The organism is Streptomyces sp. NPDC052107, from assembly GCF_040680215.1.
GTDB lineage: Bacteria > Actinomycetota > Actinomycetes > Streptomycetales > Streptomycetaceae > Streptomyces.
In genome coordinates, this window is sequence record NZ_JBFAWG010000007.1 from 1 (window position 1) to 56364 (window position 56364).

54 protein-coding genes and 3 pseudogenes (1 of these 57 only partly in view) are annotated in these 56364 nt (G+C 72.2%); 25 read left to right on the forward strand and 32 right to left on the reverse strand.

Features of this window, described 5'->3' with window-relative positions:
* Window positions 1-217: 217 nt before the first annotated feature.
* The 8 genes from AB0M27_RS09580 to AB0M27_RS09615 all read right to left on the reverse strand — a co-directional run bounded on the left by AB0M27_RS09580 (window position 218) and on the right by AB0M27_RS09615 (window position 11190).
* Window positions 218-2395, reverse strand: a complete 2178-nt coding sequence (locus AB0M27_RS09580) for an SWIM zinc finger family protein (RefSeq protein WP_365720151.1) — start codon at window positions 2393-2395, stop codon at window positions 218-220.
* Between the two features lie 245 nt (window positions 2396-2640).
* On the reverse strand, window positions 2641-5481 hold the full coding sequence (locus AB0M27_RS09585) for an SNF2-related protein (protein ID WP_365719700.1): 2841 nt from the start codon (window positions 5479-5481) through the stop codon (window positions 2641-2643).
* 96 nt (window positions 5482-5577) lie between these two features.
* Window positions 5578-6159, reverse strand: a complete 582-nt coding sequence (locus AB0M27_RS09590; protein WP_365719702.1) for a sugar kinase — start codon at window positions 6157-6159, stop codon at window positions 5578-5580.
* Entirely contained in the window at window positions 6156-7301 is a 1146-nt protein-coding gene (locus AB0M27_RS09595) for an ROK family glucokinase (protein WP_365719704.1), read from the reverse strand. Before AB0M27_RS09595 ends, AB0M27_RS09590 begins: the two co-directional genes overlap by 4 nt.
* Before the next feature lie 141 nt (window positions 7302-7442).
* The gene (locus AB0M27_RS09600) at window positions 7443-8213 is read right to left on the reverse strand and encodes an ATP-binding cassette domain-containing protein (protein WP_365719707.1); all 771 of its coding nucleotides are present in this window, start codon (window positions 8211-8213) and stop codon (window positions 7443-7445) included.
* Window positions 8210-9265, reverse strand: a complete 1056-nt coding sequence (locus tag AB0M27_RS09605) for an ABC transporter permease (protein ID WP_365719709.1) — start codon at window positions 9263-9265, stop codon at window positions 8210-8212. Before AB0M27_RS09605 ends, AB0M27_RS09600 begins: the two co-directional genes overlap by 4 nt.
* Complete coding sequence (locus tag AB0M27_RS09610; RefSeq protein WP_365719711.1) at window positions 9262-10266, reverse strand: sugar ABC transporter substrate-binding protein; 1005 nt, start codon at window positions 10264-10266, stop codon at window positions 9262-9264. Before AB0M27_RS09610 ends, AB0M27_RS09605 begins: the two co-directional genes overlap by 4 nt.
* Window positions 10267-10452: 186 nt before the next feature.
* Complete coding sequence (locus AB0M27_RS09615; RefSeq protein WP_365720153.1) at window positions 10453-11190, reverse strand: GntR family transcriptional regulator; 738 nt, start codon at window positions 11188-11190, stop codon at window positions 10453-10455.
* A gap of 129 nt (window positions 11191-11319) precedes the next feature.
* Here AB0M27_RS09615 and AB0M27_RS09620 point away from each other — a divergent pair, with 129 nt between their 5' ends.
* On the forward strand, window positions 11320-12336 hold the full coding sequence (locus AB0M27_RS09620; RefSeq protein ID WP_365719713.1) for a Gfo/Idh/MocA family oxidoreductase: 1017 nt from the start codon (window positions 11320-11322) through the stop codon (window positions 12334-12336).
* 74 nt (window positions 12337-12410) lie between these two features.
* Here the strand turns inward: AB0M27_RS09620 and AB0M27_RS09625 are convergent, their stop codons facing one another.
* From AB0M27_RS09625 to allB, 8 genes and pseudogenes are all read right to left on the reverse strand, one after another.
* On the reverse strand, window positions 12411-13592 hold the full coding sequence (locus tag AB0M27_RS09625) for a cytochrome P450 (protein ID WP_365719716.1): 1182 nt from the start codon (window positions 13590-13592) through the stop codon (window positions 12411-12413).
* Window positions 13593-13671: 79 nt separating this feature from the next.
* Window positions 13672-14217: pseudogene (locus AB0M27_RS09630) on the reverse strand (response regulator transcription factor); the annotation flags it as partial.
* Between the two features lie 144 nt (window positions 14218-14361).
* The gene (locus AB0M27_RS09635; protein ID WP_365719718.1) at window positions 14362-14757 is read right to left on the reverse strand and encodes a ribonuclease domain-containing protein; all 396 of its coding nucleotides are present in this window, start codon (window positions 14755-14757) and stop codon (window positions 14362-14364) included.
* A gap of 85 nt (window positions 14758-14842) precedes the next feature.
* Window positions 14843-15754, reverse strand: coding sequence for a DMT family transporter (locus AB0M27_RS09640; protein ID WP_365719720.1), 912 nt, complete (start codon window positions 15752-15754; stop codon window positions 14843-14845).
* 111 nt (window positions 15755-15865) lie between these two features.
* Window positions 15866-16492 carry a dihydrofolate reductase family protein gene (locus AB0M27_RS09645; protein ID WP_365719722.1) on the reverse strand — a complete coding sequence of 209 codons (627 nt, stop codon included), beginning with the start codon at window positions 16490-16492 and terminating at the stop codon, window positions 15866-15868.
* A 107-nt stretch (window positions 16493-16599) separates the two neighbouring features.
* Window positions 16600-17409 carry an AIM24 family protein gene (locus tag AB0M27_RS09650; RefSeq protein ID WP_365719724.1) on the reverse strand — a complete coding sequence of 270 codons (810 nt, stop codon included), beginning with the start codon at window positions 17407-17409 and terminating at the stop codon, window positions 16600-16602.
* A gap of 128 nt (window positions 17410-17537) precedes the next feature.
* The gene (alc, locus tag AB0M27_RS09655; RefSeq protein ID WP_365719726.1) at window positions 17538-18677 is read right to left on the reverse strand and encodes an allantoicase; all 1140 of its coding nucleotides are present in this window, start codon (window positions 18675-18677) and stop codon (window positions 17538-17540) included.
* A 52-nt stretch (window positions 18678-18729) separates the two neighbouring features.
* Complete coding sequence (gene allB, locus AB0M27_RS09660; RefSeq protein WP_365719728.1) at window positions 18730-20067, reverse strand: allantoinase AllB; 1338 nt, start codon at window positions 20065-20067, stop codon at window positions 18730-18732.
* 272 nt (window positions 20068-20339) lie between these two features.
* Here allB and AB0M27_RS09665 point away from each other — a divergent pair, with 272 nt between their 5' ends.
* Complete coding sequence (locus tag AB0M27_RS09665) at window positions 20340-21134, forward strand: IclR family transcriptional regulator (protein ID WP_365719730.1); 795 nt, start codon at window positions 20340-20342, stop codon at window positions 21132-21134.
* Window positions 21135-21226: 92 nt separating this feature from the next.
* On the opposite strand, the gene AB0M27_RS09670 is transcribed toward AB0M27_RS09665, so the two are convergent.
* Window positions 21227-21535 carry a DUF5955 family protein gene (locus tag AB0M27_RS09670; RefSeq protein ID WP_365719732.1) on the reverse strand — a complete coding sequence of 103 codons (309 nt, stop codon included), beginning with the start codon at window positions 21533-21535 and terminating at the stop codon, window positions 21227-21229.
* Window positions 21536-21664: 129 nt separating this feature from the next.
* Here AB0M27_RS09670 and AB0M27_RS09675 point away from each other — a divergent pair, with 129 nt between their 5' ends.
* On the forward strand, window positions 21665-22267 hold the full coding sequence (locus tag AB0M27_RS09675; RefSeq protein WP_365719734.1) for a nucleotidyltransferase family protein: 603 nt from the start codon (window positions 21665-21667) through the stop codon (window positions 22265-22267).
* A gap of 184 nt (window positions 22268-22451) precedes the next feature.
* Window positions 22452-24077: a malate synthase A gene (aceB, locus tag AB0M27_RS09680; RefSeq protein WP_365719736.1), complete on the forward strand. Its 1626-nt coding sequence runs from the start codon at window positions 22452-22454 to the stop codon at window positions 24075-24077.
* Between the two features lie 3 nt (window positions 24078-24080).
* Here aceB and AB0M27_RS09685 read toward each other — a convergent pair whose 3' ends face one another.
* Both AB0M27_RS09685 and AB0M27_RS09690 read right to left on the reverse strand, forming a co-directional pair.
* On the reverse strand, window positions 24081-24356 hold the full coding sequence (locus AB0M27_RS09685) for an Rdx family protein (protein ID WP_365719738.1): 276 nt from the start codon (window positions 24354-24356) through the stop codon (window positions 24081-24083).
* Window positions 24357-24366: 10 nt separating this feature from the next.
* Entirely contained in the window at window positions 24367-25281 is a 915-nt protein-coding gene (locus AB0M27_RS09690; protein WP_365719740.1) for a HipA family kinase, read from the reverse strand.
* A 252-nt stretch (window positions 25282-25533) separates the two neighbouring features.
* Between AB0M27_RS09690 and AB0M27_RS09695 the strand changes: the two are divergent.
* Both AB0M27_RS09695 and AB0M27_RS09700 read left to right on the forward strand, forming a co-directional pair.
* A pseudogene (locus AB0M27_RS09695) lies at window positions 25534-25671 on the forward strand (M23 family peptidase); the annotation flags it as partial.
* A gap of 383 nt (window positions 25672-26054) precedes the next feature.
* A complete protein-coding gene (locus AB0M27_RS09700; RefSeq protein WP_365719742.1) occupies window positions 26055-26801 on the forward strand; it encodes a CAP domain-containing protein in 747 nt (248 codons plus the stop codon).
* A gap of 7 nt (window positions 26802-26808) precedes the next feature.
* Here AB0M27_RS09700 and AB0M27_RS09705 read toward each other — a convergent pair whose 3' ends face one another.
* Window positions 26809-28323: an IucA/IucC family protein gene (locus AB0M27_RS09705; protein ID WP_365719744.1), complete on the reverse strand. Its 1515-nt coding sequence runs from the start codon at window positions 28321-28323 to the stop codon at window positions 26809-26811.
* A gap of 85 nt (window positions 28324-28408) precedes the next feature.
* On the opposite strand from AB0M27_RS09705, the gene AB0M27_RS09710 reads away from it, so the two are divergent.
* From AB0M27_RS09710 to AB0M27_RS09720, 3 genes are read left to right on the forward strand one after another with little or no spacing between them, the layout of a single operon-like run.
* Window positions 28409-29965, forward strand: coding sequence for an IucA/IucC family protein (locus tag AB0M27_RS09710; RefSeq protein WP_365719746.1), 1557 nt, complete (start codon window positions 28409-28411; stop codon window positions 29963-29965).
* A 9-nt stretch (window positions 29966-29974) separates the two neighbouring features.
* The gene (locus AB0M27_RS09715; RefSeq protein ID WP_365719748.1) at window positions 29975-31237 is read left to right on the forward strand and encodes a VWA domain-containing protein; all 1263 of its coding nucleotides are present in this window, start codon (window positions 29975-29977) and stop codon (window positions 31235-31237) included.
* Window positions 31237-32037: a hypothetical protein gene (locus AB0M27_RS09720; protein WP_365719750.1), complete on the forward strand. Its 801-nt coding sequence runs from the start codon at window positions 31237-31239 to the stop codon at window positions 32035-32037. The genes AB0M27_RS09715 and AB0M27_RS09720 overlap by 1 nt, the downstream gene beginning before the upstream one ends.
* A 51-nt stretch (window positions 32038-32088) precedes the next feature.
* Here the strand turns inward: AB0M27_RS09720 and AB0M27_RS09725 are convergent, their stop codons facing one another.
* Window positions 32089-32715: a winged helix-turn-helix transcriptional regulator gene (locus AB0M27_RS09725; protein ID WP_365719752.1), complete on the reverse strand. Its 627-nt coding sequence runs from the start codon at window positions 32713-32715 to the stop codon at window positions 32089-32091.
* A gap of 81 nt (window positions 32716-32796) precedes the next feature.
* Between AB0M27_RS09725 and AB0M27_RS09730 the strand changes: the two genes are divergently transcribed.
* From AB0M27_RS09730 to AB0M27_RS09760, 7 genes are all read left to right on the forward strand, one after another.
* The gene (locus tag AB0M27_RS09730; RefSeq protein ID WP_365719754.1) at window positions 32797-34005 is read left to right on the forward strand and encodes a pyridoxal phosphate-dependent aminotransferase; all 1209 of its coding nucleotides are present in this window, start codon (window positions 32797-32799) and stop codon (window positions 34003-34005) included.
* Window positions 34006-34282: 277 nt separating this feature from the next.
* Complete coding sequence (locus tag AB0M27_RS09735) at window positions 34283-36058, forward strand: trypsin-like serine protease (RefSeq protein ID WP_365719756.1); 1776 nt, start codon at window positions 34283-34285, stop codon at window positions 36056-36058.
* Window positions 36059-36086: 28 nt separating this feature from the next.
* Window positions 36087-36626, forward strand: coding sequence for a DUF4232 domain-containing protein (locus AB0M27_RS09740; protein ID WP_365719758.1), 540 nt, complete (start codon window positions 36087-36089; stop codon window positions 36624-36626).
* Window positions 36627-36711: 85 nt separating this feature from the next.
* Window positions 36712-37872 (forward strand): serine hydrolase domain-containing protein, encoded by a 1161-nt coding sequence (locus tag AB0M27_RS09745; protein ID WP_365719760.1) that lies wholly within the window; start codon window positions 36712-36714, stop codon window positions 37870-37872.
* A gap of 42 nt (window positions 37873-37914) precedes the next feature.
* The gene (locus AB0M27_RS09750) at window positions 37915-38514 is read left to right on the forward strand and encodes a histidine phosphatase family protein (RefSeq protein ID WP_365719762.1); all 600 of its coding nucleotides are present in this window, start codon (window positions 37915-37917) and stop codon (window positions 38512-38514) included.
* 120 nt (window positions 38515-38634) lie between these two features.
* On the forward strand, window positions 38635-39273 hold the full coding sequence (locus AB0M27_RS09755; protein ID WP_365719764.1) for a hypothetical protein: 639 nt from the start codon (window positions 38635-38637) through the stop codon (window positions 39271-39273).
* A gap of 52 nt (window positions 39274-39325) precedes the next feature.
* Window positions 39326-39748 carry an acyl-CoA thioesterase gene (locus AB0M27_RS09760; RefSeq protein ID WP_365719766.1) on the forward strand — a complete coding sequence of 141 codons (423 nt, stop codon included), beginning with the start codon at window positions 39326-39328 and terminating at the stop codon, window positions 39746-39748.
* A gap of 11 nt (window positions 39749-39759) precedes the next feature.
* Here AB0M27_RS09760 and AB0M27_RS09765 read toward each other — a convergent pair whose 3' ends face one another.
* Window positions 39760-40161, reverse strand: coding sequence for a helix-turn-helix domain-containing protein (locus AB0M27_RS09765; RefSeq protein ID WP_365719768.1), 402 nt, complete (start codon window positions 40159-40161; stop codon window positions 39760-39762).
* A gap of 92 nt (window positions 40162-40253) precedes the next feature.
* Between AB0M27_RS09765 and AB0M27_RS09770 the strand changes: the two genes are divergently transcribed.
* Entirely contained in the window at window positions 40254-41693 is a 1440-nt protein-coding gene (locus tag AB0M27_RS09770; RefSeq protein ID WP_365720155.1) for an MFS transporter, read from the forward strand.
* A 199-nt stretch (window positions 41694-41892) separates the two neighbouring features.
* The gene (locus AB0M27_RS09775; RefSeq protein WP_365719770.1) at window positions 41893-42513 is read left to right on the forward strand and encodes a 3'-5' exoribonuclease; all 621 of its coding nucleotides are present in this window, start codon (window positions 41893-41895) and stop codon (window positions 42511-42513) included.
* On the opposite strand, the gene AB0M27_RS09780 is transcribed toward AB0M27_RS09775, so the two are convergent.
* The 10 genes and pseudogenes from AB0M27_RS09780 to AB0M27_RS09825 form a co-directional block, all read right to left on the reverse strand.
* Complete coding sequence (locus tag AB0M27_RS09780; protein ID WP_365719772.1) at window positions 42461-43087, reverse strand: TMEM175 family protein; 627 nt, start codon at window positions 43085-43087, stop codon at window positions 42461-42463. The two genes, AB0M27_RS09775 and AB0M27_RS09780, sit on opposite strands and share 53 nt — an antisense overlap.
* A 62-nt stretch (window positions 43088-43149) precedes the next feature.
* Entirely contained in the window at window positions 43150-44517 is a 1368-nt protein-coding gene (locus AB0M27_RS09785; protein ID WP_365719774.1) for a nucleobase:cation symporter-2 family protein, read from the reverse strand.
* A gap of 758 nt (window positions 44518-45275) precedes the next feature.
* Window positions 45276-46661: an 8-oxoguanine deaminase gene (locus AB0M27_RS09790; protein ID WP_365719776.1), complete on the reverse strand. Its 1386-nt coding sequence runs from the start codon at window positions 46659-46661 to the stop codon at window positions 45276-45278.
* Between the two features lie 70 nt (window positions 46662-46731).
* A pseudogene (locus AB0M27_RS09795) lies at window positions 46732-47268 on the reverse strand (solute carrier family 23 protein); the annotation flags it as partial.
* 199 nt (window positions 47269-47467) lie between these two features.
* Window positions 47468-48391 carry a factor-independent urate hydroxylase gene (gene pucL / locus AB0M27_RS09800; protein WP_365719778.1) on the reverse strand — a complete coding sequence of 308 codons (924 nt, stop codon included), beginning with the start codon at window positions 48389-48391 and terminating at the stop codon, window positions 47468-47470.
* A 5-nt stretch (window positions 48392-48396) separates the two neighbouring features.
* Window positions 48397-48810 (reverse strand): hydroxyisourate hydrolase, encoded by a 414-nt coding sequence (uraH, locus tag AB0M27_RS09805; RefSeq protein WP_365719780.1) that lies wholly within the window; start codon window positions 48808-48810, stop codon window positions 48397-48399.
* 4 nt (window positions 48811-48814) lie between these two features.
* Entirely contained in the window at window positions 48815-49327 is a 513-nt protein-coding gene (gene uraD, locus AB0M27_RS09810) for a 2-oxo-4-hydroxy-4-carboxy-5-ureidoimidazoline decarboxylase (RefSeq protein ID WP_365719782.1), read from the reverse strand.
* Between the two features lie 127 nt (window positions 49328-49454).
* Window positions 49455-49823, reverse strand: coding sequence for a helix-turn-helix domain-containing protein (locus AB0M27_RS09815; RefSeq protein ID WP_365719784.1), 369 nt, complete (start codon window positions 49821-49823; stop codon window positions 49455-49457).
* Window positions 49820-50068: a hypothetical protein gene (locus tag AB0M27_RS09820; RefSeq protein WP_365719786.1), complete on the reverse strand. Its 249-nt coding sequence runs from the start codon at window positions 50066-50068 to the stop codon at window positions 49820-49822. The genes AB0M27_RS09815 and AB0M27_RS09820 overlap by 4 nt, the downstream gene beginning before the upstream one ends.
* 382 nt (window positions 50069-50450) lie before the next feature.
* Window positions 50451-50963 (reverse strand): hypothetical protein, encoded by a 513-nt coding sequence (locus tag AB0M27_RS09825; protein WP_365719788.1) that lies wholly within the window; start codon window positions 50961-50963, stop codon window positions 50451-50453.
* Window positions 50964-51090: 127 nt separating this feature from the next.
* Between AB0M27_RS09825 and AB0M27_RS09830 the strand changes: the two genes are divergently transcribed.
* From AB0M27_RS09830 to AB0M27_RS09860, 7 genes are all read left to right on the forward strand, one after another.
* Window positions 51091-51273, forward strand: a complete 183-nt coding sequence (locus AB0M27_RS09830; RefSeq protein WP_365719790.1) for a hypothetical protein — start codon at window positions 51091-51093, stop codon at window positions 51271-51273.
* Window positions 51274-51326: 53 nt separating this feature from the next.
* Complete coding sequence (locus AB0M27_RS09835) at window positions 51327-51503, forward strand: hypothetical protein (RefSeq protein ID WP_365719792.1); 177 nt, start codon at window positions 51327-51329, stop codon at window positions 51501-51503.
* Between the two features lie 824 nt (window positions 51504-52327).
* Window positions 52328-53386, forward strand: a complete 1059-nt coding sequence (locus AB0M27_RS09840) for a lytic murein transglycosylase (RefSeq protein WP_365719794.1) — start codon at window positions 52328-52330, stop codon at window positions 53384-53386.
* Window positions 53387-53439: 53 nt separating this feature from the next.
* Window positions 53440-54498, forward strand: a complete 1059-nt coding sequence (locus tag AB0M27_RS09845; protein ID WP_365719796.1) for a sigma-70 family RNA polymerase sigma factor — start codon at window positions 53440-53442, stop codon at window positions 54496-54498.
* Between the two features lie 108 nt (window positions 54499-54606).
* Window positions 54607-55536 (forward strand): ABC transporter ATP-binding protein, encoded by a 930-nt coding sequence (locus AB0M27_RS09850; RefSeq protein ID WP_365719798.1) that lies wholly within the window; start codon window positions 54607-54609, stop codon window positions 55534-55536.
* The gene (locus tag AB0M27_RS09855) at window positions 55533-56303 is read left to right on the forward strand and encodes an ABC transporter permease (RefSeq protein WP_365719800.1); all 771 of its coding nucleotides are present in this window, start codon (window positions 55533-55535) and stop codon (window positions 56301-56303) included. Before AB0M27_RS09850 ends, AB0M27_RS09855 begins: the two co-directional genes overlap by 4 nt.
* Window positions 56304-56306: 3 nt before the next feature.
* Window positions 56307-56364 carry the 5' portion of an ABC transporter permease gene (locus AB0M27_RS09860; RefSeq protein WP_351806391.1) on the forward strand. It continues 758 nt past the right edge of the window, so the window shows 58 of its 816 coding nt (coding positions 1-58); the start codon lies at window positions 56307-56309; the stop codon falls past the right edge of the window.

Genomic DNA, 56364 nt, shown 5'->3' on the forward strand with positions numbered 1-56364 from the left:
ATCGACCCCACCTTCAACGCCTACCACGTCTCGGGCACGGCCCAGAGCGTCACCGACCCGGTGGCCAACATCACCGCGGCCGCCAACTACGCCGCACACCGCTACGGCTCCATCGACAACGTCAACTCCGCGTACTGAGCCGACGCACCCCAGCACCTGAAGGCCGGTGCCGGCAGCGACAACCGCTGCCGGCACCGGCCTTCTCGTGTCACTGCGGTCAGACGTCGTCCGGTATACCGAGGCCGGTCAGGGCGCCCACCGGGTCCAGATCGGGAGTGCCGCGAGGCCACCAGTCGTCCCGGTCCGGTTCCGACTCGTACGCGTACCACAGGCCGTCGCGGCCCAGCCGGAGCTGGACGTGGCCGCGCGGATGGGTGAGGCGATTGCGCCAGGGGCGGAACGCCGGGAGGTCGGCGGCGAGCAGCAGCGGGCGTGCCCGGTCGAAGCGGCCGGCCGGCGGGTCCCACGGCTCCTCCAGGACGGCCAGCCCGGCGGCCCCGCCCTGGCGCCAGGCCGCGACGGCCCGCGCGAGCTCGGCCGGGGGGCGGCCGACGGCCGTGGCGAGCGTGGCGTAGAGGGTGCGGGTGGTGGCCGTGAGGCCGGAGCCGGGGCGGGCGGCGGCCAGGCGCACCGCGTCCTGCCACAGGGTCAGCTCCCCGACCGGGTCCCGTCCGGTGCCGAGCAGCGCGTGGGCACGGGCGGCGGCGTCGGTCGCGAGCTGGTCCAGCGCGAAGGGGTCCGGGCCGCCGGGCACCGCCGGATACACCGGGGGCTGCTCGGGGTGCGGGGGCCCCGGCAACGGCGGGGGCGGCGGCGGGAGTTCGCGCGGCCCGAGGGCGTCGGCCGCACGTACGCCCGGCAGGGACTGCGGCTGCCGTTCCTGGGCGGCGCGGGCCGCGCGGGCGGCACTGCGCCGGGACAGCGCGTCGAGCAGGCTCCGCTCGCCCCGGCCGCGCAGCAGGAGCAGCACGAACGGGTCGGCGTCGAGCAGCCGTGCCGTCTGGTAGCAGAGCGCTGCCGCGTGCTTGCAGGGATGCCCGGAGTCGGGGCAGCTGCAGCGCGGCACGAGGTCGCCGGGGCCGGGCAGCAGGGGCACCCCGCAGTCGGCGAGGGACTGGGGCAGTTCCTTGTCGAGCAGCGCGGCGATGTGCCCCGGCCGGTCGGCGGCCGCGTCCAGGAACCGTGCCCAGTCCGCGTCCTCCAGCGTGCGGACCCGCACCTGCGCCCGGTACGGCCGGGGCCGGCTCCCCCGGACGTACGCCAGCACCAGCCCTGGGGTCACGGTGATCGCGTCGACGTGCCCCTGGTCGGCGTAACCGCGGCCCCGCGCCAGCCTCTTGGGGTCCAGCGCGCCCTGCTCCAACGCGGCCACCCAGGCATTGCCCCACCAGGTGCCGGCGAACGGCGCGCCCTCGTCGGTGGCCTCGCGGGGCGCGAACTCCGGGAAGGTGCGGCGCAGTTCGGAGTCGCGGTGGGGGCTGGCCATGGTGGCGGGCACGTGGGGGGACACCGGCGCGGGGGGCGCGGGGTGCGGCTCGGCGGGAGTGGCGGGGTGGTCCGTGAAGGTGGTGGGGGTGGTGGGAACGGATGGGGCAGGGGGCGTGCGCGGGGACGCCGACTCGTCCCGCGTCGGCTCCGGCCCGGCGGGAGCGGGGTCCGGCTCGGCGGGAGGGGTGACAGGGCGCGGCTCGGTGGTGTCGGTGGCGTCGGTGCTGTCACCGCTGCCGCTGGTGTCCGTGCTCGGGGTCTCGTCCTCCGGGCTGTCGGACCACATCGGCATCCGGAAGGCGTTGGCCAGGTAGTGCCGCATCTCCTGCGCAGCCTTGATGCGGGCGCCCCCGGAGTCCGGTCCGGGGGCGGTCGCCGGGCGCGGCGCCGTCGCGGCGGAGCCACCGGTCGCGCGCGGCCCGCGTCGGGTACGGGGTTCCTGCGACCGCTTGCCGCGCGCAGTGGCCTCGTCCGCCTCGGCCTCGGCGCGCAGCGCCTCCCGGCGGGCGGACCGGAGCGCTTCCCTGGCCACGTCGGCGGGACGCATCACGGGCCGTTCCGCACGGGCGGACCCGGGCACGTCTCCCTCTCCCGCACGGGCGGTGCCGGGCACCCCTCGGTCAACCGCACGGGCGGCGCCGGGCACGTCTCCCTCTCCCGCACGGGCGGTGCCGGGCACCCCTCGGTCAACCGCACGGGCGGCGCCGGGCACGTGTCGCTCACCCGCGCTCGCGGGCCGCGCCGTGACACCGGGCCCGCCCTCGTCAACAGACCGCGCCTTGGCACCGAGCGCTCCTCCGTCGGCAGACTGCGCCCGAGCTCCTGTTGCCCTGCTGTCGGCGGATGCGGCGCAGTCGCCGGTCTCGTCCGGCGTGCCGGTGTCCGACCGGGCGGGCACGGGCGGCATGGCCGCCGCCCGGAGGGCGGCGCGCGCGACGTCCGCGGGCCTCGGTTCCACGGTGTCGCCCCTCTCGACCGCGCGCCCGGACGCCGCCTGCTCCTCCGCGGTCTCCTCCTGCCCTGCTTCCGCCCGCTCGGACCCGGCCGGCTGTGACCCGATCCGCTCGGCCCCGGCCCGCTCGGCCTCCGCCCGCTGCCGCGCCTCCCGCAGTGCCCGGCGGGCGGCGTCGCCGGGGCGCTGTTCGCCGTGCGTCACGACGGCCTCCGCAGCGAGACGAGGTCGGACAGCTCGCGGTCGGTCAGTTCGGTGAGGGCCGCCTCGCCGGAGCCCAGGATGGCGTCGGCGAGGGCGCGCTTGGCGGTGAGCATCTCGGCGATGCGGTCCTCGACCGTGCCCTCGGTGACCAGGCGGTGGACCTGGACCGGCTGGGTCTGGCCGATGCGGTACGCGCGGTCGGTGGCCTGTTCCTCGACCGCCGGGTTCCACCAGCGGTCGAAATGGATGACATGGCCCGCGCGGGTGAGGTTCAGGCCCGTGCCGGCTGCCTTCAGGGAGAGCACCAGGACCGGTGTCTCGCCGCTCTGGAAGCGGTCGACCATGCGCTCGCGCTCTGGGACCGGGGTACCGCCGTGCAGCAGGTCGACCGGGACCGCGCGGGCGGACAGGTGCGCGGTGATGAGGCGGGCCATGCCGACGTACTGGGTGAAGACGAGCGCCGAGCCGTCCTCGGCGAGGAGGGTGTCCAACAGCTCGTCCAGCAGGGCGAGTTTGCCGGAGCGGGCCAGGAGCCGGTCGGCGTGCGGGTCCTCCTTCAGGTACAGCGCCGGGTGGTCGCAGATCTGCTTCAGGGCGCCCAGCAGCTTCAGCACCAGACCCCGGCGGGCGATGCCCTCGGCGGTCTCGATGGCCAGCAGCGACTCGCGCACCACCGCCTCGTACAGCGCGGCCTGCTCGCGGGTGAGCGGCACCGGGTGGTCCGTCTCGGTCTTGGGGGGCAGCTCGGGGACGATGCCGGGGTCGGACTTCTTGCGGCGCAGCAGGAACGGCCGTACCAGGCGGGCCAGGCGCTCGACCGCCTCCTGGTCCTCGCCGTTCTCCACCGCCCGCGCGTGCCGGGCGCGGAACGACTTCAGGGGGCCGAGGAGTCCGGGGGTGGTCCAGTCGAGCAGGGCCCACAGTTCGGAGAGGTTGTTCTCCACCGGGGTGCCGGTCAGCGCCACGCGCGCGGGGGCCGGGATGGTGCGCAGTGCCTTGGCGGTGGCCGAGAAGGGGTTCTTCACGTGCTGGGCCTCGTCGGCGACGACCATGCCCCAGGGCTGCTCGGCCAGGCGGGCCGCGGTGGAGCGCATGGTGCCGTACGTGGTGAGGACGAACCCGCCGTCGAGGCCGTCCAGGGTGCGGTCCGGGCCATGGAAGCGGCGGACGGGGACGCCGGGCGCGAAACGGGTGATCTCCCGCTGCCAGTTGCCCAGGAGGGACGCGGGGCACACGACCAGGGTCGGCTCGGTGCGGGCGCGCTTCAGATGCAGGGCGATGAGGGTGACGGTCTTGCCGAGGCCCATGTCGTCGGCGAGGCAGCCGCCGAGGCCGAGGGAGGTCATCAGGTCCAGCCAGGCCAGACCGCGCAGCTGGTAGTCGCGGAGGGTGGCGGCCAGGCCGGCCGGCGGGTCCGCGGGGCGCAGGCCCGCGGTGAGCCGGTCACGGAGGGCGGCCAGCGCGCCGACCGGCACCGCCTCCACGGTCTCGCCGTCGAGCTCGGCGGTGCCGGTGAGCGCGACGGACAGCGCGTCGACCGGGTCGAGCAGGCCCAGTTCGCGCTTGCGGGCCTTGCGGACGAGGGCCGGGTCGACCAGCACCCAGCGGTCCCGCAGCCGTACGACCGGACGGTGGGCCTCGGCCAGGGCGTCCATCTCGGCCTCGCTGAGCGGGTCCCCGCCGAGGGCCAACTGCCAGCGGAACCGGAGCAGTTCCTCGCTCTCGAAGAAGCCGGTGCCGTCCGTCGCCGAGCCGGGCGCCGGGCGGACCACCGCGGCGGCCGTGAGGTCGCGGGCGAGGTCCCGGGGCCAGTGCACGGCGACCCCGGCGGCGGCCAGCCGAGTGGCACCGACGCCGAGCAGCTCGCCCAGCTCCTCCTCGGACAGCGCGAGCACATCGGGCACGTCCTGTCCGGCGAGCCGGTCCAGGGGCGGCCACACGCGGGCCGCGCGCCGCACGGCGAGGGCGGCGTCCACCCGCGAGCGGGGCCCGAACGCCGTGTCGGCCTCCCCCGCCCACAGGGCCGCCGCGTCGGCCACCAGGGTGGGGTCGGCGAGGCTGTGCACCTGCACGATCGCCGCTCCCGCAGCGCGCGCGCCGTCGTGCTCGCCGGCATCGAAGACGTCGTACGCGGACAGGTCCAGGCGCAGCGAGATCCGCACGCCCGCGTCCATGCCGGCGGCGACCTCGGCCGCCCATTCATGGGCCTGGGGCAGCGCCACGGGCTCCCGGGCTGCGAAGGGCCGGCCGGAGGTGTACGGGGCGGCCGGGGTGCGGGGCAGGGTGTCGGCGACCGCGTCCAGGAAGGAGCGGATCAGGGCCTCCGGCTCGGGCAGTTGGAGCGGGCCCGGGTCCGGGAGCGGCACGGCGTGGCCCTCCGGGGGCAGGGCCGCGGCGACCGCGCGCAGGTGGGCGATGTCGGCGGGCTCCAGCGGGCCGGCCCGCCAGGCGTCGTGCCCGGTCGGGGTCAGGCCCGGCAGCAGCCGGCCGCGGGCGACCAGCCGCAGCGCGTGCAACGCGGCGGCCCCCCAGCAGGCCGTGGCCGGATGGGCGGCCGGGTCGCGGCGGGCCCGGACCAGCACGGGCAGAGCCTCGGCGAGCGGCAGGGTGAGCGCGGGCACCTGCCGGCGGCGCACCCCCGCACCATGGCGTCGTACGACCGTGATCTCGGCGGTGTCGCCCTGGACGGCCCCTCCCTCGGGGTCCCAGAAGGCGATCCGGCCCTCGCGCGGGAGGGGCGCTGGCAGATAGACGGACGCGAGACGCACCGGGACCGGGTTCCCGGCCTGCCCGGAGTCGCCCGTGCGCTCGGCCACCGCCACCGTGCCGCCGCTCATACGTCCTGCCACCTCCCGCCCCTGTGCCGGATCAGACGTCTTCGACTCTACGGGCGGGGTCTGACAATCGGCCCCGGGACCGGCCCGGGCCCACGATTACGGGACCGTGCGGGAGACGACGTAGACCATCGGGTTCTTCGGGTCGGACATGTTCACGACCACGTCCTGGGTCGGCGCCGGGTTCTTCTGCTTGTGGGTGAGTCCCCACCAGGGGCCGGCGCCGGTGAAGTGCCAGCCGCTGACCCTCTGGTCGCGGGAGCCGATGGCGATGTCGCCCTTCTTCAGCTCGTCCCGGCGTGCGCCGATGGTCTGCAGGAAGCCGTCCAGACCGGCGGCGTTGGTGCGGAACTGCACGTAGAGGCGGCTGGTCTTCCAGTTGTTCGTCTCGTAGGAGGCGATGTAGTCGGCCGGGTGCGGGACCGTCACCTGGTAGAGGCGGCGCTGCACCTTCGACGGCCAGCCCGGGGTGAGGCCGGTCGCCGAGTACTTCGCCTCCTTGTCCTTGCCGCTGTTGCGGCTCTGGTTCGCGGAGATCACCAGGTAGCCGGCCGGTACGCCGATCAGCAGGCCGATGATCAGCAGGGTGAGCGCGCGGCGCCTGGCCTTGTGCCCGGGGCCCTCGGCAGCGCGGCGCGACCCGTCCGGCGGGGCGGCCTGGCGGGGCAGTGATGCGGTCATGCGGTGTCCCGGTCGTGTCGGGCCTGGGCGTACCGCTCGTAGCGCTCGTACCGCTCCACCCGGCGGCGCTTGGCCCGGCGGAACCGGCGGGCGACCAGCCGGGCCAGGTCGGCGGCACCCACCATGCCGGCCTCAGGACCGAGCTGGGCGCGGGTGATGCGGGCCTCGGGGCGGTAGCCGCGGCCGGTGAGGTGGCGCTTGAAGGCGTCCCGGGCGGGGCCGATGAGCAGGTCGTCGGCGGCCGAGACCCCGCCGCCGATGACGAAGCAGGAGGGGTCGAGGGCGGCGGCGAGGTTGGCGATGCCGACGCCGAGCCACTGGCCGATGTCCTGGAGCAGTTCCACGCACATCGCGTCGCCCTCGCGGGCCAGCTCGGTGATCATCGGGCCGGTGATCTCGTCGATGTTGCCCTTGACGTGCTCGATGATCCCGTAGGCCACCGGGGAGTCGGCGGCGGCCAGCTCCTTGGCCTCGCGGACCAGCGCGTTGCCGGAGCTGTACTGCTCCCAGCAGCCGCGGTTGCCGCACGGGCAGCGGTGGCCGCCGGGCACGACCTGCATGTGGCCGAACTCGCCGGCGACGCCGTACTTGCCGCGCTTGACCTGGCCGTCCTCCAGGATGGCGCCGCCGATGCCGGTGCCGAGGGTGATCATGACGAGGTGGTCCTCGCCACGCCCTGCGCCGAAGCGCCACTCCGCCCAGGCGGCGGTGTTGGCGTCGTTGTCGACGAGGACCGGCACGGAGAGACGGCCGCTCAGGCGGTCGCGCAGCGGTTCGTTGCGCCAGGACAGGTGCGGGGCGAAAAGGACGCGGTTGCGGTCGGCGTCGACCCAGCCGGCCGCGCCGATGCCGACCGCGTGCACGTCGTGCCGGTCGGACAGGTCCAGGACCAGTTCGACGATGGTGTCCTCGACGACCTTGGGGCTCTTGGACTTGTCCGGGGTCTCCGCGCGGAGCTTCTCCAGGATGTTGCCGTCCGCGTCCACCACGCCCGCCATGACCTTGGTGCCGCCGATGTCGATCCCGACCGTGGGCACGCGGGGCGCGGTCAGGTGTGACCGGCGCTCTCTCGTGCCGACGGTACGCAGGACCGGGGCTCGGCGGGAGCCGATGGGGGCGGTGAGGTCGCGGTAGGTGCTCATCGCGCTCGATTGTGCCTCACCGTGGGTAAGGGTGCGGTACGGGCAAGGGGGAAGAGGGGTGCGCGATCAGTGCCGGGTGCGACTGGTCCGTGGCCGGTCGCGCCCCGCGTCGGAGCCGCTCACCGATGCAGCTACGCACCTTTAATTCCGCTGCAGTTCGTGGCGCAGAGCGTCCAGGTCGGATCCTCCCGCCATCTGCTGGGTCAGCTCGTCCAGGGTGATCTCGTCCCGTGTGTAATTGCCCACCATTGTGCCGCGCCTCAACAGCACGAACCTGTCCCCCACCAGGTACGCGTGATGCGGGTTGTGGGTGATCAAGACAACGCCCAGGCCCTCGTCCCGTGCCGCGGCCACATATTTCAGGACCACACCGGACTGCTTCACACCCAGTGCCGCCGTCGGCTCGTCGAGGACCAGGACCTTCGCGCCGAAGTGGACCGCCCGGGCGATCGCCACGCACTGGCGTTCGCCGCCGGACAGGGTGCCGATGGGCTGGTCGACGTCACGGAGGTCGATGCCCATGCGGAGCAGCGCCTCGCGGGTCGTACGGCGCATGAGGTCGGTGTCCAGGCGCTTGAAGGGGCCCTTGCCCTTGCGGGGTTCGGAGCCGAGGAAGAAATTGCGCCAGACCGGCATGAGGGGGACCACCGCCAGGTCCTGGTAGACCGTGGCGATGCCGCGGTCCAGGGCCTCGCGCGGGGAGGAGAGGGTCGTCTCCTCGCCCTCGATGCTCAGGGTGCCGCCGTCGTGCCGGTGCAGACCCGCGATGATCTTGATCAGGGTGGACTTGCCGGCTCCGTTGTCGCCGAGGACGCAGGTGATCTCGCCGGGGTGGACCTCCAGCGAGACGCCTTCGAGGGCGCGGACGGTGCCGTAGTGCTTGCTGACGTCGGCCAGCTCGACCAGAGTCACTTGTTGACCTCCGCGCGCTTCTTGACCCAGGCGTTGAGCAGGGTCGCGAGGAGCAGCATCGCTCCGAGGAAGAACTTGAACCAGTCGGGGTTCCACTCGGCGAAGACGATGCCCTTGCTGGTCATGCCGAAGAGGAGGGCGCCCACGGCGGAGCCGATCGCGCTGCCGTAGCCGCCGGTGATCAGGCAGCCGCCGATCACGGCCGCGATGATGTAGATCAGCTCGTTGCCGACGCCCTCGCCGGACTGGACGGCGTCGAAGGAGAAGAGCAGGTGCTGGCCGGAGATCCAGGCGCCGAACGCCACGCCCATGTAGAGGCCGATCTTGGTCTTGGCGACCGGGACGCCGACCGCGCGGGCCGCGTCCTCGTTGCCGCCGACGGCGAAGATCCAGTTGCCGGTGCGGGTGCGCAGCAGGATCCAGGAGGCGAGGGCGACCAGGCCCAGCCACCACAGGATCGTGACCTTGAAGTCGACCCCGCGGATCGTGAGCGTCGAGGCGAAGACCGCGCGGGCGGAGGGGAAGCCCTCCATGTCCCCGATGGTCTTCGTCGACACCGTGCCGTCGATCAGCTTGGTGAAGCCGAGGTTCATGCCGGTCAGCATCAGGAAGGTGCCCAGCGTGATGATGAAGCTGGGCAGTTTGGTGCGGGTGAGCATGAAGCCGTTGAAGGCGCCGATGGCGAGGGTGACCAGCAGGGACACGCCGACGCCGACCCAGGTGTTCGCCGTCATCTGGTAGCTGGACATCGAGGAGATCAGCGCCGAGGACGTCACCAGGACACCGGCCGACAGGTCGAACTCCCCGCCGATCATCAGCAGCGCCACCGGTACGGCCATGATGCCGATGGTCGAGGAGGCGTACAGGATCGTGCTGAGGCTGGAGGCGCGCAGGAACCCGTCGGCGGCGCAGGCGAAGAAGACGAAGACGGCGAGCGCGCCGACGGTCGAGCCGAGCTCGGGGCGGGCGAGCGGTCTCCGCAGGGCCGAGGTCTGCAGAATCCTTTCGTCACCCGCTCGCTCGCCGGCCGTTTCTTTGGCCGTCGCGCTCATCGGGTGCCCCGCTCGGTGTACGCGGCCAGCGCGGCGGCCTGGTCCTTGGTGATGATCTGCGGGCCGGTCAGGACCGGCTTGCCGCCGCCGAGGACGTCGCCGTTGTACCTGTAGGCCCACAGCAGGTCGACCGCCTCGTAGCCCTGGAGATACGGCTGCTGGTCCACGGCGAAGCCGAGGGTGCCGTTCTTCAGCTCGGCGGCGACCTGGGCGTTGAGGTCGAAGGTGTCGATCTCGGCCTTGCTGCCCGCGTCCCCCTTCGCCTTCACCGCGGTGTCGGCGTACGGGGCGCCGAGGGTGACGACGGAGTCGATGGAGTCGTCGGCCTGGAGCTTGGCCTCGATGGCGGACTGCACGTCGGGCATGTTGGTGCCGTTGACGTACAGCTTCTGCAGGGTGCCGTGGAAGGTCTCGGCGACGCCGTCGCAGCGCTGCTCGTGGCCGACGTTGCCCTGCTCGTGCAGCACGCACAGGGCGTTCTTCTTCCCGCGTTCGTTCAGTTCGTCGCCCACGGCCTCGCCGGCGATGGTCTCGTCCTGGCCGATGTGGGTGAGGGCACCGAAGGCCTTGGACTCCTCGGAGCCGGAGTTCACCGTGATGACCGGGATGCCGGCCTTCTCGGCGCGGGCCACGGCGGCCTTCATGGCGTCGGGCTTGGCGAGGGTGACGATGATGCCGTCGACCTTCTTGTCGACCGCCGCGTCCACCAGCTGCGCCTGCTGCTGGGCCTCGGCGTCGTGCGAGTACAGGAAGTTGACGTTGTCCTTGGCGGCGGCCTGCTCGGCGCCGTTCTGCACGATGTCCCAGAAGGTGTCGCCGTCTCCGGAGTGGGTGATCATCGCGAAGGTCCAGCGCGGTGTGTTCACCGCCGCTCCCCCCTGGGCCGCGGCGGCCTTGCGGGCGTCCTCGGCCCGCTTGCCTCCGGTGCTGCTGCACGCCGCGAGGGACAGCGAAAGTGCCCCTGTCAGCGCGATGACCGCCCAGGTCCTGAACCGTGCCACGAGGCAGTGCCCCTTCTTGCTGTGTTCGTACGTACGGAAGGGGCCGGCGATCAGCTCAGCGGCCCCAAACGCTCCAGTATCGAACACAGGTGACACTCATGACACAGCCGGGGATCACCGACCGGTCCAAATGTCCAGACATTGCGACGAATTCAGGATCGAGGTCAGCTGTCAGCGGGTCGGAGGTCAGGGCCGGACGAGAAGCTGGAACTCGAAGGAGTAGCGCGTCGGACGATAGGTGTGGTCGCCGAACTCGACCGCGCGGCCCGTGTCGTCGAAAGTGGTGCGCTGCATGGTGAGCAGCGGGGCACCCTCGTCCTCGGCGAGCCGCTCGGCCTCGGCCGCCGTGGCACCGCGGGCACCGATGGACTGGCGGGCGCTGTGCAGGGTGATCCCGGCCGAGCGCATCAGCCGGTACAGGCCGGTGGCCTCCAGCTGGCCGGTGTCCAGGTCGAGCAGGCCGGGCGGGAGGTGGTTGATCAGGTACGCCATGGGCTCGCCGTGCGCGAGGCGCAGCCGCTCGATGCGGTGCACCTCGCTGCCCTCGGGGACGCCGAGCGCGGCGGCGACCTCGGCGGAGGCCGGCACGACGGTGTTGACCAGCACCTTGGTCGCGGGGCGCTGGCCGGCCGCCTCCAGGTCGTCGTACAGGCTGCTCAGCTCCAGCGGGCGCTTGACCTGGCTGTGCACCACCTGTGTGCCGACGCCGCGGCGGCGCACGAGGAGCCCCTTGTCGACGAGGGACTGGATGGCCTGGCGGACGGTCGGCCGGGACAGGCCGAGCCGCGCGGCCAGCTCGATCTCGTTGCCCAGCAGGCTGCCCGGGGTGAGGCTGCCGTGCTCGATGGCGGCTTCCAGCTGCTGGGAGAGCTGGAAGTACAACGGCACCGGGGAGCTACGGTCCACATGAAGGTCGAGCGACACGGTGGGGTCCACATCTGGTTTCGGCACGGCCCGAGCGTAGCCCCGTGGCCGGTTGACGGGAAGTCGTGTAGTCCGGTTGTCCGGACATACGCATTGACAGCGTACGGGCTCCGCCCTCACTTTGTTTCCATGCGCATCGGGGTCATCGGTACGGGCCGCATCGGCACCGTTCACGCGAGAACGCTCAGCCGCCACCGTGAGGTCGGATCGCTGATCCTGACGGACGCGGATCCGGCGCGGGCGCAGGGACTGGCACACCGGCTGGGTGAGACGGCGGCGCCTGGTGTGGACGAGATCTTCGAGTGGGGCGTGGACGCGGTGGTGATCACCACGGCGACGTCGGCCCACGCCGAACTGATCGGTCGGGCAGCCCGCTCGGGCCTGCCGGTCTTCTGCGAGAAGCCGATCGCGCTCGACCTGCCGGGCACACTGCAGGCGCTCGCCGAGGTGGAGACGGCGGGCACGATTCTGCAGATGGGCTTCCAGCGGCGCTTCGACGCGGGATACGCCGGCGCCCGCGAGGCCGTCCGCTCCGGACGCCTCGGCCGGCTGCACACCGTGCGCGCGATGACCTGCGACCAGTCCCCTCCGCCGCCCGACTGGCTGCCGCTGTCCGGCGGACTGTTCCGGGACACGCTGATCCATGACTTCGACGTGCTGCGGTGGGTGACGGGCCGTGAGGTGGCCGACGTCTACGCCACCGGGTCCGACGCCGGGCCCGCGATGTTCCGCGAGGCCGGCGACGTCGACACGGGCGCGGCGCTGCTCACGCTGGACGACGGCACGCTCGCCACGGCCACCGCGACCCGGCTGAACGGGGCCGGGTACGACGTGCGCATGGAGCTGGCCGGGGAGGCGGACACGGTCGTGGTCGGCCTGGACGACCGTACGCCGCTCGCCTCCACCGAGCCGACCGGGCCACCGCCCGCGGACAAGCCGTGGCCGGGCTTCCTGGAGCGGTTCGGCCCCGCGTACGAGGCCGAGCTCAACGCCTTCGTGCAAGTGGCGCTCGGCGAGCGCGCCAACCCGTGCGACGGCCAAGAGGCCTTGCAGGCCCTGCGGGTGGCCGAGGCCTGCGAGGTCTCCCGGCGGGAGCGGCGCCCGGTGGCCCTGGCGGAGATCCCGGACCGGGTGGGGGCGTCGTAGCCGGGGCCTGGCACGGGTGCCGTATGACCCCCGGCCGGTTGCCGAACGGCGGCCCTGAGCGGACGGCTGAAGCGCTACCAGCGCACCGGCAGGATGCGGACGCCTCTCATCAAAAGGCCCGGGAGCCATTCGCCGGGTGGGCCGTCGAGGGTGAGGGCGGGGGCGCGGCGCAGGAGGGTGCCGATGGCCGTACGGCCCTCCAGGCGGGCCAGGGGCGCGCCCAGGCAGTAGTGGATGCCGTGGCCGAAGGCGAGGTGGCCGCGGGGATCGCGGCGGATGTCGAAGCGGTCCGGTTCGGCGTAGCGGGCGCCGTCGCGCTGGGCCGCGGTGAGGCCGATCATCACATGCTCGCCCTGCCCGATCCGGGTGCCGGCGATCTCCAGGGGCTCGGTGGCGTACCGGAAGGTGGCGGTCTCCACCGGGCCCTCGTAGCGCAGCATCTCCTCGATCGCGCCGTCCAGCAGGCCCATGTCGGCGCGGAGGGCGGCGAGTTGGCCGGGGTGGGTGAGCAGCGCGAGAACGCCGTTGCCGATGAGGTTGACCGTGGTCTCGTGGCCGGCGATCAGCAGCAAGTAGGCCATGCCGCGCAGCTCTTGCGCCGAGAGCCGGTCGCCGTCCTCGGCGGTGGCCCGGATCAGGTCGCTGAGCAAGTCGTCGGCCGGGCCGGCGCACCGCTTGTCCTCGATCAGCTCCGTCAGATACCCGGCCAGGCGGACCACCGCGTCGTACTCGCTCTGCGAGCTCGTCGGGGCGACCACCTCCGTCGACAGCTTCCGGAACTCGTCGCGGTCCATCTCCGGGACGCCGAGCAGTTCGCAGATGACGGTGATGGGCAGCGGGTAGGCGAGCGAGCCGATGAGGTCGGCTCGGCCGGCCGGGAGCATCTCGTCCAGCAGGTCGTCGGTGATCTGCTGGACGCGTGGGCGCAGTCGCTCGACCCGGCGCATGGTGAAGGCCCGGGCGACGAGGCCGCGCAAACGGGTGTGGTGCGGCGGGTCGGTGGCCAGCAGGTGCCGGCCGATCAGGTCCTCGTCGAGGAAGGTCAAGCCGATCCTGCTGCCGTCCTTGGCCAGGCGCGGGTCGGCGAGCGCGGCGCGGGCCTCCTCGTACCCGACGACGAGCCAGCTCTCGTAGTCCTTGTCGGAGCCCGGCGGCCGGACGCGGTGGACCGGGCCGCGCTCGCGCAGGCGCGCGTACACCGCGTGCGGGTTCCGGCGCAGCTCGTCGCCGTACTCCCCCAGGTCGATCGGCTCCATGTCCTTCCCGTCCTCCCCTTGCGGCCCCCGAGGCCAGGACAGCAGCACCCCGTACCGCCTGAACGTCCAGGGCACCCCGTTAGTGCCCGTCGTCCTCGAGGAGTCCGGCGTCGTAGGCGAGAAGGGCGATCTGGACGCGGTTGTCGAGGCCGAGTTCGGCGAGGATGCGGGAGACGTGGGTCTTGACGGTGGCCACGCTCATGAACAGCTCGGTGGCGATCGCCGCGTTGGCGAGGCCGCGGCCGACGGCGACGGCGACCTCGCGTTCGCGGTCGTTGAGGACGGTGAGCCGTTCACGCGCGCGTGCCTGGCGCGCGTCGGCGGCACTGCCGGCCGCGTGCCGCATCAACTGCCGGGTGACGGCGGGCGACAGCACGGGGTCGCCGGCCGCGACCCGGCGCACGGCGTCGACGATCTCGGCCGGCGGGGTGTCCTTCAGCACGAATCCGGCGGCGCCCGCGCGCAGGGCGTGCAGCACCTGCTCGTCGGCGTGGAAGGCGGTGAGCACCACGACCTGTGGGGCGTCGGACCGCGCACGCAGCCCCTCGGTCGCGGTGAGCCCGTCCACCGACCGCATCCGGATGTCCATGAGGACGACGTCCGGCCGGGTCCGCGCGACGAGCGCCGGGGCGATCCCCGGCGGCCCGCTCGTGACGTCGCGACCACGCCCCGTCCCGCCCCGCGGCACATTGGGTGGGGGGTCGACCGCGGGGCGGGGCTGGTGCGTCGGATCCTTCGCGCTGTTCCCCGGGTTCTGTCGTCGTCCGGCTCAGCAGCCGAAGTCGATCAGGTCGAACGTGGCGTAGTGGTCGGAGGTGTAGTAGTCCTCCTGGTACGCCTCGCCGGTGACGATGCGCCGGGCGCCGCGCGTGGAGGAGCCGGGGGTGATCACCGTGTACTCGTGGTAGTAGCCGTAGGACTCGCCGGGCAGGACGCCCTCACGGTTGGAGAAGACGGTGCCGTCCTGCGAGTACGGGTACGGGCCGCCCTGGTCGATCAGGTCCAGGGTGTCGTAGGCCTGCGACGGCAGGTCGCTGTAGCAGATGCTGCCGACCGACGAGGCTGCGGCGTCCGCCGTGGTGGCGGAGACGGTGCCGCCCACGAGGAGGGCGGACAGGAGCGCGGCTGCGGCGCCGATGCGAGTGGCGCGTGGGGGGAATCTCATGCCCACATGATGACGCGCGTAGACGTTGGCATGTCAATGACAAGATTGAACAATTTCCCTTCAAGTCCCATGAGTTTTCGGGAAGTTAACCTGCCGCCCTGCGCCCCCACGCGGTGCCCGCCAGCACCAGCGCACCGCCCAAGAGAGCGAGCGCGCCGAGCCGTTCCCCGCCCAGGGCGATCCCCGCCGCGGCGGCCCACAGCGGCTCGGTGCCGAGCAGCAGACCGACCCGGGACGGGGAGGTACGGCGGACCGCCCACATCTGCACGAAGAAGGCGAACACCGTGCACAGCGCGGACAGGAACAGCAGCCCCGCCCAGTCCCGGGCGCCGAACCCGGCCGCGACCGCCCACGGCGCCGGACCGCCCGAGACGGCCGACAGCAGCGCGAAGACGGCGACGGACGCGCCGAGTTGGACCGTGGTCAGCGGCAGCGCCTCGGCGCCCTGTACGGCCCTGAGCCGGGACATGGCGAGGACGTGCAGCGTGCGGGCGAACGCGGCGAGCAGCATCAGCAGGTCGCCGGTGCTCGGCCGGGTGAAGCCACCGCCCTGGGTGAGCAGGACGACACCGAGCACCGACAGCAGCGCCGCGCCGAGGAAGGCCGGGGTGGGCCGGGTGCGGGTGACGGCGGCCTCGGCGAGCGGGGTGAAGACCATGGTGAGGCTGATGATCAGACCGGCGTTGGTCGCCGAGGTGTGGACCACGCCGTAGGTCTCCAGCAGGAAGATCCCGCTGAGGATCAGGCCGAGCAGGGCCGCGCCGCGCCACTGGGTGCCGCTGAGCGCCCGCAGGGCCCGGCGGCCGGCGACGGCCAGCACGGGGACGGCGAGTGCGAACCGCAGCACCAGCACGGCGAGGACCGTACCGGCGGTGGTGATGTCCTTGGCCGCGAGATAGCTGGCGCCCCAGCAGACGGCGACGAGCAGGACGGGCAGGTCGGTGTGCCAGGCACGGCGGGGCGCGACGGCTGCACCCGGCACGGCGATCGACGACATGGGGCGGCTCTCCCGGTCTCCGAAAAGGGGGTGCGGAGACGTCGGCGGCTCGCACAGGGCGCGATCACCGTACCGGCGAAGACGATCTTCGGCCAGGGCTGTGTACGGCCCTCAGGCACCTTCCGGGAGTTCGTACGACCCGTACTCGGGGCTCCCGGCCAGGTCGTACGACTGGATGGAGACGCCCTTGCCCGTGACGCGCCCTGCGGTGTGGCGGAAGCCGGTGGGGAGCGCGCCCTCGGTGAACAGGCGGCGGCCGGCGCCGAGGACGACGGGGAAGGTCAGCAGGTGGAGGGTGTCGAGGAGCCGGAGGTCGATCAGGGAGCGGAGCAGGGCGCCGCTGCCGTGGATCTGGAGTTCGCCGTCCGTGCGCTCCTTCAGAGCCTGCACCTCCTTGGCGAGGCCGCCGCCGATGACGGTGGTGCCGGACCACTCGGGAGCCTGGAGGGTGGAGGAGACGACGTACTTCGGGAGCGTGTTGAGGGGGGACGCCACCGGGTCGGTGGGGTCGGTCATCTTCGGCCAGTAGGAGGCGAAGATGTCGTACGTACGGCGGCCGAGCAGGAAGGCGCCGGCCCGGTCGAAGACCTCGGTGACGAACCGGCCGAAGTCGTCGTCGCCGTACGGAAAGCTCCAGCCGCCCTGGTCGAAGCCGCCGCTGGTGTCCTCCTGAGGGCCGCCGGGCGCCTGGTATACGCCGTCGAGGGTGACGAAGATCGTGGAGACGAGCTTGCCCATGGCGGGTGCCTTCTTTCCGGGTGCGGGGTCTTTTCGGTCATCAGCTCAGACCCCGCACGCACCCGCAACTCATCGGTTCGAGCCACGCGCACCCGAAGAAATCCGGCTCAGCCGGCGTGGGTGGAGAACAGTCCGCCGGTCGGGCCCTGCTTGTCGCCGCCCTGGGCCTTCTTCAGGGCATTGGCGAGGCTCTCGATGGTGAGGGACTGCAGGATCACCCGGCCGTTGCCCTCCAGGGTGGCCAGGGACAGGCCCTCGCCGCCGAACACGGCGTTCATGATCCCCTGGCGGTTGAGGCCGCCGACGCGCTGGACGCCGTACTGGATGCCCTCCTCGAAGGCGACCACACAGCCGGTGTCCACCTCTATGCGGCCGCCGAAGTCCGCCGGGTTGAGGTCGATGAAGTTGCCCGCGCCGGCGATGATCACCGTGCCGTACCCGGTGAACTTCTCCAGGATGAAGCCCTCGCCGCCGCTCATGCCGGTGCGGCCGCCGGCGAAGGCGATGCCGAAGTCGACGGTGGACTCGGCGGCCACGAAGGCGTCCTTCTCGGCGAACCACGCGCGTGTGCCGTCGAGTTCCAGGGCACGCATCTCGCCCGGGAGCACGCCGGCGAAGCCGACCGTGCCCTGGCCGCCCTGGGAGGTGAAGTACTGGAACGCCAGCGACTCGCCCGCGAGCATGCGCTGGCCCACCTGCATGGCGGTGCCCATGGCCTGGCGGAACAGGCCGCCCATGCCGCCGCCCTGTGCCTGCTGTCCGCCGTTCCCGGACGGGCCGGACAACCGCGTCTCCATGGTCACGTTCGTCGTCTTGAACAGGAACTTTCCGGCCTCGCAGTACACGGTCTGGCCGGGCTGAAGGTTGACGACCGCCATCTGCATGGCGTTGCCGACGATCTCTTGCTGAAGGGTCACGCGGGGAGAACGCGGGAGACGGACCCGTAAGTTCCAGCCATCCGGAAAACGGGCCCTTGTGAGTGACGCGCGGGACACCCCGGCGCTGTCCGGGCCGGGGCGCCCCACGCGAGTACGGGCCGGGTGGGTCAGCCGCCCAGTTCCTGGTGCCGGGCGGCGAGGCCGGCCGCGCCCTGCTCGGTCAGGGAGCCGAACAGGCGCAGGCGGGAGATGCCGCCGTCGGGGAAGATGTCGATCCGCGCGTGCGTGCCGACGGCCGGGGCCGGAAGCACGAACCGGTGATTGGTGTCGGGCTGCAGGCGGGTGCGCGGGAGGATCTCCGTCCACTCACCGGCCCCGTCTTCATCGACATCCTTCACCGACACCGACGCCCAGCCCGCGCTGTTGCCCTTCAGGTAGGCCGTGTCGATCTCGATGGCGCGGATCTGCGACTGGGCGGCCAGCCCGTAGCGGATCCAGTCGTTGCCCTGGTCGCGGCGGCGGCGGGTCTCCCAGCCGTCGTCCATCTTGCGGGAGCGGCCCGGCTGGATGGTGTTGGTGGCCGGGGAGTAGAAGAGGTTGGAGGCGTCCTCGACCCGGCCGCCGTTCTCCAGGGCGACCACGTCGAAGGTGCCGAGGACGGTCAGCCACTCGGGGTCCGGGACGACCTCGCCGTACACGCGCAGCCGCGCGATGCCGCCGTCGGGGTGCTGGTTGACCCGCAGGTGGGTGAAGCGCTGCTCGACGGTGACCTCGAAGCCGTTGGCCGCGTGGCCGCCGACGGCGGTGCGCGGGACGACCGTCGTCCACTTCACGTCCTCGCCCAGCAGCTCCTCCGGGGACGGCGAGCCGGGTACGGACGCGCCCTCGATCGAGACCGCCTGCGGGTAGTTGCCGCGGAAGTGGGCGGTGTCGACGACGATCCCGCGGATCACCCCGGGCGCGCCGAGGCGGACCAGCGCCCAGTCGTGGTCCTCGGCCGTCGGCCACGGGTGCTCGGCGGAGATACCGCGCCGGCGGCGGGTCTCCCAGCCGTCCATGATCTTGCCCTTGTGCCCGAAGTGCTCGGGGTCGAACTCGGCCGGCTCGGGCACCAGCAGGTTCTCCCGCTGGGCGAAGAACTCGTCGTTGGCGGCGATGACACCGGCGCCGAGCTGCCGGTCGGCGAGGTTGGCGTACTGGGTGAAGGGGAAGTCCGCGGTGCGGTAGTCCGCGTACGGGTCGCCGCCTCCGTAGGGATTCGCGTCGCCGGTGAAGCGAGCCGAAGAAGATTGATGCAGCGCCGTCACGGTGATCAGGGGTTCCTTTCGGGAATCGGCCGGTGCGGATGCGGAGGGTGGCTTACTGGGGGCGGGCGAGCAGCGTGCCCTTCGGGTCGGTGAACTCGCCGTCCGCGACGATGCGTTCGCCGCGCAGCCAGGTGGACTTCACGACGCCGCACAGGGTCTTGCCGGCGTACGCGGTGACCCGGTTGCGGTGCTGGAGACCGGCCGGGTCGACGGTGAAGGTCTCGTCGGGGGCGAGGACCGCGAAGTCGGCGTCGCGGCCGGCCTCGATGGCGCCCTTCTGCCCCAGGCCCACGAGGGACGCGGTCCGGGTGGACATCCAGCGCACGACGTCCTCCAGACCGTATCCACGCGCGCGTGCCTCGGTCCACACGGCGGACAGGCTGAGCTGGAGGCCGGAGATGCCGCCCCAGGCGGTGGCGAAGTCGTCGGTCTTCAGGTCGGCGGTGGAGGGCGAGTGGTCGGTGACCACACAGTCGATGGTGCCGTCGGCCAGCGCCTCCCACAGCAGGTCCTGGTTGGCGGCCTCGCGGATGGGCGGGCAGCACTTGAACTCGCTGGCGCCGTCCGGGACTTCCTCGGCCGTCAGGGTGAGGTAGTGCGGGCAGGTCTCCACGGTGATCCGGACGCCCTCGGCGCGGGCGGCGCGGATCAGCGGCAGCGCGTCACTGGAGGACAGGTGGAGGACGTGCACGCGCGCGTGGAGGCGGCGGGCCTGCGCGACGAGGTTCGCGATGGCCGTGTCCTCGGCGTCGCGCGGGCGGGAGGCGAGGAAGTCGGCGTACTTGGGGCCGCCGTGCTGCGGGGCGGCGGCGAGGTGGTGCGGGTCCTCGGCGTGCACGATCAGCAGGCCGTCGAAGCCGGCGATCTCCGCCAGGGACTGGGCCAGCTGGTCCTGGTCGAGATGCGGGAACTCGTCCACGCCGGACGGGGACAGGAACGCCTTGAAGCCGAAGACTCCGGCGTCGTGCAGCTGGCGCAGGTCCTTGACGTTGTCGGGCAGGGCGCCGCCCCAGAAGCCGACGTCGATGTGCGCCTTGTCGGCGGCCACCTCCCGCTTCACCCGCAGGTTGTCGGCGGTCGTGGTGGGCGGGAGGGAGTTGAGCGGCATGTCGACCAGCGTGGTGATGCCGCCGGCCGCCGCCGCGCGGGTGGCGGTCCAGAAGCCCTCCCACTCGGTACGGCCCGGGTCGTTGACGTGCACGTGGGTGTCGACCAGGCCGGGCAGCAGCACGTGGTCGCCGAGGTCCTCCAGCCGCGCGCCGGCCGGGACCTCCGCTTCGTACGGCAGGACGGCCGTGATCCTCCCGGCGGACACGGTGACCGTGGCGGCCCGCGTCCCTTCCGGAGTGATGACGCGCGTCGAGCGCAGGACCAGTTCAGCGTCGGACACCCGGACCCCTCTCTGTACCGCCGTTTTACGCCCCAGGAACGGGATGCACACCCACGTAACGGATTTCAACGTTCTGTTGAAGGAGTCTTCACTCCCGCTTCTCCGTCGTCAAGGGGCACACTTCTGGACAGCGGCCGACCCGCACCCCCTCTAGACGTTTCCACAAAGCGGAATTACAATTCCAGCAAGCAGAACGTAGTTACGCACAAGCAGGGAGTCAACCGGCTGCCGGGTAGGCTTCTCACCTCCTGCCATCCCGAAAGGAACGCGCCGTGCCGACGTCCAGCGCCAGCACCACCGACTCCGCCAAACCCCCCGCCGCGGGCGGGGTCCAGTCCCTGGAGCGCGCCTTCGACCTGCTCGAGCGGATGGCGGACGCGGGCGGCGAGGTCGGTCTGAGCGAGCTGTCCGCGACCAGCGGGCTGCCGCTGCCGACCATCCACCGGCTGATGCGCACGCTGGTCGCCTGCGGATACGTCCGCCAGCAGCCGAACCGGCGCTACGCCCTCGGCCCCCGGCTCATCCGGCTCGGCGAGTCGGCGTCCCGGCTGCTCGGCACGTGGGCGCGGCCGTATCTCGCGCGGCTGGTCGAGGAGACCGGCGAGACCGCGAACATGGCCCTGCTGGACGGTGACGAGATCGTGTACGTGGCTCAGGTGCCGTCGAAGCACTCGATGCGGATGTTCACCGAGGTGGGCCGACGGGTCCTTCCGCACTCGACCGGCGTGGGCAAGGCGCTGCTGGCCGGCGTCCCCGATGACGAGGTACGGGCACTGCTGGCGCGCACCGGGATGCCCGCGGCCACCGAGAAGACCATCACCACGCCCGAGGGGTTCCTGGCCGCGCTGGAGGACGTACGGCAGCTGGGGTACGCCGTGGACGACAACGAGCAGGAGATAGGGGTCCGGTGCCTGGCGGTGTCCGTGCCGGAGTCTCCGACGGCTGCGGCGATCTCCATCTCCGGGCCTGCCGGGCGGGTCACGGAAGAGGCGACCGAGAAGATCGTGCCGGTACTGCAGCAGATCGCCCTTGAGTTGTCTCGGGCTTTGGCGAGTTCGGGCGCCTGAGAGCTCGGGGGGCATTGATCGTCGGCGGGTGCGGGTGCTTCGTGGTTGTCCGCCCGGTTCCCCGCGCCCCTAGGGGGTTGCGGTCAGCCCCGCTACGTCGGCTCCCCGAACAGATCCACCGCCTGCCGTACCTCCCCCAGCCCCCTGGCCAAGGCGCTCACCGAGCCGATGGCACCGGCGATCAGTAACAGGGAGCTGCGCAGGCGCGGGATCTCCGGTGAACCGCCGGAGGCCATCGCCGCCAGCGTCGCCAGTTCGTCCTCGGCTATGGCGCGGTCGGGGAAGTCGGAGGGGTGCGCGGCGAGTTCGCGGCGCAGCCGGGACACCGCGATCCGCAGTTCCGCCACTCTCGAATCCTCGTCGCTGCCGGTCACTGGCCTCTGCCCCAAGCTCCGCAACACAGCCCTCCCCCTCACACGCCGTCGTGCGCGGGCCAGTAAACGCCACCGCGTCCGGGAGCGCCACCGCGCGGACCGAAATTAAGCCCAAGGAAACCGGCCGCCGCCTCCCCCGTCAGGTATGCAGGACGCATGACGGACAACCATCACGAGGACGTCGCCGGACTGCTGCTCGCCGCCGGCGGGGGCAGGCGGCTCGGCGGGCGGCCCAAGGCACTGCTGGAGCACCGGGGGCGCCTCCTGGTCGAGCACGCGGTCGGCGTGCTGCGCGCGGCCGGGTGCGGTCGGATCCACGTCGTGCTGGGAGCGCGGGCGGACGAGGTCCGCAAGCGGGCCGAGCTGAGCGGATGCGTGCTCGTGGACAACCCCGACTGGGCCGAGGGCATGGGCTCCTCGCTGCGGGCCGGACTGGCCTCGCTGACCGGTACGGGGGCGCGCGCCGCGCTGGTGAGCCTCGTCGACCAGCCGGGCATCGGGCCGGCGGCCGTGGCACGGGTGCTCGGCGCCTACGAGGACGAGAAATCGCTGGTCTCGGCCGCCTACGACGGCACGCGCGGGCACCCGGTGGTCTTCGGCGCGACCCACTGGCCGGGCATCGCGGCTGCCGCCACCGGGGATCGCGGGGCACGGGACTACCTGAAGGAGAACGCCGGGCGGATCCGGCTCGTGGAGTGCGCGGACGTGGCCGAGCCGTACGACATCGACACCGAGGCCGACCTGCGCCACCTTGAGTGAAAGGGGTGGCACTGGGCGCCACCTTGCCTCGACTCAGAGAATCTCGACATCAACAAACCATTGAAGTTCCACAATGAGGAAACTACTATCCACTGTTCAGAAGCGCCCGTCCGCACAGTCGGCGCTGATTGCCCCATTCGTGCCACTAGGCACCCGGTGCCACCGCTGAAGGAAGTGACAGCTCATGTCCGCACCAGCGCCGTCCCCGCTGGCCATCGTCGACGCCGAGCCTCTGCCCCGGCAGGAAGAGGTCCTCACGGACGCGGCGCTCGCCTTCGTGGCGGAGCTGCACCGGCGGTTCACCCCGCGCCGTGACGAACTCCTCGCCCGCCGGGCCGAGCGCCGCGCCGAGATCGCCCGCACCTCCACGCTCGACTTCCTGCCCGAGACGGCCGCGATCCGCGCGGACGACTCCTGGAGGGTCGCCCCGGCCCCGGCCGCGCTGAACGACCGGCGCGTCGAGATCACCGGCCCCACCGACCGCAAAATGACCATTAACGCGCTCAACTCGGGCGCGAAGATCTGGCTCGCCGACTTCGAGGACGCCTCCGCACCCACCTGGGAGAACGTCGTCCTCGGCCAGGTCAACCTGATCGACGCCTACACCCGCAGCATCGACTTCACCGACCCGAAGTCCGGCAAGTCCTACGCCCTGCGCCCGAACGATGAGCTGGCGACGGTCGTCATGCGCCCGCGCGGCTGGCACCTGAACGAGCGTCACCTGGTCGACGCCGACGGCACGCCGGTCCCGGGTGCCTTCGTCGACTTCGGCCTGTACTTCTTCCACAACGCCCAGCGGCTGCTGGACCTCGGAAAGGGCCCGTACTTCTACCTGCCGAAGACCGAGTCGCACCTCGAAGCCCGCCTGTGGAACGACGTGTTCGTCTTCGCGCAGGACTACGTCGGCGTCCCGCAGGGCACCGTCCGCGCCACCGTCCTGATCGAGACGATCACGGCCGCGTACGAGATGGAGGAGATTCTTTACGAACTCCGCTACCACGCCTCGGGGTTGAACGCCGGACGCTGGGACTACCTGTTCTCCATCGTGAAGAACTTCCGCGACGGCGGCGCCAGGTTCGTCCTGCCGGACCGCAACGCGGTCACGATGACCGCCCCGTTCATGCGGGCGTACACCGAACTCCTCGTCCGCACCTGCCACAAGCGCGGCGCACACGCGATCGGCGGCATGGCCGCGTTCATCCCGTCCCGTCGCGACGCCGAGGTCAACAAGGTGGCCTTCGAGAAGGTCCGCGCCGACAAGGACCGCGAGGCGAACGACGGTTTCGACGGCTCCTGGGTCGCCCACCCTGACCTGGTCCCGATCGCCATGGAGTCCTTCGACAGGGTCCTCGGCGACAAGCCGAACCAGAAGGACCGGCTGCGCGAGGACGTCCACGTCGAGGCCGCCGACCTGATCGCGATCGACTCGCTGGACGCGAAGCCGACGTACAACGGTCTCGTCAACGCCGTCCAGGTCGGCATCCGGTACATCGAGGCCTGGCTGCGCGGGCTCGGTGCGGTCGCCATCTTCAACCTGATGGAGGACGCGGCCACCGCCGAGATCTCCCGCTCCCAGATCTGGCAGTGGATCAACGCGGGCGTCGAGTTCGAGAACGGCGACAGGGCCACGCCCGAGCTGGCCCGCAAGGTCGCCGCCGAGGAACTGTCCGGCATCCGCCAGGAGATCGGCGAGCAGGCCTTCGCCGACGGCCACTGGCAGGAGGCCCACGACCTGCTGCTGAAGGTCTCCCTGGACGAGAACTACGCCGACTTCCTCACCCTGCCGGCGTACGAGCAGCTCAAGGGCTGACGCTCACGAGGATCCTTCCGAGTGGCCCAGGGATTTCCCCGGGGCCACTCGGTCGCGTACGAGCCGCTTGACCGCCGTGGGCTCCGGGAAGCCCTGCTCCTTGCGGTCCCACACCACCTCGCCGTCCACCCGGACCACGAAGACTCCCCCGGTGCCGGGCCTGAGCGCCAGCTCGGTCAGCTCCGCCTCGAAGGTGGTGAGCAGTTCCTGCGCCAGCCAGGCCGCGCGGGGCAGCCAGCGGCACTGTGTGCAGTACTCGATCTGTACGCGATGGCTCATCCGATGTGCCTCATCCCAGGTGCACCGACCAATCCTGTTCCGCCGCCGGCTTGCCGTGCAGGTCGGGGACGCGTTTGAGCCAGTCCGGGCGGCCCGCCCGGGTCTTCGCCGCGCGGGCGGCCTCCTCGGCCGCGAGCTGCTCGCGGCCCGGGAAGTCGGTGGGCAGCCACTCGCGCGACAGGCGCACGCGGGCCATGAGGTAGTCGACGTAGGCGGCGCGGACGTCGTCCGGGCTCGCGAAGCCGGCGTCCTCGGCGAGCCACGCGTCCGGCACCTCGGCGACGATCCCGCGCAGCAGGTCCGCGGTCACCTTCGGGGCGAGTTCGGCGTCGGCGGCGCGGACGTCGGGGCCGTAGTGGCCGAGGGCGTGATGGCGGAAGTCGTACTTCTTGCCCGGGGTCGTGGTGTCCCAGCGGTGGTGGAAGACCAGGGCGGCGCCGTGGTCGATGAGCCACAGGCGGGGCGGTACGGTGCCGAGCGTGGGCCACACCATCAGGTTGGAGCTGTGGACCGTACGGTCGACGTTGACGGTCAGCGCGTCCAGCCAGACGATCCGGCCCGCCTCCAGCGCGTCCACCGGGAAGACCTTCGCGATCTGCGGGGTGAAGTCACGGGCGCCCGGCAGATGGTCCATGCCGAGGTTCACGCCCGCGCTCGCGCCGTGCAGCTCGCGCACCTCCTGGTGCGGCTCGCCGGCGGCGATCGCGGGGTCGAAGTGGACGAGGACCAGCTCGGGGAAGCGCAGGCCGAGCGCACGGGCGAGCTCTCCGACGATCACCTCGGCGACCAGCGCCTTGTGTCCCTGCGCCGAACCGGTGAACTTCACGACGTAGGTGCCGAGGTCGTCGGCCTCCACGACCCCGGGGACGGAGCCGCCGGAGCGCAGGGGTGCGATGTAGCGGGTTGCGGTGACCTCTCTCAGCATTTTCCAAGGCCCCCACGGTTGTTCGTCTTATACTCCACGGCCAGCTCCGACGCGGGGCAGTCCAGGGAGGCCTCCCTGATCAGGTGCGCCGCCTTGCTTCCGGCCTCCGGCATGAAGTGAGCATAGTAACCAAGCGTGACAACCGGGGAGGAGTGTCCCTGCCTCAAGCATGGTCGAGGCGCGGGTTTGTCGCAGCACCTGGAAGCCGCCCTTCGGCGCCGCCCCGCCCTTGGCCGGCGAGACGGAGAAGAGACGACCTACAACCACTGGTGGCTGAAGACCGACCCCGACACCGGACCCGCGAGCCAGTACGTCTCCGCCTACTACCTCACCCGCTGGGGCAACGACGAGGCCAAGGACAACAACGGCACCGTCATCCCCGACTGCTGACCACCGTGCCTCCGGCGGGCCACCGCCCGCCGGAGGCACGGCAGCGTGACATCCATCACAGCGGACTCGGCAACTAGGCGTCCCGCATAGTAGGCGCGGCCCCGATGACAAATGGGATTTGTCCGGCTTGCCGCAGACCGGAACCGCCCATCGGGCCACGACACGGCGTCCGCTCAGCACGTGGCCGTATTCATCGCCATCGAACCTCTCCTGACAGGGCGCCAGGCACCTGCAAACATCGCGGAAGCGAACCCGGCATCTCTGTGGCCACCTGACAAGAGGCGTCAGCGCCTACGAGCCGTCTTAGTAGAAGCTCCCTTTGCGCTCCTTGTGAAGCCCTCATGAAAATGAGCGCCCGGCGATCACCAAGCGAGGTTGAGGGAATGGCCAAGCACCGCAAGACGCAGCACTACCGGCGAATAGTCGTCGCCGCCGTCGCCATGGGAGTGGTGGGCGTGCCGTCCGTCGCCCTGGCCTGTTCCGACTGGCCGTACGGCAACAAGGACCGGGCCGACGTCGCCGCGACGAGCACGCCCGGGCAGCCGGAACACCACGGTCACCGGCATCACCCCCATCACCACCGCAACGCCCACCACCACACCGGCACGCCGCGGGCCACCGCGTCGCCCACGCACCGCCCCACCGCTCACCCGAGCACCAGCACGAAGCCCACCACGGCCCCCAAGCCCCGGACGACGGCTGCCCCCAGCACCACCAAGCCCACGGCCACGCCCACGCCCACGGCCACCGCGTCCGGGGCCACCGCGCGCGTCGTGCAGCTCGTGAACGCCGAGCGCGCCAAGGTGGGGTGCCATCCCCTGACCGTGAACGCGAAGCTGACGAAGGCGGCGCAGGACCACAGCGCGGACATGGCGGCCCACCGGAACATGTCGCACACCGGATCCGACGGTTCGTCCCCGGGCGACCGCATCACGCGGGCAGGCTACAGCTGGAGCTCCTACGGCGAGAACGTCGCCTACGGGTACGCCACCCCGGAGCAGGTCATGGCGGGCTGGATGAACAGCCCCGGACACCGGGCCAACATCCTCAACTGCTCGTACAAGGAGATCGGCGTCGGTCTCGCCCAGCCGGGCAGCTACTGGACCCAGGACTTCGGCACCGCCCGATGAGCCCGGGTCAGCCGCCCGCCAGCGGGTTCGGCAGCGGCAGGTAGCGGGCGTCCGCGCCGTCCGCCCCGGTCCAGCGCAGCAGCAGGTTGGTCTTGCCGGGCAGCGTGGGCGAGGTGAGCAGGGCGGGGATCTCGGGCAGGTCGTGCCGGGCGAGTTCGCGGCGGGCGGCGGGCCAGGGGTCGAGTCCGGGACGGTGTTCGGCGAGGGCGGCGGCGATCTCGGTGAGGTGGTTGACGACCAGGCAGTACACCAGCCGCTGCCAGCCCGCCGCCCGGGGCACGTCCGGCAGCAGCTTGGCTCCCTCGGCGTCCCGGTAGAGCACCTGGACGGGCGTGCCGGCCGCGTCCACGGCGACGAGGGTGTTCTGCAGATGGGCCTCCAGGACGACCCCGTGGTCGTCGAAGGCCGTGAGGGCGGGCGGCACGACCTGGCGCAGATAGGCCTCCCACCAGGCCGCCGGGTCGGCCGCGGTGGCCAGCGGGCTGCCGTCGAAGCCCTCGGCGAGGCCGGCGGCGAGCAGCGGGGTGGCACCCGGCAGCAGATGGCCGCGCAGGCCGTCGCGGACCAGGACGGCGAGCTCCTCGAAGGCGAACGCGGCCGTGCGGTAGCCGCGGTCGCTCAGCCAGGCCGCGGGCCGACCCATCGCCGCGAAGGCGTGCCGGGCGGCCGTGTCGGTGCGGCGCAGTCGGCGCAGGTCGTGGCGCCACAGGCGGCGGATGTCGTTGGTGATGCGGACGTCCAGGCTGAACTTCAGGAACAGGTCGCGCCGGGGCTCGTACACCGTGCGGATCGCCGCCGTCGGCCAGGTGTCGAAGGCGGTCGTGCCGAGACGGAGCAGGCGCCCGTCGGCGAAGGCCTCCGCCAACTCGCGGCCCATCAGATCCAGCTGCCAGGGGTGGGCCGGCAGCAGCCGGTAGCCGGGCGGGACCGGGCCGAGCGAGTCCAGGGCGCTCGTGTCGCCCTCCTCGGCCACCTGGTCCTCGCGGACGCCGAGCAGCACCAGCGGGAAGCGGGCGTACGCCTCGGGGGCGTACGGCAGCCAGGAGGCGACCGGGCCGCCGCCGCGCGCCTTGGGTGCCGGGTGGTACGGGTGGCCGGTGATCAGGGACTGCTCGGAGCGCAGATACGGGTCCGCGGGCGCCGTGGTCCGGGCGCGGGCGGTGAGCAGGGCCGCGACCGCGTCCCTGCTGTCGATCATTTCGGCGGGCAGGTCGCCGCCCGGCAGCCCGGTGTGCCGGCGCAGCTCCTCGGCGACCAGTTTGACCAGCTCGGAGTGGCCGACGCGGTGCCAGGCCCCGGCTGCGCACACCTCGGGGTCGGCGGGGCGCCGGCCGGCCCGCACGCGCAGCAGCCGCCCGCTGGGCAGCCGGTGGACCCGCGGGTCACCGGGGTGGCCGAGCGGCTCGGCCACCTCGCGCAGCAGGCAGTTCAGCAGGGGCGCGGCCGCGTAGGCGTCGGCCAGGGGGCCGACGGATCCGGTGGGGGGTGCTCCGGAGGAGGGAGAGGAATCCACGCGATCCATTCGTTTCGTCCGGGGTGGTCGCGACCAGTATGTCTGTCGTCGCCGACAATCGTCCTCCGTGCCGTGTGTACCCGAGGAGCCGACCGTGCACCGTCCCCCCGCCGCCGAGGCCCAGGTCGCCGAGGCCCAGGTCGCCGAGGAGCTGGCCGGCGTCCGGCCCGGGCTGCTGCCCCGGTTCACGGCTGAGCTGCCGGGTGCCCGCGCCGCGGTGCTGACCCGGCTGTGGCGGGCGCTGGCCCATGAACCGCTGCCGTGGGTCACGGGCCGGGTGCACGGCGCGCACAGCCTGGCGCTGCGGCTCGCCGACGGCCGGACGCTGTACGGGCCGCACGCGGACCCGTACGCCACGAGCGCGTATGTCACCGGCGTCCGCCTGGACCGGGAGCGCCATGCGGATCCGGCCGGGCTGATGGCCGCCCTGGGGGTGCCGCACGGTGCCGCGTTCGCGGCCGAACTGGCCGACAGCGTCGCCTCGTTGGCGCTGTCGCGGGCCGACGCGGATCACCCGAAGGAGTGGCCGGTGGGGGTCCCCCCGGCCGAAGGCTGGGGGAGGGACTGGGAGTGGGAGCAGCGGGTGACCGACGGGCATCCGTTCCACCCGGGCTGCCGTTCCCGGCCCGGTTTCTCGGTCGCGGACCAGCTGGCGTACGGCCCGGAACACCGGCCGGTGGTGGAGCTGGTGACGGTGGCGGTCCCCGCGGACGGGTGCCTGGTGACCGGCGACTGGCCGCGGGAGCTGCGGGACGGCGAACGGCTGCTGGTGCCGGTGCACCCGTGGCAGGCGGACCACGTGCTGAAGCGGCCGTACGCCCCCTGGCGCCCGGCCCGTCCGCTGCTCTCCCTGCGCACCCTCGCGCTGCCGGACGGCCCGCACGTGAAGACCGCGCTCAGCGCCCGGCTGACGTCCTCCGTGCGGGACATCTCCCCCTACTCGGTCCGGGCCGCCGCGCCCCTGTCCGCCCTCGGCGAGGAGCTGGCGGCACGCTCCGGGGGACTGCTGCACGTCACCCGCACGCCGGCCGCGGTCTCGGCCCACTCCCCCGACCTGGCCGCGCTGCTGCGGGAGTCGCCCGAGGCGTACGCCGGTCCGGGCGAGCGGGTCGTCCCCGTGGCCGCGCTCGCCACGACCGACCTGCCCGGCTCCCCCGCGTGGCTGGCCGCGTTCGCCCGGCTGGCGCTGACCGTGGGACTGCGCCTCCTCGACCTCGGCGTGGCCCTGGAGGCGCACGGCCAGAACCTGCTGGTGATCCTGTCGGCCGACGGCACCCCGCTGCGGCTGGTCTACCGCGACCTGGCCGACATCCGGATCAGCCCGGCCCGCCTGACCCGGCACGGCATCACCCCGCCACCGCTCACCGGCCGTCTGATCACCGACGACGAAACGGCCCTGCGCCGCAAGCTGTTCGGCTCGCTGGTGGCCGGCGCCCTGGCCGGTACGGCGGGTTCCGGCCCGGCGCTGGGCACGGCGCTGGCGTCCGCCGTACCGGACCTGCCGGACACCCCCGACCTGCGCGCCCTGTGCGAAGGGCCGCTGCCGGCGAAGGCGTTGACCCTGATGCGCCTGTCCCCGCGGACCCGGGGCGACCAGTGGACCTCCCTGCCGAACCCGCTCGTTTTGGAGCACGACCCGTCTGATCAATAAGATCCGGCGATGATCACAAGACAACGGCTGGCGGCGGGCGTCTGTGCTCTGCTCGCCGCCCTGGCGGCCGGGATCGCGTTCCCCGGCGGGGCCGTCGCCGATGAGACGGAACAGGCCGCTCCCAAGGTCGAACTCGTGCTGGACGTCAGCGGTTCGATGCGGGCGCGGGACATCGACGGCGGCTCGCGGATGGCCGCGGCGAAGCAGGCGTTCGACGAGGTGCTGGACGCGACCCCGCAGGAGGTCCAGCTCGGCATCCGCACGCTGGGCGCCAACTACCGCGGCAACGACCGCAAGGAGGGCTGCAAGGACACCGCGCGGCTCTACCCGGTCGGCCCGCTGAACCGGACCGACGCGAAGACGGCGGTGGCCACGCTGCAGCCCACCGGCTGGACGCCGATCGGCCCCGCGCTGCTGAAGGCGGCGGACGACCTGAACGGCGGAACCGGCACCCGCCGTATCGTGCTGATCAGCGACGGCGAGGACACCTGCCAGCCGCTCGACCCGTGCGAGGTGGCCCGCGAGATAGCCGCCAAGGGCATCGGCCTGACCATCGACACGCTCGGCCTGGTGCCGGACGCCAAGACCCGCGACCAGCTCAGCTGCATCGCGGACGCCACCGGCGGCACCTACACCGACGTGCGGCACAGGGAGGAACTGTCGGACCGCGTGGGCCAGTTGGTCGACCGGGCGGCGGATCCGGTGGTGACGCCGGTGGCCACGGAGGGTGCCGCGCAGTGCGCGACGGCACCGACCCTGAGGTCCGGGTTGTACACGGACCGCGAGGAGTTCGGGCAGCAGCGCTGGTACAAGGTCGACGTCGACCCGGGCAAGGAGCTGCGCGCCTCGGTGAGCGTGGCCGACGACCGCGCCGTCAACCCGGACTACGGGGTGCTGCTGCGGGCGGTGACCGTGCGCGGACGGGAGATCGTGCGCGGGGAGGCCGCCGGTGACGGCCGTACGGACGTCATCTCGACGGGTCTGCGCTATCCGAAGCCGGAGAGCGACGACGACACGGCGATGGCGGAGACGGTGTGCCTCCAGGTCACCAGCTCCTTCTCGGCCGCGGCGGGCGTGAAGACCACGCCGGGTCTGCCGCTGGAACTGACGGTCGATGTCGTGGACGGGCCGTCGGGGCACCATGACGTGGCCTCCTTCGGCCTCGGGCGCGGCTGGTGGCTGCTGGGCGCCCTGGTGCTGGCCGGCTTCGTCGCCGGTCTGCTGTGGGGCTGGCTGTCGCGCTGGCGGGTCTCGGTCTGGAGGACGAACTGATGCGGATCACACGTGTGCTGGGTGCCACGCTGCTGGCGCTCGGGATGGCGGCCGGACCGGCCGCGGCCGACTCCTCCCCGTCTCCCAGTGCCTCCGCCGACGGCACGGCACCCACCCGGGCGGGCACGTCGTTCCGTACGGCGACGGAGATCGAGCAGGGGCAGCAGGCCACGGCCTCCGGTTCGACGGGTGACTACCTGTACTGGTCGTTCCCCGCGGACACCGGGCAGCGGCCCACCGTCAGGGCGACGGTGAAGCTGCCCGCCACGCACGGGGCGCAGACCTGGCAGATCGACGTGTACGACGGACTGCGGCGCCGGCAGGCCTGCCAGTACGGCGCGGCGAGCCGTACGGCCGAGCAGGGCGCGTCCTCCGTCGAACTGGCCTGCGTCCTGCGGACCGTGCGCGGGTGGTCGGAGCCCTGGGCCGACGACCCGCTGCCGGGCACGTACTACATCCGGCTGACGGTCGTGGACCTCGGCTCCGCCGACCTGGGCAAACCGGTCGGCGTCGAGGTCCGCGCCGACTCCAGGGACATCGGCGGTGCGGCGGCGGCGGACGGCTCGCTGGGCAAGCCGCTGGTTCCCGGCATCGCCGTCAAGTCGAAGGACGGCGGGGGCGGTTCGAAGACCGCGGTGCTGTCCAGCTTCGGCTCCGACGACGGCTGGTCCTCCGGATGGTGGTCCGACCGGTGGGTGTGGACCGCGATCGGGGGCGCGCTTGCGGCTCTCGCCGGTATCGGCGGGTATGCGTTGACGCGAGGGTCCGGTCGGCCGTCGCGGGTGCCGCCGAACGTGTGAGCCGACGTGTTGCGAAGGCCCGCCTCCGGCGGGCCTTCGCTTTTTCCGTTCTCACGTCTCTCGCAGCGCCTTGGCCAGTGTGCCGTCACCGGTCACCGTCACCCGCCCGTCGCGTACGGCGTCCCTCAGGCCCAGCTCCCCCCGGGCGACCGCCTCGCAGGTCGCCGCGTCCACGGTGAGGCGGGCGTCGGGCTCCCCCGGTGCCGGCCCGTCACCGTACACCTGGCCCTCCTCCGTGCCGACGCACAGGTGGAAGTCCCCCTCCTCCAGCCGGACTTCGACCAGCCCCTCCCCTTCCAGACCCCGCAGCAGCGGCAGGGCGAACCAGTGGGCGCGGACCGCGTCGGTCGGCCGCCGCTCCCCCAGCTCGGCCTCGCCCCACCGCCCGAGTGCCTGGAGCACCGGCAGCAACGCACGCCCGCGCTCGGTGAGTTCGTACACGTAGGCCGCCCCGGGTGGAGGCAGCCTCCGGCGGGTCGTGAGGCCGTCGCGCTCCATGTCCTTCAGCCGGGAGGCGAGTACGTCCGTGCTCACGCCGGGCAGGTCCGCGTGCAGGTCCGTGTAGCGGCGGGGACCGGCCAGCAGCTCCCGGACGATCAGCAGGGTCCAGCGGTCGCCGACGAGGTCGAGGGCGCGGGCTGCGGAGCAGTACTGGTCGTAGCTTCGGCGAGGTGGCATGCGACGCAGTCTAGACAAGATGTTGGACTTTCCAAGCGTCCACTTGGTAAAACCAAGTAACACCAGTTTCCGGAGGGGCGCATGGAGTTCCGGCAGTCGAACAAGCTCAGCGAGGTCTGTTACGAGATCCGCGGCCCGGTGATCGAGCACGCCAACGCGCTGGAGGAGGCGGGGCACAGCGTGCTGCGCCTGAACACCGGCAACCCCGCGGCCTTCGGTTTCGAGGCGCCGGAGGAGATCCTCCAGGACATGATCCGGATGCTGCCGCAGGCGCACGGCTACAGCGACTCCCGCGGCATCCTCTCCGCCCGCCGGGCGGTCGCCCAGCGCTATCAGAACCTGGGCCTGGAGGTCGGGGTCGACGACGTGTTCCTCGGCAACGGTGTCTCGGAGCTGGTCTCCATGGCCGTACAGGCACTGGTCGAGGACGGCGACGAAATCCTCATCCCGGCGCCGGACTTCCCGCTCTGGACCGCCGTCACCACCCTCGCCGGCGGCAAGGCCGTGCACTACCTGTGCGACGAACAGGCCGACTGGAACCCGGACCTGGCCGACATGGCGTCGAAGATCACGGACCGTACGAAGGCCGTGGTCATCATCAACCCCAACAACCCGACGGGCGCGGTGTATCCGAAGGAGGTCGTCGAGGGCATCCTGGACCTCGCTCGCCGGCACGGCCTGATGGTGTTCGCCGACGAGATCTACGACCAGATCCTGTACGACGACGCGGTCCACCACTCGGCCGCCGCCCTCGCCCCCGACCTGGTCGTCCTCACCTTCTGCGGCCTGTCGAAGACGTACCGGGTGGCGGGTTTCCGCTCCGGCTGGCTGGTGGTGACGGGCCCCAAGCAGCACGCGAGGGACTATCTGGAGGGCCTGACCATGCTGGCCTCCATGCGTCTGTGCGCCAACGCGCCCGCCCAGTACGCCATCCAGGCCGCGCTCGGCGGCCGCCAGTCCATCCGCGAACTGACCCTGCCCGGCGGCCGGTTGTACGAGCAGCGCAACATCGCCTGGGAGAAGCTGAACGAGATCCCCGGCGTGTCCTGCGTGAAGCCCAAGGGCGCGCTGTACGCGTTCCCGCGCATCGACCCCGAGGTGCACAAGATCCACGACGACGAGAAGTTCGTCCTCGACCTGCTCCTGCGCGAGAAGATCCAGGTGGTCCAGGGCACCGGCTTCAACTGGCCCTCCCCCGACCACTTCCGCATCCTCACCCTCCCGCACGCGGAGGACCTGGAGGCGGCGATCGGCCGGATCGGACGCTTCCTCGGCGGGTACCGGCAGTAACCGTCGCCCCGTCACTCCCTCGCGCCGGACCGTGTCGGCGCGGGAATCCACGGCCTCGATGCGGAGTGCCGGGCCGTCCGGGAAGACGGCCGCAGACCTGTGCGAAGATCGCGTGGGTCTGCTGTCCTTCCGGCAGCAGGCGTGCCCGGGGGATCCACGGGGTCTTGCACGACGTCGACCGCGCGCCTGACCAGCGCCGTACGGGCGTTCCCCCTGGCCCGGTTCCGACAGACCAGGGGGAGCAGTGTCGTTGGGGTACCGAATACGTTGGACGGCCGTGGCCGTGGCCATGGTGTGCGGGGCGGCGGCCGGGCTCGCGGCGCCGGCCGCGCAGGCGGCGCCGCCTTCGCCGCCGGGTCCGGCCGCCGGGCAGGAGGCCCGGCAGGCCGCGCGGTTCTGGACCGCGCAGCGCATGGCGGACGCCCGGCCGCTGGACGCGGCGCGGGTGACGCCGAGCGGGCCGGAGCAGCCGGTCGCGGCGGCCGGCCGGCCGCAGGGCACGATGTTCGGCGGGAGCCGGCTGATCGGAACCTTCTTCGGGTCGGACGGGCCCGGTGGCACCACCTGGCACTGCACCGGCAGTGTGATCGACACCCCGGCGCGGAGCATCGTCCTCACGGCGGCCCACTGCGCGCTGAACATGAAGGGCGACTATGTCTTCGTCCCGAACTTCGTGAAGGGGGCCGGGCCCGACCGGCAGCCGTACGGCATCTTCCACATCCAGCGGATCTTCATCGACCCCCGGTATGTGCCCGACAGAGGGTCCACGACCACCAAGAAGCCCGCGTCGGACCTGGACACCGCGTTCGCCCGGGTCTCGGCCAACCAGCGCGGCCAGAGCCTCCAGGACGCGGTCGGCGGCGGACTGACCTTCACCCGCGCGAACGGCTACACGCACAGGAACGTGACCGTCGTCGGCTACCCCTCCTACCGGCACAACAGCACCGGGCGCGCCGTCAAGTGCACCGTGCTGACCGGGCAACTCCCCGGCTACCGGCAGATGTCGATGACCTGCGGCGGCTACTACGGCGGCGTGTCCGGCAGCCCGTGGATCACCGACTACAAGGACGACGCGCGCACCGGCCACGTCATCGGCGACCTCGGCGGCTACAACGGCGGCGGCAACGACGCGAACGTCGACTACATCAGCTACGCCCCGGCGTTCGGCGACGACGCCGCGAACCTCCTCGCCGACGCGGTGGCGAACCAGGACCCGCCGAGCGACCTGCCGCCGTACCAGGGCCTGCAGTTGCCCGGTGGCGCGGCCCGCTGGCGGAAGGCCGCGCTGCTGGCCTGCGCCGACTACACCGGCGACCACCTCGGCGATCTGCTCGTCGTGTGGTCCGACGGCGGGGTCACGCTGTATCCCGGGGACGGACAGGGCGGGTTCGGGGCCGAGAAGCGGCTGCTGCAGGCCAACTCCACCTGGACGCACGCCCGGAGCATCACCGGCGGGACCTTCGGCGGCACCCGGCCGGGCCTGCTGGTGCGCTGGTCCGACGGCGAGGTCACCCTCTATCCGGACCTCGGCGCCTCGGGAGTGGGACGCGAGGTGCAGATGGCGAAGCCCGACTCCGACTGGAGGAACGCCGTACAGCTCACCGCCGGGCAGTTCCACGGCGCCCGGGGCGCGACCGATCTGCTGGCGCGCCGGTCCGACGGCAGCCTGATGCTGTACACCGGGATCCGCTCCGGCTCCTTCGGCACCGGAAAGCGGATCCTGGCGGCGAACGGCACCTGGACCAAGGCCGCGCTGCTCACCGGTGCGGCCCTCAAGGGCACGGCCGGCGCTGACCTGCTCGTGCGCTGGTCCGACGGCTCGCTCGACAGCTGCACGGGCGTCTCGGCCGCCGGGCCCGGCACCCGCTCCCGGCTGCTCGGCCCGAACGGCACCTGGCAGCACGCCCAGGTCTTGACCACCGGCGACCTCACCGCCGACCACACCGGCAACGACCTGGTCGTGCGCTGGTCCGACGGCGAGACCTCGCTCTACGCCGACACCGGTGCCAAGGCCCTCGGCACCGAGAACACGCTGGTCCCGCCCGGCACCTGACCGACGCGACGACACCTCAGGGGGAACGATGCGCGCGACGACCCGGCTGACCACCGGCCTCGCCGTCCTCACCGCCGGCCTGACCCTGACGGCCTGCGGCACGACGACCACCACCACCGCCGAGGGCACGGCCGCGCCGCCGTGCCGTACCGCCTCGCTGGCCTGGACGCTGGCCGTGCCCGGCACGGAGCGGGGCACCGGCCGGGCCCACGCACGGCTGACCGCCGTCAACAAGGGTCCGGGAGCCTGTGTGTTCGACGGCTATCCGGGGCTCGAGATCCACAACGGCAAGGCGGAGAGCATCGAGGGCACCGGGCACGGGCACCCTGCCGCCGTCGCCCTGCCCGCGAAGGCGTCGGTCACCGTGGACCTCACGTACACGCCCGGTGGCACGAGCGGCGCGGGCGACTGGTGCGTACGGCAGCGCGAGGTGGTGGTCCGGGCGCCGCACGACTCCCGCGCGGCCGTCGTCCCCGTCACGGACGCGCACCGCGGGGCCGTCGCGATCGACGCCTGCGGCGAGACGGTGTCGATGGCGGCGCCGCGACGCACACCGCACGTGCGCTGAACGGCGGTACGGGATCGGGGAATGCCCGGCGGCGGCCGTCCGTTGAGGATCTCCGTTGGCCATCATCGGACAGGGGGAACGACGCATGCCGATCGACGTGCACGGAACGGTCGCAGAGGGATTCGAGGGCGTACGCGAGGAGTTCGCGGCGGTGCTCGCCGAGGAGCGGGACGATCCGGGCGCGCAGCTCGTGGTGTACCGCCACGGGCGGCGCGTGGTGGACCTGTGGGGCGGGGACGGCATCGACGGGGACTCGCTGACGACCCTGTACTCCATCGCCAAGGGCGCCGCGCACCTCGTCGTCGCCCTGCTGGTGCAGGAGGGGGTGCTCGGCCTGGACCGTGAAGTCGCCGCCTACTGGCCCGAGTTCGGCGTCCACGGCAAGGAGCGGCTGACGCTGGGCGAGCTGCTGGAGCACCGGGCCGGACTCGTCAGCGACGCCGAACAGCCCTTCACCATCGAGGAGTTGGCCGACGACCGGATCACCGCGGCCCGGCTGGCACGGCGCACGCCGCTGTGGGAGCCGGGTACCGCCTGGGGCTACCACGCCTTCGTCATCGGCGCCCTCACCGGCGAGGTGGTGCGCCGGGTGACCGGCCGGTCCATCCAGGAGCTGTACGAGGAGCGGATCCGGGCGCCGTACGGACTGGACTACTACCTGGGCATGCCGGCCGAGGCGGAGCCGCGCTGGGTGGACGTGCAGCCGCTGGTGCCGACCCCGGAGGAGGCCGCGCTGCTGAAGGAGCGGGCGGCGGCGCCGGACAGCATCCGGGGCATGGCCTTCAACGCGCACGGGCCGGAGCCGACCGACCTGGTGGCCTTCGGCAATCACCCCCGGGTGAAGGCACTCGGGCCGACGTCCTCGGGCGGGGTGGGCAACGCGCGCGGGGTCGGCGGGATGTTCGCCGCCGCCATCAGCACCGTGGACGGCCGGCCGCCGCTGCTCACGCCCGCGACCGCGGCCCTGTTCGGCGCGCTGCGCACGCCGGGCGGGCCGGACCTGGTCACCGGCAGCGAGGACCACTTCGCGCGCGGCTTCGAGTACACCCCGGCGCTCTACCCGTTCCTCGGCGCCGGCACCTTCGGGCACAGCGGCGCGACCGGCTCGCTGGGCTTCGCCGACCCGGCGAACGGCATCGCCTACGCCTACACCCGGCGCCGGTTCGCCTTCCCCTCCGGTGTGGGCGCCGCCCTGGAGAACGGCCGTCTGGCCGAGTCCGTCCTGCGGGCGGCCGCCGCCCTGTGACACGGTGCTGACAGGCGAGTGGGAAGGCGGGAAGGCGCTGACGTGGGTGACCTCTTTCTCGTCCGGCACGGTGAGACCGAGTGGTCGCGGTCCGGGCGGCACACCGGCTGGACCGACGTACCCCTCACCGAGCACGGGCGGGAGGAGGCGCGGCGGCTGGTGCCGCTGATCCGCTCGCACCGGATCGGGGCCGCGTTCGTCAGCCCACTGCAGCGGGCCCGGGAGACCGCCGAGCTCATCGGGATCCCGGACGCCCGGGTCGATGCCGATCTGCACGAATGGGACTACGGCGGGTACGAGGGCGTCACCACCGTGGAGATCCAGCGGAGCCGGCCGGGCTGGTTCCTGTTCACGGACGGGGTCGCACCGGGGCCGCCGGAGCATCCGGGCGAGACCCCGGAGCAGGTCGGCGAGCGCGCCGACCGGATGCTGGGCAAGGTCGACGCCGCCCTCGCCAACACCGAGGGCGTCGTCGTGCTGATCGCCCACGGCCACTTCCTCCGCGTCCTCACCGCCCGCCGCCTCGGCCTCCCGCCCCAGCACGGGGCCCTGTTCCAGCTGGCGACCGGAACCCTGTGCCGGCTGGGCACGGAGCACGAGCGGCCGGTGGTGGCGGGGTGGAACATCCGGCCGCGGGAGTAGGCCCCGGGCACGGGGCCTGGACACGGGCGACGGCCGCGTTGTCGGACCCCGGCCGTACTCTGCGAATGGGCCGTCCGACGGGCGGCCCAGGACAGGGCAGGAGACGGGGAGGAGCGCGCCGTGAGCCGACCGCCGACCGCCGCGCAGCGGCGGGTGATCGAGGCCGCCGATCCGGTGACCGGGCGGCTGCGCGGTACGGAGGCGCAGCTGGCGGCGCTGGTGAAGCGGGGGCTGGCCTTCCGGCACCCGAGGCCGCCGCACGAGCACTTCCTGACCCCGGCAGGGCATCGCATACGGGACGCGGAGCCCCCGGGAGCGGTGTCCGAGGCGGAGCCGGCGGAGCCCGCGGCGGACGCGGGGGTGTTCGCGGCGCGGGTCGGCGGCGAGGAGGAGCCGCCCGCGCAGACTCCGGCGCGGCTGCGTGCGGTGCACAGCGCCTGGCAGGGGCTGCTGGAGCTGCGCCGGATGACCAACCCCGACGGCGCGGTGGACCGGCCGTGCGGCTGGGAGCGCACACATCTGGTGCGGGCGGCGGCGCTGGCCCTGGAGGCGGCCGGGCACCGTCCGGCGAGCGGGAGCGCGGACGGTTACCGGGTGCGGGCGACCCCGCAGCCGGAGGCGGTCGCCGTGTACGCGGCGGACACGGAGGGCCTGGCGGCCTGCGCGGCCACGCTGGAGCGCGCGGGCTGGCAGTCCGGCGAGTACACCGAACCGCGCACGAGGGTGCGCTATCTGCTGGCCTCGCCGCGCCGGGTGTGAGCGGCATGCCAAGATCGATCGACCGGATATTCGCATGCGAGAAGGGCAAGCAGTGGCCGAACCGTTTTCCGTCCGTGTGACCGTCCGCGGCTACGAGACCGACACCCAGGGACACCTCAACCAGTCCGCGTACCTCAACTACGCGGAGCACGCCCGCTGGTCGCTGCTCCAGGCGGCCGGCATCAGCCAGGCCCGGCTGGTGGGCCGGGGTGTGGGGCCGGTGGCGCTGGAGACGACGCTCCGTTTCCGGCGCGAACTGCTCGCCGGCGACGAGGTCGACGTGACCTGTGCGTTCGAGTGGGGCGGCGGCAAGACCTTCCGGATCGCGCAGGAGATACGCAAGACCGACGGCACCCTGGCGGCCGAGGTCAGCGCGGTGGGCGGCCTGCTGGATCTCAAGGAGCGCAAGCTGGTCGCCGACCCGCGGGAGGTGTTCAAGGAGCTGACGACGGACCTCGCCCTGTTCGGCCTGTAGGCCCCGCCGGCCTAGGCGTCGAGCAGCTCGGGCCGGTGCTCGACGTCGTAGGCCGCCCGCGCCTCGGCGATGTACATGCGGTTCCGCTCGGCCCAGTCGGTCAGCCGCTGCAGGGTGTCGTTCAACTCGTGGGCGACCGGCGTGAGTTCGTACTCCACCTTGGGGGGCACGGTCGGGTGCACCGTGCGGGTCACCAGTCCGTCGCGTTCCAGGTTGCGCAGGGTGAGGGTGAGCATCCGGCGGCTGATGCCCTCGATGCCGCGCTCCAGTTCGGTGAACCGGATGGGCCCGTGCGAGGCGGCGACGAGGATCTGCACGCTCCATTTCCCGGCCACCCTGTCAAGAACTTCGCGGACCGGGCAGGCCTGCGCGTTCACTGCCTGGACGGTAACACCGGTGTTCCTTCGGGACATCGGACTGCCTCCTTACGCCGGCCTCCATGGTCACTCACGATAGTCCCCGTTACAAGTCGTGCACCAAGGTGAGCATGAGGAACGGGGTAGCCATGTCGGCCGTCATCGAGAACAGCCCGTCACCGACGCCGGTGACATCCCCACGACCGTACTCCCGCTGGACGTCTCTCGCCGTGCTGTGCGCCGGAACGCTGATGACGATCCTCGACGGCAACATCGTCACAGTGGCGATGCCGGCCGTCCAGAACGACCTCGGCTTCAGCGGGCCGGGTCTTGCCTGGGTCGTCAACGCCTATCTGATCGCGTTCGGCGGACTGCTCCTGCTGATGGGCCGGCTCGGCGACCTGGTGGGCCGCAAGCGGATGTTCGCCACCGGGCTGGCCGTCTTCACCGCGGCCTCGGTGCTGGCCGGGGTGGCCACGAGTCAGGGGCTGCTGATCGCGGCGCGGGCGCTGCAGGGGGCCGGCGGGGCGATGGCGTCGGCCGTGGTCCTCGGCATGCTGGTCGCGCTCTTCCCGGAGCCACGGGAACAGGCCCGCGCCATCGCGGCGTTCAGCGCGGTCGGCGCGGCGGGCGGGGCGCTCGGCACCTTCCTCGGCGGCGCGCTGACGCAAGCCCTGAACTGGCACTGGATCTTCCTGATCAACCTCCCCATCGGGGTGGTCGCCTGGCTGGCGGCGGTGCGGGTGCTCGCGCCGGAGCGCGGCGCCGGGCTCGGCAGGGGCGCCGACTATCCGGGAGCCGCGCTGGTCACGGGCGCGCTGATGCTCACGGTGTACGTCGTCGTCGGCGCCGGTGGCCGCACCCCGGCCGGCACCGCACTGCTCTCGGTCCTCGCGCTCGCCCTGTTCGCGGCGTTCACCCTGCGCCAGGCCCGGGCGGCCCGCCCGCTGCTGCGGCCCCGTCTGTTCCGCTCCCGGCTGCTGACCGGCGCCAACACGGTGCAGGTGCTGATGATCGCCACGATGTACGGCTTCCAGTTCATCGGCGCCCTGTATCTGCAGAGGGTGCTGGGCTACGGCGAGTTGGCGACCGGCACCGCGTTCCTTCCGGCGCCGGTCGCGATCGGTCTGCTGATGCTGGGCCTGTCCGCGCGCACGGTCGCCCGGTACGGCCCGTACCGGGTGCTGCTCGCCGGTCTGGCGCTGATCGTCGCCGGTATGGCCCTGTTGAGCCGTGCACCGGTCGGCGCCTCCTACGCCGTGGACGTGCTGCCGCCGCTGCTGCTGCTCTCCGCCGGGTTCGCCGCGGCGATGCCGGCCCTGACCGGGCTCGCGATGTCCGGGGCGCGGGAGGAGGACGCGGGTCTGGCGTCCGGGCTGTTCAACACCACGCAGGTGGTGGGAGGTTCGCTGGGCCTGGCGGTGCTGAGCACGCTGGCGGCGAGCCGCACCGGCACTCTGCTCGACCGGGGTGCGGAGCTGATCCCGGCCTCGGCGGAGGGCTACCGGCTGGCGTTCCGGGTGGCGACCGGGATCGCGGTGGCCGCACTGGTCCTGGCGGGTGCGGTGCTGCGGCCGCGGAGCCGGTGACACCGGCGGGCGCTTCAGCCCGCGCCGAAGGCCTTTTGTGGTCCTCGGCCCACTCCCGGAAGGTCCGGGCCGGCCGGCCGCCCGCGGCCACGCGCTGCCAGGTGGGCCCGCGCGCCTGAATCCGGGTGGCCGCCCGCATGCGGTGGCGCGCCTGAAACGGGATGCGCGGCGGCGGCCGTGACTGCGATGCTGCGGGACCATGCCCGCACGACGCATCAAGCCCAGCCGCTGCATCTCCGTCGACATCGAGGCCGACGGGCCGATCCCGGGGCCGTACTCCATGCTGAGCATCGGCGCGGCCGTGGCCGGCACGCAGGATGCCGACGGCTTCACCCCGGCGGATCCGGAAGAGCGGACCTTCTACCGCGAACCGCGGCCGATCTCCGGCGAGTTCGTCCCCGAGGCGCTGGCGGTGAGCGGCCTGGACCGGGACCGGTTGATGGCAAAGGGCACCGAACCGGGCGCCGCGCTCGCCGAGTTCAGCGTCTGGGTACGGCAGGTGAGTGCGGGCACGCAGCCGGTGATGTGCGGGTATCCGGCGTCGTACGACTGGACGTTCCTGTACTGGTATCTGATCCGTTTCACCGGCGAGAGTCCCTTCGGGCACTCCGGCTGCCTGGACATGAAGACGCTGTACGCCACCAAGGCCGGGCTGCCGTTGCGGGCGGTGGCCAAGGGCACGATGCCGCGGGAGTCGCTGTCCCGGCGCCGGCACACCCACCACGCCCTGGACGACGCGACCGAGCAGGCGGAGCTGCTGGCGAACCTCATGGCGTGGCCGGGTCCGGGTCCTGGTGCGTCGGTACCGCGATCTGGTTGAAGCCGTAGTAGAGGGCGAGCAGGCCGTGCGCGGCCAGGGTGAGCGGGGCCGAGACGAAGGCCAGGCCCACCGTGACCGGGTAGCCGAGGGAGCCAAGGGCGAAGCGGGCACGGGTCGCCCGGGCCGCCGTGGTGTCGACGCGCGCGTCGAAGAGGTGGCCGGTGCGGGTGAGGTGCCACCACAGGGCCTGGAAGGCGAGGGCCATGGCGACCATGACCAGGCTGTAGACCGCGGCCGCCGCGTGCGAGGCGGCGTCCTCGCGCAGATACTCCGCGAGCATGGCCGTCGGCCACGGCACCGCGGCCACCACCATCAGGAGCAGAAGGTTGAGGAACATCAGCGTGCGGTCCACCCGGGCGACATAGCTGAACACCTGATGGTGGTTGACCCACATGATGCCGATGACCAGAAAGCTGACCGCGTAGGCGGCGTACGACGGCCACTGCGCGCCCAGCGCGTGCCACAGGCCGCCGTGTTCACCCGCCTTGGGGACCTTGATCTCCAGGATGAGCAGGGTGATGGCAATGGCGAACACGCCGTCGCTGAAGGCCTCGACCCGGCCGGACTCGTTCATGGTCCAAGAGTGCCGCACACTCCCGTGCGGGGCACGGCGATCGCCGTGCCCCACAGGGGAGTTCAGTGGGTGGGTGTGAGTTCCTGTCCCGCCTCCATCGGGTGCGTGACGTCCTCGGCCTCCTTGCCCTTGCCGATGTGGTTGAAGAGGAGGTTGAGGACGACGGCCGTCACACAGCCGGTGGAGATGCCGGAGTCCAGGACGATCCTCGCGGTCTCGGGGAAGGCGTGGTAGAAGTCCGGCGCGGTGATCGGGACGATGCCGACCGCGAGGGAGACGGCGACGATCAGGACGTTGTTGTCCTTCTCCAGGCCGGCCCGGACCAGGGTCTGGATGCCGCTCGCGGCGACGGAGCCGAACAGGACGATGCCGGCGCCGCCGAGGACCGGGCGGGGCACGACCGCGATGAGGGAGGCGGCCATCGGGCACAGGCCCATCAGGACGAGGAAGCCGCCGCCGACGGCGACGACGAAGCGGCTGCGGATCCTGGTCATCGCGACGAGGCCGATGTTCTGGGCGAAGGCGCTGCACATGAAGCCGTTGAACAGCGGGCTGATGGCGGAGCCGAGGGTGTCGGCGCGCAGGCCGGCCGCGATGGTCTTCTCGTCCGCGGGGCGTTCGACGATCTCGCCGAGCGCCAGCATGTCGGCGGTGGACTCCGTCATGGAGACGACCATCACCACGCACATCGACAGGATCGCCGCGATGTGGAAGGTCGGGGTGCCGAAGTGGAACGGGGTCGGGAAGCCCACGACGGCGGAGTGTGCGACGGGGCTGAAGTCGGTGACGCCGAAGGGTATCGCGATGAGCGTCCCGATGATCAGGCCGAGCAGGACCGCGACCTGCTTGACGAAGCCGCGGGTGAAGCGGCGCAGCAGCAGCACGATGAGGAGGGTGATGCCGGCCAGGGTGAGGTTGGCCGTCGAGCCGTAGTCGTGCGCGGCGGGGTTCGGTCCCTGGGCCCAGTTGAACGCGACCGGGAGCAGGGAGACGCCGATCAGGGTGATGACCGAGCCGGTGACGACGGGCGGGAAGAAGCGGACGGCCTTGCTGAAGAAGGGCGCGGCGACGAAGCCGAGGAGACCGGCGACGATGACCGCGCCGAAGATCATCGGCAGGGCGTCGGACTTGTCCTTCGCGGACGCCACGATCGCCGTCATGGGGGCGACGCCGGCGAAGGTCACGCCGTTGACGAAGGGCAGGCGGGCGCCGATCTTCCAGAACCCGAGGGTCTGCAGGAAGGTGGCGAGCCCGGCGGTGAACAGACAGGCTCCGGTGAGGAAGGTGAGGTCTTTGCCGGACAGGCCTACGGCCGCGCCGACGATCAGGGGTGGGGCGACGACTCCCGCGTACATGGCGGCCACATGCTGCAGGCCGCTGGTCGCCATTTTGAGGGCGGGGAGTTTCTCGTCAACAGGGTGGGCGGCCACGGCGGCTCCTCCGGTCGGGTAACACGTCGCCGTCGACGCAGGGTCGACGTGGGTTTCATGGAGGTGGTGCGTGTGGTCGTGCGGGACCGGGACGGGGTGGCGCTTGAGCGGTTCGAGCGGTGACCGTTCCGGGGCGCGTGCTTCCACACGCGCCCCGGAGACGGCTGCCGTGGGCCCCGCTCGGGTCCACGGACCCCGGTCGGGAGCCGTCCCTCCCGACCGGAGCGTTCCGGCGAGCCGGCCACAGGGGCCGACCGCCGCGTCTTCCGGCACGCCGCCCGTACAGGGCAACCTGCCAAGTCCTCCGGCAGACCGGCCGCATGGCCCGACCTGCCGAGACCTGTGGCCAACACCCGTACGGGGCGACCGCCAAGTGTTCTGGCGGGCCACCCACGAGGGGCGACCGCCAAGGCGTCCGGCAGGCCCGCCGCGAGAGACGACCGCCAAGTCGTCCGGCAGGCCACCCACGAGAGACGACCGCCGTGTTGTCCGGCAGGCCGGCCGCATGGTCCGGCCCGCCTGGTGCTCCGGCGACGGGCCCTTGCGGGTCAGCCGCCGGGGCTGTCGGCAAACCGGCCGCGGGGCCGCTTTCCGAGGCCTTGGGTGAACCGCCCCTACGGGGCGACCGCCAGGTTTGTCGGCGGGCCGCTGGGGGCGGTCGCCCAGGGGTTCGGCGGACCCCGCTGCGGGCGGGTTCGCCGAAGGTGTCGGGTGGGCCGGGCGTTGGCGCGGCCGGCCCACCGGCGTGTGGGTGGGGATCAGGCCTGGGCGCTGATCCGGGCGAGGCGCTGGGCCTCCTCGCGGGTGGAGCGGGCGATGGCGTCCTCGTCGACGGTCGTCAGGCGGCCGTCCGCGACGATCTGCTCGCCGTTGACGAAGGACGCGGTGACCGGGGCCGCCGCACCGAAGACCAGCGCGGTCACCGGGTCGGCGATGGAGGCGTGGGCGAGGGTGTCCATCTTCCACAGCACGACGTCGGCCAGCTTGCCGGGCTCCAGCGAGCCGATCTGGTCGGCCCGGCCGAGGACCTGCGCGCCGCCGTAGGTGCCGAGCCGGAGCGCCTGGCGGGCGTTCAGCGCGGCCTCGCGGTGCGCGCCGAGCCGGTTGATCAGCAGGGCGTTGCGCAGCTCGGTGTGGAGTTCGCCGGACTCGTTGGAAGCGGTGCCGTCGACGCCGAGGCCGACCGGGACACCGGAGGCCAGCATGTCGGGGACGCGGGCGATGCCGGCCGCGAGGCGGGCGTTGGAGGACGGGCAGTGGGCGACACCGGTCTTGGTCCGCGCGAAGGCGGCGATGTCGGAGTCGTTCATGTGGACGCAGTGCGCCATCCACACGTCCTCGCCGAGCCAGCCCGTGGACTCGAAGTAGTCGGTCGGACCCATGCCGAACAGCTCGTGGCAGAACTTCTCCTCCTCCACGGTCTCCGAGCCGTGGGTGTGCAGCCGCACGCCCAGTCGGCGGGCCAACTCGGCGCCCTGCTTGAGTAGTTCGGTCGACACCGAGAACGGGGAGCAGGGGGCCACGGCCACCTGGGTCATGGCGTCGAAGGAGGCGTCGTGGTGCATCCTCACCGTCTCCTCGGTCGCCGCGAGCGCACCCTCCAGCGTCTCCACGGCGAAGTCCGGCGGCAGGCCGCCGTCCTTCACGCTGCGGTCCATCGAGCCGCGGGCCAGCGTGAACCGCACGCCCATCTCGGCGGCGGCCCGGATGATCGAGCCGGACAGGTCGCCGGTGCCGTGCGGGAAGACGTAGTGGTGGTCCATGGCGGTGGTGACACCGCCGCGGGCCATCGTGGCGAGGGATCCCTGTGCGGCCGCGTACGTCATCTGCTCGTCGATGCGCGCCCAGGTGGGGTAGAGCGCGACGAGCCAGTTGAACAGGTTGTGGTCGGTGGCGAGGCCGCGGGTGATCCACTGGTAGAAGTGGTGGTGGGCGTTGACCAGGCCGGGCGTGGCCAGATGGCCGCGTCCGTCGATCCGGCGCACCACGTTCTCCAGGCCGTCGGGGGCCTGGCCCGCGCCGACGGACTCGATGCGGTTGCCGGCGAGGACCAGGTGTCCGGAGGCGTACTCGGTGTCGCCCGCGTCCACGGTCGCGATCGCACAGTTCTCGATGACGATGCGCTGGGCTGCCGAAGGTGCCATGGCGCTTCCTTGTCTTTCAGTGGCGGTCCGTGGACGGGGTCTCGTCCACGAAGGAGGGCACGGCAGGACCCTAGGAGGATTTGAGTGCCGGGGCGGGTTGCCCGCACCGGGTGCCGAGGTGGTGGAAGAACAGGTTGAGCAGAACGGCGGCGAGCGCGCCCACGCTGACGCCCGAGCCGAGCACGGTCTGCGCCCAGGCCGGGAAATCGGCGCAGAAGGGCGGCGCGGCCAGCGGGATGATGCCGGCGCCGAGCGCCACGGCGACCAGGATGATGTTGGAGCTGTCGTCCAGGCCCGCCCCGGACAGCGTACGGATGCCGCTGACAGCGATGGAGCCGAAGAGCACGATGCCCGCGCCGCCGAGCACCGTCATGGGAACCAGGGAGACGACCGCGCCGAGCACCGGGAAGACGCCGAGGACCAGCAGGGCGCCGCCGGCGACGGCGACTACGCAGCGGCTGCGCACCCGGGTGAGCGGGACGACGCCGACGTTCTGGGCGAAGGCGGAGGTGGGGAAGCCGCCGATGACCGGGCCGAGCAGGGTGGCGATGCCGTCGGTGCGCAGGCCCCGGGTGATGGTCCTCGCGCCGGTGCGGCGCTCGCAGATCTGGAGCGCGGCGGGGACGAGCCGCGTCGGGTGGAGCTTCTCGTCCACCGGGTGCACGGACGTGACGGCGTCCTCGGTGTGCACCGGCGGGGTGGAACAGGGGGCGTGGGCCGACCCCTTCGCAGGCTGTGCCATGGTGTTCCCTCCGGTGTGGCGTGTCCTCGGCCCGGTGCGCGGCTCCGGGGACACGCGTCCCGCGTCAGAGGTTGGTCATGTCGACCGGGATCTTCGGCTCGCAGCCGTCCCGGAGGATGGTCGCCTCGATCAGGCCGTAGGGCCGGTCGGCGGCGAAGTAGACCTCGTTGTCGTTCTTGAGCCCGAAGGGCTCCAGGTCGACCAGGAAGTGGTGCTTGTTCGGCAGCGAGAAGCGGACCTCGTCGATCTCGCTGCGGTTGTTGATGATGCGCGCACCCATCTGGTACAGCGTCTGCTGCAGGGAGAGGGAGTAGGTCTCGGCGAAGGCCTGGAGCATGTGCTTCTTCACCTGCTCGTAGGACTTCTCCCAGTTGGGCATCTTCTGCTCGTCGTCGGTCCAGTTGAACCGCCAGCGGCCGGAGACCGAGGTCGCCAGGATCCGGTCGTACGCCTCCTGCAGGGTGGTGTACTTGTCCTTGACGTAGCCCCAGAACTCGGAGTTGGTCGAGTTCATCACCGTCAGGTCCTTGAGGCCCGAGACGACCTCCCATGACGAGCCGTCATAGGTGATCTGCGTCAGCCGGGTCTCCTGGCCCTTCTTCACGAACGAGTGCTTGACCTCGTCCGCCCCGATGAACTTGGAATTGGCGTCGGAGGTCTCGATCCGCTCCCAGGCGTACTCCTCGATGCGGATCCGGGCGCGGTGGATCGGCTCCTGCGAGGTGACGAAGTGGCGGGCGAGGTGGATGCCGAACTGCTCGGCGGACTCGATTCCGTACTCCTTGGCGAACGCGAACACCGTGTTCTTGGTGGTGTCGGTCGGCAGGACGTTGGCGTTGGAGCCGGAGTAGTGGACCTCGTCCATGTCGCCGCTCAGGGCGACGGAGACGTTGAGGTCCTTGATGTGGTGGGTGGCGCCGTCCCGCGTGATCTTTACGACTCGGTTCTCGGCCTTGCCGTACTGGTTCTGTCCCAGGATCGTGGGCATTTCTGCTAGCTCCCTCGGTAAACGGAGTAGCCGAACGGGTTGAGCAGCAGCGGTACGTGGTAGTGCTCGCCCGGTACGACGGCGAAAGTGATCGCCACCTCCGGGAAGAACACGGCCGGTCCGCTGTCCCGATTCGCGGGGGCGTCCTGCTGCGCATCGGCTTGCTTCTTCTCGAAATACGGCTCCACCGCGAAGTCGAGCCGTACGTGTGTGGTCCCCTCCGGCAGGGCCGGCAGGTCCTTGCACCGGCCGTCGGCATCGGTCGCGCTGCCGCCGAGCGCCTGCCAGTCCCCTCCTTGCCCGTAATGGGCGGACCGCCCGGCGCGGGCGGAGAGCTGGACGGCGACGCCCTCGGCGGGGCGGCCGACCGAGGTGTCCAGGATGTGGGTGGACACGGAGGCGGTGGTGCTGGTGCTCATGGTGTCAGGCGTCCTCTTCGACGAGTCGGGCCAGTCGGATGCGGTTGATCTTGCCCAGCTCGGTGCGGACGATCTCCCGCTCCCGCTCCGGCGCGTTGCCGATCCGCTCCTTGACCGCGTCGCGCATCTGCTCACCGGTGCGGCCGCTCGCGCAGATCAGGAACACATGGCCGAACTTCTCCTGGTAGGCCAGGTTGAGTTCGAGCATCTCGGCCTTGAGGTCCTCGGACGCGCCGGCCATGCCGCGCTGTTCGCGGGCGGAGGCCGGGTCCCGGGGCTTGGGGCGCCCGATCGGCGGGTGCCCGGCCATCGCCTCCTCCAGGTCCGCGGTGCCGAGCTCGGCCATGGCGGCGTCGCTGGCGGCGTAGAGCGCGTCGGCGGTGGCGTAGGGGCGGGCGGCGAGCAGTCGCCGGACCCACTCGGTGGAGGCACACGCCTCGTGGAGGGCGGCGAGGGCCGCGCGCTCCTCCAGATCGTTGAACCGGGCCAGGCCCGGGGGCGTGGAAGTCGAAGTCACGGGAGCCTCCGCGGCCGCGATGGGCCTTCGTGCTGAACGGGCTGCGAACAGCTAACGCCCTCCGAAACACGACGTCAACACTTTGTTGAAAATTCGGCCGCAGCGCTACGGAACCCGTGGCGCCGGCTCAGACACCCTTCTCCCGGTTGAGGTAGTTGTAGACCGTGAAGCGGCTGACCCCGAGCGCGCTCGCCACGGTTTCCACTCCGTGCCGCACGGCGAAGGCGCCGCGTGCCTCCAGTATCCGTACGACCTCCTGTTTCGCCTTGCGGTCCAGGTCGGCCAGCGGCCGGCCCTGTCTGCGCTCCATGGCGGCCAGGATGTGGTCGAGGGAGTCGGCGAGCTGGGGCAGGCGTACGGCGACGACGTCCTGGCCCTCCCAGGCGAGGACGACGTCCTCGGGGCCGGCCTCGTCGGGCGGGATCATCTCCCCGCCCATGGCGTCGACCAGCGGTTTCACGGCCGCGATGAAGGGCTCGTCACCGGTGCCGGTCATTCGCCCGCTCCGATCACGTTGACCTGCAGCGAGATCCGCGTGGCACCGGCTTCCAGGGACTTGCGCAGCAGCGACTCCACGGCGGTCAGCACCGCGTCGGCGCCGCCCTCCGCCGTGTTGCCGAAGGGACCGACGTCCACCGCGTCCAGCTCCGCCGCCTCGATCACCTCGCGGGCCGCCAGCGCGTGCGCGGGCGCCTCGTCCAGGTCGAAGGGCTCGGTCGTGAACTCCACTCTCAATCGCACTGCGCCCCCAAAAAATCCCTCTGACCTGCATTTTTATCCCAATGACCCATCGAGAGGGCACATCAGGGCACAACGAGGACACAGCGACCGGGTGCTCGACAGCCGCGATGTACCGCAGGCCAATCAATTTCACGCGACGGAACCGGTGCATCCGCCACGAGGCGACCCTAGCCGACCAGGGCATCCCTGCACCCTGTACGTGACCGAGCCGCCCGTACAGCACCAGGGCCCGATAGCAGATCGTCTTCGACCGGACCGCTCCTTCGAGCCCGCCCCGGCGCGAGCCTACAGGCAGTCATGGCTGGGAACCTGCTGTTCACCCTGGAACTGCAGCGCCGCCTCACCGCCGCGGCTCGTCGTACCAGCCGGCCGAGCCACGATGTCAGGACGGTCGATCTTCAAGGTCCGGCGGATTCCCTCCGGTCCAGGAACCACGTGGTCTTGCTCGGCGCTGGTCCGCCGCCCGCCCCGGCACCATGCTCGCGAGGAGGTACCGGAGACGGCTGACCACCTGACCCGGGTACTGCTCCGGCAGGCTGTATCCCCCGCCTCGCGCGATGTAGAGGCTGGCACCAGGGATGTGGGCCGCGAGGTCCCGGGCCGCGCCCACGGGCGTGATGCGGTCACGGGCGCCGACCAGGATGTGGACGCGAGTTCGGGCCATCGTCCCGAGCCCGTGCGTCTCGTTGTGCCGGGTCCACGGGCGCCAGTAGGCGCCGGCCACGGCCCTTGAGGCGGTGCCGAGCCACAGGGTGTAGCACACCACGAGAGCGAACCGCCCCTGAACGGTGATCCGTTCCGAGACGGCGCGCAGCCCCTGCAGGAAGCGGCCGAGCGCGGAAGCCGGCCGGTTCCCACGGCGGACCGTCCGTCCACAGGTCGAGGAGAGCAACACGCCGGCGATCCGCTCGGAGCGACCGAACCACTCAGGAGGGGGCTCTCACCCGACACCATGCGCCCTCCGCGCCGGCAAGTCCGGGCCACCCGATCGGAGTAACCGCAGGGCCCTCCTGGAGCACTGGGTGGACGCGGTCATCGCGCGGATGCCGCTCCCCCACCGACCAGTTGCACGTGACGATCCTCTACGACGAGCCCCGCATGCCGCTGGTCCCACCGACCACCGCCTGGCGGGCAAGGAGTACGTCACCCTCGACGACATCGCCGACGAGCGCACACCCCGCCTGCCGGACCCCGCCTGGAGCTGATCGCCGGCGGCCAATGCGTCTCCATCGCGCCCGCCGGGTCGACCGCCGTACACATGGGCCCCGATCTGGCCGCCGTCCCCCTGGAAGGGGTCGAGCCCGGCCATGTCGTCCTCGCCACCCGCGCAGGCGAGCGCCGCCGACTCCTCACCGCCTTCCGCCTCGCCGCCCGCAGCTGCCTCACGGCCCCGAGTCCCACAGACCGGCCTTCCCGCGAGAACGCTTTCACATGAGCACGAACTCCACCGCCACGGCCCCGTCCCCCTCTTCCCCGCTCTGACCGAACGCGAGGAGACGAGGAGCGTCGCCGTCAGCACCCCGATCCCGCGCTGAACAGACCACAGGCAGGCTGACGCAGCGAACCCGCTGGACTGCTGGTCAGGACACTCGGGTGCCTCGCATGGTGACCATGGTGTCAAAAAGGGCGAACTGGGCTGAGCCAGGCCAAGGGGCGTGTGGGTCTCCGATGCCTCCCTGGAGCAAAGCACCGTGGCATGGCAGGAGGCTCGTACGGACGCGCAGTGGCCCTTTTGATCCACGAGTACTCCCGGTCGGGCCACCAGCCCAACATGGCTCGCGGCAACCGCTGCTGGAGTCGACGGTCGAGATCGGCGACGTCGTAGTAGACCTCCCGACAGCTCTGGCCGCCGACGAAGTGATCACACCGGGTGCGGCCAGTACTCGAACGGCCCGACGACACTCGGGCCGTTGCAGGCGGTGCAGGTACAGGTCCAGCCGGGTCCGACACACATCCTTGGAAAACGCCCCGACACAGCGAGAACCGGTGAGGGGCGTTTCCGCAGGTCAGCCACGGACAAGCGCGCGTTCACGCAGGTCAGAGCCGTGCCGCAGGACTCCACTCTCAACCGCACGGGCTCAACCCAGCCAGCGCGCGGCGTCGATCCTCCGGCGGTCCTTCCGAGTCCTCCCGCCCTCCCCCGCTCCCCCCACTCCTCCCGCTCCGTGCGACGGACGGGCCGTCCGGCCGCGTAGAGCGGACGACGGATCCATCCGGGGAGGGGACTGAGCAGTGACAGCGCGCGAGCTCAAAGGAGCGTTGAAGGGTGCCAGGGGTACGGCGATCGCGGCGGCGGCGATGGCCGCGCTGACCGCGTCGCAGGCACCGGGGGCGGTGTCGGCGCGGGCCACGGAGCCCGCGCGGCAGGCGGTAGCCGCCGCCGAGCAGGGACCCAGCGTGTCCGGTGACACGCCCTACCGCACCGATCTGCCCCCACTGCGCACCCGTGAGCGGGCCCCGGCACGGGCCGTGGCGGGCGGCGCCCTGCCCGCGACCGTGTTCGCCGCGTACCGGCGTGCCGAGGAGGAGCTGGCGCGCACCGCGCCCGGCTGCCGGCTGCGCTGGCAGTTGCTGGCCGCGATCGGCCAGGTGGAGTCCGGGCAGGCGCGGGGCGGCCGGGTGACCCCGGACGGTACGACCGTGACGCCCGTCCTCGGTCCCCGGCTGACCGGTGGCGCCTTCGCCGCCGTTCCGGACACCGACGGCGGCGCGTACGACGGGGACGCGGTGTACGACCGCGCGGTCGGCCCGATGCAGTTCATCCCGTCGACCTGGGCCCGCTGGGGCGCGGACGGCAACGGCGACGGGCGCGCGGACCCGGACAACGTGTACGACGCGGCGCTCGCCGCCGGCCGCTACCTGTGCGCGGGCGGCCGGGACCTGTCGAACCCCGCCGACCTGGACCGGGCGATCCTCGGCTACAACCACTCGGACGCCTATCTGCGCACGGTCAAGGCCTGGTACGCGTACTTCCTGACGGGACACCGGGTGGTGCCGGACGCGCCCGCCGGGTCCGGTGACCGTCCGAAGCCGTCCCGCCCGAAGGCCCGGAAGCCCTCGCCGAAGCCGTCGGACGAGCGGAAGCCGGGCCGCCCGGGCCCCTCGCGCACGCCGTCGGCACCCCCTGCCTCGCCCTCCCCGGCCCCGTCCCCTACGGCCGACGCCCCCGGGGGGGCCGAGACGCCGCAGGCCCCCATCCCCGGGCCGACGCTCACCCTGCCCGGCGGCGTGCTGCCCGACGCGGGTCCGCTGACCACCGGCAACGGCTGGAACACGATGGGCGCCTCCCCCTCCACAACCGCGGATACCCGGCGGTAATGTCGCCACTCGCCGGGAGCACCGGACCGGCGAGTGAGCGCGAAGGGGCCCTCATGGCGACGGACATGCCTGCGGACACACCGGCCGCCGACGAGCGCTGGCAGCGCATGTGGAGCCACCGCGAGCAGTTGCTCAAGGTGGCCCGGCGCCGCTCGATGAGCCTCGAGGACGCCGAGGACGCCGTGCACGAGGCGATGCTGCGGGCCGCGGAGCGCCCGGACCTCGACGACGAGCGGCTCGGCGCCTGGCTGACGACGGTGACCATGCGGTTGTGCGTCGACCGGTACCGGCAGGTCCACCGCGAGGCCGAGGTGGGCAGCCGCCCCACGCTCGTCGCGCCGGGCCCGGTGCCGGTCGAGGAGGTGGTGTGCGACCGGGCCGAGGCGAAGTGGCTCGCCGTGCGCAGCGGGGAGCTGCCCGCACGGCAGGCGGAGGCGCTGCGGCTGAAGTCCGAGGACCTGGACGTGAGCCAGGTCGCGGTGCGGATGGGGCTCAGCTACCGGACTGTCGAGTCGCTGCTCGCCCGGGCCCGGCGGACCCTGCGCGCCTCGCTGGCCGGCACGCTCGGGCTCGTCCTGTTCCTGTTCGGGCGCGGGCGGTTGCGCGGGGGCGGCAAGGCCCAGGCGGTCGCGGTCACCTCGACGGCGGCGACCCTGGTGGTGGCGGGATTCGTGCTGCCGTACGCGCTCGACGCGCGCGGAAACGGGAGCGATCCGGTGCCGCGGCCGGCCGTGTCCGGCGACGTGCAGCACCTGCGGACCGGGGCCACGGGCCGGGGACGCGCCCCGGAGACGCGCACCGCGTCGGACACGGCGTCCGGGGTCCCCGGCCGGGCGCCCTCGCCCACCGCGGGAACGGCACTGCCGCTGCCGGTGTCCGTACCGTCCCTGCCGGACGTGTCCTCCTCCCCGCTCCCGGACCTGCCGGCACCGCGGCTCCCGCAGGTGCCCGGGGTGCCGCAGGCGCCGGGCCTGCCCACCGTGCCGGACCTGCCGGCGAAGTCCGCCCCCGCGGTGGCGCCGTCGCCTCCCCCGGCCCCGGCCCTGCCGTCCGTTGGGCTCTCCGTCCCCGCCCCGGCGCCCTCGGGCACGCCGTCGCCGAAGCTGCCGTAGCGCCCCGTACCCGCGTCCGAAAAAACTTCGCGGTCTCCGCGACGGACGCCCCGCCCCTCCCCGTAGAGCAGATGTCGCGGCTGCTGCACGGGCGAAGGGTGGAACCGGATGGGTGTCGAGATCTGTGTGGAAGGGCTGACCAAGTCCTTCGGCCACCAGGTCATCTGGGAGGACGTCTCGCTGACGCTCCCCGCCGGGGAGGTCTCGGTGATGCTCGGGCCGTCCGGGACGGGCAAGTCGGTGTTCCTCAAGACGCTCGTCGGGCTGCTGAAGCCGGAGCGCGGCTCGGTGAAGGTCGCGGGCCGGGACGTCACCCGCCTGCGCGAACACGACCTGTACGAGGTGCGGAAGCTGTTCGGTGTGCTGTTCCAGGACGGCGCGTTGTTCGGCTCGATGAACCTCTACGACAACATCGCCTTCCCGCTGCGCGAGCACACCCGCAAGTCCGAGAGCGAGATCAAGCGGATCGTGCTCGGGAAGATGGAGATGGTCGGGCTGATCGGCGCCGAGGGGAAGCTGCCCGGCGAGATCTCCGGCGGTATGCGCAAGCGGGCCGGGCTCGCCCGCGCCCTGGTCCTCGACCCGGAGATCATCCTGTTCGACGAGCCGGACTCGGGTCTGGACCCGGTGCGCGTGGCCTATCTCAACCAGCTCATCGTCGACCTCAACGCGCAGACCGACGCGACCTTCCTGATCGTCACCCACGACATCGCCTCCGCCCGGCAGGTCCCCGACAACATCGGGCTGTTGTTCCGGCGCGAGCTGGTCATGTTCGGGCCCCGCGAGCAGCTGCTGACCAGTGACGAGCCCGTGGTACGGCAGTTCCTGAACGGCCGGATGCAGGGGCCGATCGGCATGGCGGAGGAGAAGGACGCGGCCCAGGTCGAGCAGGAGCTGGCCCGGATGGACGAGGGCGGACCGGACGAGGGCCTGACTCCCCGCCTGCTGCCGAGCCCCGGCATCGCCCGCCCGCCCCGCTGGGAGGCGATCGCGAGCCGGGAGGCCGAGCTGCACGGGACGGGGGTGGCGGGCACATGAGCCTCTCCCCGACCGGTGCGCTCAGGCACTCCGGCAACCTGTTCGCGATGGCGCTGGACGTCGTCCGCGCCCTGCCCCGACGGCCCTTCCAGGCACGGGAGTTCATCCAGCAGGCGTGGTTCGTGGCGAGCGTCACGATCCTGCCGACGGCTCTGGTCTCGATCCCCTTCGGGGCGGTCATCGCGCTGCAGATCGGCAGCCTGACCCGGCAGTTGGGCGCCCAGTCGTTCTCCGGTGCCGCGTCCGTGCTCGCCGTGCTGCGCGAGGCCTCGCCGATCGTCACCGCGCTGCTGATCGCGGGGGCGGGGGGTACGGCGATCTGCGCGGATCTCGGAGCGCGGAAGATCCGCGACGAGATCGACGCGATGCAGGTGCTCGGGATCGACCCGATCCACCGGCTCGTCGTACCGCGGGTGCTGGCGTCCATGGTCGTGGCCGTCCTGCTCAACGGCCTCGTCTCGGTGGTCGGCGTCGCGGGCGGCTATTTCTTCAACGTCATCCTCCAGCACGGCACCCCCGGCGCCTACCTGGCGTCCTTCACGACCCTCGCCCAGCTGTCCGACCTGTGGGCGGCCGAGATCAAGGCGCTGGTGTTCGGGGCCATCGCCGCGATCGTCGCCTCCTACAAGGGACTGACCGCGAAGGGCGGGCCGAAGGGCGTCGGCGATGCCGTCAACCAGTCCGTGGTGATCACCTTCATGTTGCTGTTCGTGACCAACTTCGTGATGACCGCCGTGTACTTCCAGGTCGTCCCGCAGAGGGGTTAGCCGATGAGACTTCTCGATCGCCCCTTGCGCTCACTCGAAGAGCTGGGCACCCAACTCTCCT

Bases quoted from the DNA above. Each gene is read 5' to 3' on its own strand.
- AB0M27_RS09580 (WP_365720151.1), bottom strand. From the start codon at position 2,395: ATGCCGCCCGTGCCCGCCCGGTCGGACACCGGCACGCCGGACGAGACC.
- AB0M27_RS09585 (WP_365719700.1), bottom strand. From the start codon at position 5,481: ATGAGCGGCGGCACGGTGGCGGTGGCCGAGCGCACGGGCGACTCCGGG.
- AB0M27_RS09590 (WP_365719702.1), bottom strand. From the start codon at position 6,159: ATGACCGCATCACTGCCCCGCCAGGCCGCCCCGCCGGACGGGTCGCGC.
- AB0M27_RS09595 (WP_365719704.1), bottom strand. From the start codon at position 7,301: ATGAGCACCTACCGCGACCTCACCGCCCCCATCGGCTCCCGCCGAGCC.
- AB0M27_RS09605 (WP_365719709.1), bottom strand. From the start codon at position 9,265: ATGAGCGCGACGGCCAAAGAAACGGCCGGCGAGCGAGCGGGTGACGAA.
- AB0M27_RS09620 (WP_365719713.1), top strand. From the start codon at position 11,320: ATGCGCATCGGGGTCATCGGTACGGGCCGCATCGGCACCGTTCACGCG.
- AB0M27_RS09625 (WP_365719716.1), bottom strand. From the start codon at position 13,592: ATGGAGCCGATCGACCTGGGGGAGTACGGCGACGAGCTGCGCCGGAAC.
- AB0M27_RS09635 (WP_365719718.1), bottom strand. From the start codon at position 14,757: ATGAGATTCCCCCCACGCGCCACTCGCATCGGCGCCGCAGCCGCGCTC.
- AB0M27_RS09640 (WP_365719720.1), bottom strand. From the start codon at position 15,754: ATGTCGTCGATCGCCGTGCCGGGTGCAGCCGTCGCGCCCCGCCGTGCC.
- AB0M27_RS09645 (WP_365719722.1), bottom strand. From the start codon at position 16,492: ATGGGCAAGCTCGTCTCCACGATCTTCGTCACCCTCGACGGCGTATAC.
- AB0M27_RS09675 (WP_365719734.1), top strand. From the start codon at position 21,665: ATGACGGACAACCATCACGAGGACGTCGCCGGACTGCTGCTCGCCGCC.
- aceB (WP_365719736.1), top strand. From the start codon at position 22,452: ATGTCCGCACCAGCGCCGTCCCCGCTGGCCATCGTCGACGCCGAGCCT.
- AB0M27_RS09685 (WP_365719738.1), bottom strand. From the start codon at position 24,356: ATGAGCCATCGCGTACAGATCGAGTACTGCACACAGTGCCGCTGGCTG.
- AB0M27_RS09690 (WP_365719740.1), bottom strand. From the start codon at position 25,281: ATGCTGAGAGAGGTCACCGCAACCCGCTACATCGCACCCCTGCGCTCC.
- AB0M27_RS09700 (WP_365719742.1), top strand. From the start codon at position 26,055: ATGGCCAAGCACCGCAAGACGCAGCACTACCGGCGAATAGTCGTCGCC.
- AB0M27_RS09705 (WP_365719744.1), bottom strand. From the start codon at position 28,323: ATGGATCGCGTGGATTCCTCTCCCTCCTCCGGAGCACCCCCCACCGGA.
- AB0M27_RS09715 (WP_365719748.1), top strand. From the start codon at position 29,975: ATGATCACAAGACAACGGCTGGCGGCGGGCGTCTGTGCTCTGCTCGCC.
- AB0M27_RS09720 (WP_365719750.1), top strand. From the start codon at position 31,237: ATGCGGATCACACGTGTGCTGGGTGCCACGCTGCTGGCGCTCGGGATG.
- AB0M27_RS09725 (WP_365719752.1), bottom strand. From the start codon at position 32,715: ATGCCACCTCGCCGAAGCTACGACCAGTACTGCTCCGCAGCCCGCGCC.
- AB0M27_RS09730 (WP_365719754.1), top strand. From the start codon at position 32,797: ATGGAGTTCCGGCAGTCGAACAAGCTCAGCGAGGTCTGTTACGAGATC.
- AB0M27_RS09740 (WP_365719758.1), top strand. From the start codon at position 36,087: ATGCGCGCGACGACCCGGCTGACCACCGGCCTCGCCGTCCTCACCGCC.
- AB0M27_RS09745 (WP_365719760.1), top strand. From the start codon at position 36,712: ATGCCGATCGACGTGCACGGAACGGTCGCAGAGGGATTCGAGGGCGTA.
- AB0M27_RS09765 (WP_365719768.1), bottom strand. From the start codon at position 40,161: ATGTCCCGAAGGAACACCGGTGTTACCGTCCAGGCAGTGAACGCGCAG.
- AB0M27_RS09770 (WP_365720155.1), top strand. From the start codon at position 40,254: ATGTCGGCCGTCATCGAGAACAGCCCGTCACCGACGCCGGTGACATCC.
- AB0M27_RS09775 (WP_365719770.1), top strand. From the start codon at position 41,893: ATGCCCGCACGACGCATCAAGCCCAGCCGCTGCATCTCCGTCGACATC.
- AB0M27_RS09780 (WP_365719772.1), bottom strand. From the start codon at position 43,087: ATGAACGAGTCCGGCCGGGTCGAGGCCTTCAGCGACGGCGTGTTCGCC.
- AB0M27_RS09790 (WP_365719776.1), bottom strand. From the start codon at position 46,661: ATGGCACCTTCGGCAGCCCAGCGCATCGTCATCGAGAACTGTGCGATC.
- pucL (WP_365719778.1), bottom strand. From the start codon at position 48,391: ATGCCCACGATCCTGGGACAGAACCAGTACGGCAAGGCCGAGAACCGA.
- uraH (WP_365719780.1), bottom strand. From the start codon at position 48,810: ATGAGCACCAGCACCACCGCCTCCGTGTCCACCCACATCCTGGACACC.
- AB0M27_RS09815 (WP_365719784.1), bottom strand. From the start codon at position 49,823: ATGACCGGCACCGGTGACGAGCCCTTCATCGCGGCCGTGAAACCGCTG.
- AB0M27_RS09835 (WP_365719792.1), top strand. From the start codon at position 51,327: ATGGGCCCCGATCTGGCCGCCGTCCCCCTGGAAGGGGTCGAGCCCGGC.
- AB0M27_RS09845 (WP_365719796.1), top strand. From the start codon at position 53,440: ATGGCGACGGACATGCCTGCGGACACACCGGCCGCCGACGAGCGCTGG.
- AB0M27_RS09850 (WP_365719798.1), top strand. From the start codon at position 54,607: ATGGGTGTCGAGATCTGTGTGGAAGGGCTGACCAAGTCCTTCGGCCAC.
- AB0M27_RS09855 (WP_365719800.1), top strand. From the start codon at position 55,533: ATGAGCCTCTCCCCGACCGGTGCGCTCAGGCACTCCGGCAACCTGTTC.